Origin of the sequence: Parapedobacter soli (assembly GCF_025460835.1) — a bacterium.
In the GTDB taxonomy this organism is placed as follows: Bacteria; Bacteroidota; Bacteroidia; order Sphingobacteriales; family Sphingobacteriaceae; genus Parapedobacter; species Parapedobacter soli.
The window spans coordinates 16,220-71,171 of sequence record NZ_JAMXAY010000027.1; the positions used below are offsets into that span (position 1 = coordinate 16,220).

The 54,952-nt window shown below is 50.1% G+C and carries 37 protein-coding genes and 1 other RNA gene; 16 read left to right on the plus strand and 22 right to left on the minus strand.

The window, feature by feature from the left end:
* Positions 1 to 23: 23 nt before the first annotated feature.
* The 6 genes from NGM62_RS12610 to NGM62_RS12635 form a co-directional block, all read right to left on the minus strand.
* A complete protein-coding gene (locus NGM62_RS12610) occupies positions 24 to 1,499 on the minus strand; it encodes an MFS transporter (protein WP_262248435.1) in 1,476 nt (491 codons plus the stop codon).
* 6 nt (positions 1,500 to 1,505) lie between these two features.
* Positions 1,506 to 3,341: an endo-1,4-beta-xylanase gene (locus NGM62_RS12615; protein WP_262248436.1), complete on the minus strand. Its 1,836-nt coding sequence runs from the start codon at positions 3,339 to 3,341 to the stop codon at positions 1,506 to 1,508.
* 25 nt (positions 3,342 to 3,366) lie between these two features.
* Complete coding sequence (locus NGM62_RS12620; RefSeq protein WP_262248437.1) at positions 3,367 to 5,337, minus strand: RagB/SusD family nutrient uptake outer membrane protein; 1,971 nt, start codon at positions 5,335 to 5,337, stop codon at positions 3,367 to 3,369.
* An 11-nt stretch (positions 5,338 to 5,348) separates the two neighbouring features.
* Positions 5,349 to 8,438 carry a SusC/RagA family TonB-linked outer membrane protein gene (locus NGM62_RS12625; RefSeq protein ID WP_262248438.1) on the minus strand — a complete coding sequence of 1,030 codons (3,090 nt, stop codon included), beginning with the start codon at positions 8,436 to 8,438 and terminating at the stop codon, positions 5,349 to 5,351.
* 134 nt (positions 8,439 to 8,572) lie between these two features.
* Entirely contained in the window at positions 8,573 to 12,649 is a 4,077-nt protein-coding gene (locus NGM62_RS12630) for a hybrid sensor histidine kinase/response regulator transcription factor (RefSeq protein ID WP_262248439.1), read from the minus strand.
* A gap of 79 nt (positions 12,650 to 12,728) precedes the next feature.
* Positions 12,729 to 15,593 carry a glycosyl hydrolase 115 family protein gene (locus tag NGM62_RS12635; protein WP_262248441.1) on the minus strand — a complete coding sequence of 955 codons (2,865 nt, stop codon included), beginning with the start codon at positions 15,591 to 15,593 and terminating at the stop codon, positions 12,729 to 12,731.
* A gap of 177 nt (positions 15,594 to 15,770) precedes the next feature.
* On the opposite strand from NGM62_RS12635, the gene NGM62_RS12640 reads away from it, so the two are divergent.
* Positions 15,771 to 17,945, plus strand: a complete 2,175-nt coding sequence (locus tag NGM62_RS12640; RefSeq protein WP_262248443.1) for an alpha-glucuronidase family glycosyl hydrolase — start codon at positions 15,771 to 15,773, stop codon at positions 17,943 to 17,945.
* Between the two features lie 47 nt (positions 17,946 to 17,992).
* On the opposite strand, the gene NGM62_RS12645 is transcribed toward NGM62_RS12640, so the two are convergent.
* The 10 genes from NGM62_RS12645 to NGM62_RS12690 form a co-directional block, all read right to left on the minus strand.
* A complete protein-coding gene (locus tag NGM62_RS12645) occupies positions 17,993 to 18,817 on the minus strand; it encodes a universal stress protein (protein ID WP_262248445.1) in 825 nt (274 codons plus the stop codon).
* A 72-nt stretch (positions 18,818 to 18,889) separates the two neighbouring features.
* A complete protein-coding gene (locus tag NGM62_RS12650) occupies positions 18,890 to 19,516 on the minus strand; it encodes a gluconate 2-dehydrogenase subunit 3 family protein (RefSeq protein ID WP_262248447.1) in 627 nt (208 codons plus the stop codon).
* A gap of 15 nt (positions 19,517 to 19,531) precedes the next feature.
* Positions 19,532 to 21,271: a GMC family oxidoreductase gene (locus tag NGM62_RS12655; protein ID WP_262248449.1), complete on the minus strand. Its 1,740-nt coding sequence runs from the start codon at positions 21,269 to 21,271 to the stop codon at positions 19,532 to 19,534.
* 165 nt (positions 21,272 to 21,436) lie between these two features.
* Complete coding sequence (gene rdgB / locus NGM62_RS12660; RefSeq protein WP_262248451.1) at positions 21,437 to 22,015, minus strand: RdgB/HAM1 family non-canonical purine NTP pyrophosphatase; 579 nt, start codon at positions 22,013 to 22,015, stop codon at positions 21,437 to 21,439.
* Positions 22,012 to 22,473 (minus strand): hypothetical protein, encoded by a 462-nt coding sequence (locus tag NGM62_RS12665; RefSeq protein ID WP_262248453.1) that lies wholly within the window; start codon positions 22,471 to 22,473, stop codon positions 22,012 to 22,014. Before NGM62_RS12665 ends, rdgB begins: the two co-directional genes overlap by 4 nt.
* A 62-nt stretch (positions 22,474 to 22,535) precedes the next feature.
* Positions 22,536 to 23,516, minus strand: coding sequence for a deoxyhypusine synthase family protein (locus tag NGM62_RS12670; RefSeq protein WP_262248454.1), 981 nt, complete (start codon positions 23,514 to 23,516; stop codon positions 22,536 to 22,538).
* Between the two features lie 148 nt (positions 23,517 to 23,664).
* On the minus strand, positions 23,665 to 24,654 hold the full coding sequence (locus tag NGM62_RS12675; protein WP_262248456.1) for a hypothetical protein: 990 nt from the start codon (positions 24,652 to 24,654) through the stop codon (positions 23,665 to 23,667).
* Positions 24,655 to 24,665: 11 nt separating this feature from the next.
* Complete coding sequence (locus NGM62_RS12680) at positions 24,666 to 25,958, minus strand: OmpA family protein (protein WP_262248457.1); 1,293 nt, start codon at positions 25,956 to 25,958, stop codon at positions 24,666 to 24,668.
* Between the two features lie 77 nt (positions 25,959 to 26,035).
* Positions 26,036 to 26,842, minus strand: coding sequence for a helix-turn-helix domain-containing protein (locus NGM62_RS12685; protein WP_262248459.1), 807 nt, complete (start codon positions 26,840 to 26,842; stop codon positions 26,036 to 26,038).
* Positions 26,843 to 26,845: 3 nt separating this feature from the next.
* The gene (locus NGM62_RS12690) at positions 26,846 to 27,943 is read right to left on the minus strand and encodes a mandelate racemase/muconate lactonizing enzyme family protein (RefSeq protein WP_262248496.1); all 1,098 of its coding nucleotides are present in this window, start codon (positions 27,941 to 27,943) and stop codon (positions 26,846 to 26,848) included.
* 167 nt (positions 27,944 to 28,110) lie between these two features.
* On the opposite strand from NGM62_RS12690, the gene NGM62_RS12695 reads away from it, so the two are divergent.
* The 9 genes from NGM62_RS12695 (at position 28,111) to lpxB (ending at position 40,709) form a co-directional block, all read left to right on the plus strand.
* Positions 28,111 to 28,752, plus strand: a complete 642-nt coding sequence (locus NGM62_RS12695; RefSeq protein ID WP_262248461.1) for a DinB family protein — start codon at positions 28,111 to 28,113, stop codon at positions 28,750 to 28,752.
* Positions 28,753 to 28,914: 162 nt separating this feature from the next.
* Positions 28,915 to 33,345, plus strand: a complete 4,431-nt coding sequence (dnaE, locus tag NGM62_RS12700) for a DNA polymerase III subunit alpha (RefSeq protein ID WP_262248463.1) — start codon at positions 28,915 to 28,917, stop codon at positions 33,343 to 33,345.
* Positions 33,346 to 33,478: 133 nt separating this feature from the next.
* A complete protein-coding gene (gene trxA, locus NGM62_RS12705; RefSeq protein WP_262248465.1) occupies positions 33,479 to 33,796 on the plus strand; it encodes a thioredoxin in 318 nt (105 codons plus the stop codon).
* Between the two features lie 128 nt (positions 33,797 to 33,924).
* Positions 33,925 to 35,394, plus strand: coding sequence for an RNA polymerase factor sigma-54 (gene rpoN, locus NGM62_RS12710; RefSeq protein ID WP_262248466.1), 1,470 nt, complete (start codon positions 33,925 to 33,927; stop codon positions 35,392 to 35,394).
* A gap of 46 nt (positions 35,395 to 35,440) precedes the next feature.
* Positions 35,441 to 36,304 carry a YncE family protein gene (locus NGM62_RS12715; RefSeq protein WP_262248468.1) on the plus strand — a complete coding sequence of 288 codons (864 nt, stop codon included), beginning with the start codon at positions 35,441 to 35,443 and terminating at the stop codon, positions 36,302 to 36,304.
* A gap of 68 nt (positions 36,305 to 36,372) precedes the next feature.
* A complete protein-coding gene (locus NGM62_RS12720; protein ID WP_262248470.1) occupies positions 36,373 to 37,245 on the plus strand; it encodes a carbon-nitrogen hydrolase in 873 nt (290 codons plus the stop codon).
* A gap of 53 nt (positions 37,246 to 37,298) precedes the next feature.
* Entirely contained in the window at positions 37,299 to 38,342 is a 1,044-nt protein-coding gene (locus tag NGM62_RS12725) for an agmatine deiminase family protein (protein WP_262248471.1), read from the plus strand.
* 2 nt (positions 38,343 to 38,344) lie between these two features.
* Positions 38,345 to 39,553, plus strand: coding sequence for an OprO/OprP family phosphate-selective porin (locus NGM62_RS12730; RefSeq protein ID WP_262248472.1), 1,209 nt, complete (start codon positions 38,345 to 38,347; stop codon positions 39,551 to 39,553).
* Positions 39,554 to 39,593: 40 nt separating this feature from the next.
* On the plus strand, positions 39,594 to 40,709 hold the full coding sequence (gene lpxB / locus NGM62_RS12735) for a lipid-A-disaccharide synthase (protein ID WP_262248474.1): 1,116 nt from the start codon (positions 39,594 to 39,596) through the stop codon (positions 40,707 to 40,709).
* A 28-nt stretch (positions 40,710 to 40,737) separates the two neighbouring features.
* Here lpxB and aroB read toward each other — a convergent pair whose 3' ends face one another.
* From aroB to NGM62_RS12750, 3 genes are read right to left on the minus strand one after another with little or no spacing between them, the layout of a single operon-like run.
* Positions 40,738 to 41,808, minus strand: coding sequence for a 3-dehydroquinate synthase (aroB, locus tag NGM62_RS12740; RefSeq protein ID WP_262248476.1), 1,071 nt, complete (start codon positions 41,806 to 41,808; stop codon positions 40,738 to 40,740).
* A 9-nt stretch (positions 41,809 to 41,817) separates the two neighbouring features.
* Positions 41,818 to 42,243: a hypothetical protein gene (locus NGM62_RS12745; RefSeq protein ID WP_262248478.1), complete on the minus strand. Its 426-nt coding sequence runs from the start codon at positions 42,241 to 42,243 to the stop codon at positions 41,818 to 41,820.
* Positions 42,240 to 42,455 (minus strand): RNA-binding S4 domain-containing protein, encoded by a 216-nt coding sequence (locus NGM62_RS12750; RefSeq protein WP_262248480.1) that lies wholly within the window; start codon positions 42,453 to 42,455, stop codon positions 42,240 to 42,242. The genes NGM62_RS12745 and NGM62_RS12750 overlap by 4 nt, the downstream gene beginning before the upstream one ends.
* Positions 42,456 to 42,692: 237 nt before the next feature.
* Between NGM62_RS12750 and gltB the strand changes: the two genes are divergently transcribed.
* Positions 42,693 to 47,207: a glutamate synthase large subunit gene (gene gltB, locus NGM62_RS12755; RefSeq protein WP_262248482.1), complete on the plus strand. Its 4,515-nt coding sequence runs from the start codon at positions 42,693 to 42,695 to the stop codon at positions 47,205 to 47,207.
* A gap of 14 nt (positions 47,208 to 47,221) precedes the next feature.
* Positions 47,222 to 48,706: a glutamate synthase subunit beta gene (locus NGM62_RS12760; RefSeq protein WP_262248483.1), complete on the plus strand. Its 1,485-nt coding sequence runs from the start codon at positions 47,222 to 47,224 to the stop codon at positions 48,704 to 48,706.
* A 157-nt stretch (positions 48,707 to 48,863) separates the two neighbouring features.
* Here NGM62_RS12760 and NGM62_RS12765 read toward each other — a convergent pair whose 3' ends face one another.
* A complete protein-coding gene (locus NGM62_RS12765) occupies positions 48,864 to 49,964 on the minus strand; it encodes an LptF/LptG family permease (protein WP_262248484.1) in 1,101 nt (366 codons plus the stop codon).
* A complete protein-coding gene (gene tgt / locus NGM62_RS12770) occupies positions 49,961 to 51,091 on the minus strand; it encodes a tRNA guanosine(34) transglycosylase Tgt (protein ID WP_262248486.1) in 1,131 nt (376 codons plus the stop codon). The genes NGM62_RS12765 and tgt overlap by 4 nt, the downstream gene beginning before the upstream one ends.
* Positions 51,092 to 51,165: 74 nt before the next feature.
* Here tgt and NGM62_RS12775 point away from each other — a divergent pair, with 74 nt between their 5' ends.
* Both NGM62_RS12775 and rsmG read left to right on the plus strand, forming a co-directional pair.
* Positions 51,166 to 52,320, plus strand: coding sequence for a glycosyltransferase (locus NGM62_RS12775; protein WP_262248488.1), 1,155 nt, complete (start codon positions 51,166 to 51,168; stop codon positions 52,318 to 52,320).
* The gene (gene rsmG / locus NGM62_RS12780; protein WP_262248490.1) at positions 52,311 to 52,967 is read left to right on the plus strand and encodes a 16S rRNA (guanine(527)-N(7))-methyltransferase RsmG; all 657 of its coding nucleotides are present in this window, start codon (positions 52,311 to 52,313) and stop codon (positions 52,965 to 52,967) included. The genes NGM62_RS12775 and rsmG overlap by 10 nt, the downstream gene beginning before the upstream one ends.
* 2 nt (positions 52,968 to 52,969) lie before the next feature.
* On the opposite strand, the gene NGM62_RS12785 is transcribed toward rsmG, so the two are convergent.
* On the minus strand, positions 52,970 to 53,503 hold the full coding sequence (locus NGM62_RS12785) for a DinB family protein (RefSeq protein WP_262248492.1): 534 nt from the start codon (positions 53,501 to 53,503) through the stop codon (positions 52,970 to 52,972).
* A 101-nt stretch (positions 53,504 to 53,604) separates the two neighbouring features.
* Here NGM62_RS12785 and dprA point away from each other — a divergent pair, with 101 nt between their 5' ends.
* Both dprA and ffs read left to right on the plus strand, forming a co-directional pair.
* The gene (dprA, locus tag NGM62_RS12790; RefSeq protein ID WP_262248494.1) at positions 53,605 to 54,702 is read left to right on the plus strand and encodes a DNA-processing protein DprA; all 1,098 of its coding nucleotides are present in this window, start codon (positions 53,605 to 53,607) and stop codon (positions 54,700 to 54,702) included.
* A gap of 82 nt (positions 54,703 to 54,784) precedes the next feature.
* Positions 54,785 to 54,883: signal recognition particle sRNA small type (gene ffs / locus NGM62_RS12795), an RNA gene on the plus strand.
* Positions 54,884 to 54,952: the final 69 nt, after the last annotated feature.

The following is a 54,952-nucleotide window of genomic DNA, read 5'->3' on the forward strand; positions in this document are numbered from 1 at the left end:
TCTCATATCTCATATCTCATATCTCATATCTCACATCCATCATCCGACAACCGCCGTTGCTTCAGCTCCGTTTCTATCCGTGTTTCCATGCGCTTATCGATTTTGTAGAAAAACAGCAGTGCGGCACCGAGCAGGAACGGGATGGCTGGGAAGGCGCTTACCAGCAGCTTCGTAGCGTGGACAGCCGACGCTGGTTGCACGGCATTATCGCCGGGCACATATTCAAAGATTCCGAGTATCCACGTCAGCAGTGCTCCGCCTACGGTCAGCCCTACTTTCAGCCCCACCATCATGGCCGAAAATATGATGCCCGTAGCACGCCGGTTATTTTTCCACTCACTGTAATCCGCCACATCCGCTATCATCGCCCACAACAGTGGAATAGTAATGCCATAGAAAAAGCCATGAAGAATCTGCAAACCGAACATCAACGCAACGGCTTGCGGAGAAAGCAGGTAAAACGCCAAGATAAACAAGGTGGAAACGAAAAGTGCCATACCGAACACGTCGCGTTTGCCATACCGGTCGGCCAGCGGCTTTGACAAACCGATACCGATGATCATAAAAATGATTCCGCCGGCATTGAACAGGCCGAACCCAGCGGAGACCGGGTCCTCACCGAAGAAGTTGATTCCAACCTCGGAAAAGCTATGGAGTATGGGGTTTATGAAGCTGGTAAGCCGATCGCCTGCCACATAATTTTCAAAATAATACACGTACGCACCGCCTTTCATGGCGAGGGTAATAAACACGAGGGTAGTCAGCACCAGCATAATAACCCAAGGTTTGTTTTTCGACAGGTCGACTAAGTCTTCTTTAAGGCTGGATTGCTGCTCCGGTTTCGGGATGACCCGTTCTTTGGTAGTAAAGAACGTAACCAGCAACATCACCGTGCCGATGACGGCCAGCCAGGTCATTACCAGCTCGATGCCTGCAGCTTTGTCGCCGCCGCCGGCCGTAACGATGATAGGCAACATAAATACCTGCACGAAAAACTGAGCGAACATCACCGCTACAAACCGATAGGCCGACAAGCTGTTCCGTTCGCTCATACTACCGGTGAGTACGCCACTCAATGCCGAATACGGCAGGTTGTTTGCGGCGTACAGCAACAGCAGCAAGGTGTAGGTAACCACAGCGTAGATTACCTTTCCTTTATAGGAAAAATCCGGGGTGCTGAAGGCCAGCAGCGCTGCCACGCCGAGCGGGACGGCCGTCCACATTACCCAAGGGCGGAATTTACCCCAGCGGGAGATGGTGCGGTCTGCCAGGGCGCCGATCATCGGGTTGAAGCCGAAGCCGGCTACCAGTCCCACCGCCAGCAGGATGGCCGACGCATGGTGTGCCTGGAGTCCGTAGATATCGGTATAGAAATAAGCCAGGTAGGTAATCAACGTTTGGAATACCAGGTTGGCTGCCAGATCGCCGAGACTGAAGCCGACCTTTTCGATTACCGAAAGTTTTTCATCTGGCATGCGTGTGCGTTTTGTACTCGGCATGATGGATTACGGCGTTTTCTTGGTGTTTATGATCTTAAAGAATGCTTCCTTGGGCCGATTATCGCGGTCAAATACCAAGGGGTAGTTTGTCCGCCCCGCTATAGGCCAATAATTCAGCCACGACTGTCCGTCATTAACTCCCCAGAAGGTCACCCGGCTGATTTTGTCCCTGTGTTTCAGAAAAAGCCGGAATAAGTTTTCATAATCGGTTGCCTGTTGCTGCTGCACGCTGTCCGGCAAACCGCCAACGTACGGGTTCAGCTCCGGATTGCCTGCCGCTATATGCGTACCGACATCGGCCCCCTCGAAATCTCGCGGTAACACGTCGAGGTCGAGCTCGGTGATAGCCACATCGAGGCCCAATGCAGCGTATTCGAGAATGCTCTGTTCAATGGCATCCAGTGGTAATTTACCCACCTGCCAATGGCCCTGTATGCCCACCCCATCTATCCGCACGCGGGCGTCTTGCAGCTTCTTAATCAACCGGATGGCTCCAGCTCGCTTCTTCGGCTGTTCGATGTTGTAGTCGTTGTAGTACAGCTTGGCGTCGGTTGCGGCTTCGGCTGCCATGCGAAAAGCTCCGACGACGTAATCTTCACCCAATAGGTCATAAAACACCGATTGGCGCCATGAGCCATCTTCATTGAGCGCCTCGTTCACGACGTCCCAACTGTCTATCGACGACGCATACCGTTGTGCGATGGTATGGATGTGCAGGTCCATGAATTGACGGAGGGAATCCGCGTCGGTGAGGGTTTGGACGAACGGCGGCAGCTGACTATGCCAGATCAACGTATGGCCTACGGTGTGCATACCGTGCTGCTTCCCGTATGCTATAAACTTATCGGCGGCGTCGAAATCAAATTCCCCCCATTGGGGGTGTATGTTTTCAGCCTTCATGATGTTCTCAGCGGTGATGGCGTTGAACTGGCGGTGAGTCAACGAGTCCGCCGGCCTATCCGTCTGATTAATCTGGCGGGTACTCAATGCGGTACCGATCAGGAAATCGTCGTGAAAGACTTCTTTCAGGGAAGCGGTCTGTTGGAGTTGCTGCATATCGTGCACGCAGCTGAGTGATAGCAGGGCCAGTGCGGCTATCGCCGGAGCCCGCCGTATGGTATGACATATGCGTTTAATCGGCAAAAAAATAAAGGTTGTCCCGAGCGGTGCTCGTGACAACCTGAATGGCTGTCGAGTAGACCCGGGGAATTTCACCCCGAGTCTCTCATAGAACCGTACTTGATACTCTCGCATCATATGGCTCTTATTATCCATTACATCCAGGCCTTTCCTTGACCCGTATGTTTTGCCTAACTCCCTTGATACCTCCCGCTTGCGCGGTTTCTCGCTGGGACTCGTAGGCACGATAATACGCCCCCTTCGCTCCATACCCATTACAGGTACTTCTTCACTACTACGAAGCGTTCCGCCCCCGTGCGACGCATCGGTACTTTCCCCCTTGCGGTGTCCGCCGCTTGGGGTTTTCCCTTGCCATCGCCACGACAGGTTCTCCTGTTCCGAACATAAGCCTGTGTTAAGCTCGTGCCGCCTATACGCCGGATGCCGCATGGACAGCACACAGGTACCCTCCATGCTTATCCCAGTGGTGCCACTGGACATTGGTTCTGACATCGTCTCATCCTTTCGACGCCTCCTCAGCGGTTCACTTGCGTTCACCTTCTTAACACTCACCTGACACCTTCTTTGATGCCTTTTCCCGCTATCGCTCACTACCACGGCATTTAACCGCAGCAGCATAGGGGCGGTTTGGAAACGGTGCCTGTACACCCTATCCGAGGGGCCAACCCTCATCTTATGTTCAGCATTAAATGTAAAATTCATAGAACTCTTCATTTATTCAGGACACTCAATAACCGGGGTTTTGGTATGCCACTTTTTCGGCCTCACTCATTTCCATGGCATCGATCTGTCCCCTTGGAATGGGTCGCAGGTAGTGATACGGCTGGATACTACGTGTGATGGTCTGCGGGGTATGGTCGCCGAAATTTGAGCCGCAAATCTCATAGGAACCCGCGAGCTCGTTCCATTTTTGCGTACGCACCAGGTCAAACCAGCGATACCCTTCGCCAAAGTATTCGCGGGAACGTTCCGCAAGGATATAATCGATATTGATGGTGGATGGTGTTGCCGCAATCAATGCCGCGCTGTTGTCGGCGATCTTTTCCACGTTTCCGTTGTTGTGCCACCGCCACTTTCCTGCGCGTGCGCGTATCACGTTGATGAGCTCACGCGCGCTCTTTCCGGCTAGCGTGGATGCACCCTTCACGGCCGCTTCCGCAGCGACGAAATAGAGTTCAGAGAATTTTGCGATCTTGAAGGGGCGTGTGAGGTTCGCGTTCGGTTGGCCGAGCCCTGCGCCGTTATCCGTACGGTAGGTGCCTATTTTCCAAAGGCCGGGATAGACCCGCCGGCTGATACCGCGGGGTGAGATCACGAAATCCGGCCGGCCGGGCAGCACGCCAGCACCGACGCCAGGGTATGCTTTGTTCGAGAAATTCGCGCCCGAGGGGTAGCTGATATCGTCTGCCAGTGACTCGTCGTCTAAGAACGTCAGAACCGCATCGTCTGGGCTTATAGGCAGTTCGTTTGCGTTGTAGAGCACCTCATTGGGGATACCGCCTTTGGGCCAATTTCCGCGATATACGGTCGCGAACGTTCCGTCATACCGCGCATCAAGTGTCTTGTCCGCGAAGGTATTCGTAATCGCGCCGATGGTGGGTGCCATGCGTGTCCACGGCCGGCCCAGCGCTTGGGCGGCTTCGCGTTGCACCGAGCTCACCCCCTCGGATCCATCGGGGTTCGCTGCGCTTCTGATTTCGGTATAATTCCAAGTAACCATCCATGCCGCCGCATTCCCACCCGGGTCCGTACCGGCGAAGCAATTGATACACGTACCGTTATAGAACTCACTATCCTGGGTATGGTCAGCATAGAGCAACATTTCCTTGTTGCGGTCGTTCCCGCCCAGGTGCAGGTCATAGAACGTTTCCTCCAGCCCGAAGGGTCCGGGATCGTCAATAGCTTGAGTGGCAATGTCATAGGCCTGTTGGAAATACCATTGCGCGTCATGTCCATCGGGATCCACGTGGGAGACCTCCGGATAAGTCGGGATGTTATTCGGGTTTTCCAGCCACCATGCATAGGTAAGATAAGCCTTTGCCAAATACAAGCGGGCGAGCGTACGCGTAGCACCGCCGGTTACCCGTCCTTCGATAGGCAGCTCCTCGACTGCTATCCGCAAATCCGGGAATATGGCCTTGGTATACACTTCCGGTACGGTATTCCGCACCGAGGTCGTAGATGCACTGCTATTGAAACGAAGTTCGCCTGAGCCCAGATCCAACGGCACCCCGCCGAATGTCCGTACCAGCAGAAAGTAGTCGAAGGCACGGAAGAACCGGGCTTCAGCAATGAGTGATGCGGGGAAAGTGCCCACTTCCTCTGCATTTTCTATAATACCGCTAGCGGTGTTGATGTTATTGAACGCAACGCCCCAGATGGCGTCCGACCGACTGTCCGCTGGCGTAATTTCACCTTGCCCGCTGATATCCATCACGAGGAAGTTTCCGTCGGCACTTTGTCCATACGTGTATTCATCCGTGCCGGTTTCCAAAGTGTTATAGTAGTAAGGTTGCCCATAAATCCAGCGGAGATGCGCATACATGGAGGTCAATCCGCCATACACCCCTTTTTCAGTCCGGAAAAATCCTGGTTCGTAAATATGGCGCGGCTGCTCTTCCAATATCTTGGAGCACGACACCATAAGGAAGGCCGTAAGTGCAACCGCGAGATAACTATTAATATGAGTCCGTTTCATCGTCTTTTCTTTTAAAATGTAAGATTAACTCCGATCAAGTAATTGCGCGTAGTGGGCGTGTTCGTACCCAATGTAGTAATGCGCCGTAGGTTGTCGGACATGTTGACCGCGGCATTTTCGTTGCCGAAGGAGTTCGTTTCAGGATCCATTCCCGATTCGGTGTGATAGGGTGAAAACAGCACGAACGGATTTTGTGCGGTAACGTACATCCGGAGATTCACCGCCGAGCCGAGCAAGTGGTCGAAATTATACCCTAGCGTAATGGTGCGTATCTTCAAGTATGAGGCATCAAAGTATCCCATGGTGCTCATGTACTTCAGGTTATCGCCACTTCGGAAGCTCTCGGGATTCGGATATTTAGCATCCGTATTGTCTGGCGTCCAGTAATCCACATCGATATTGCCGTTACGGCCGTTCAGCAGATTAAGGTATCCTCCAGAGCCGTAAATGGTGCTATTGAGGATACCGCCATTCTTGAAGATTCCGACGGCGCTCAGGTCAAATCCTTTATAGGCGAGCCGGGTGTGGAACCCGCCTTGGAAATTAGGTTCTAAGCTAATGACCTGCCTATCATCGTCGTTGATTGCGCGGACTGGTGCACCACTGGCGTCGGTCTCGCCGGTATATTTCACTTTAATCATGCCCAGGGTATTGGCTCCCGGTTCCAGGATATCCCGGTAGGGGTCTCCCTCCTGCCACAAGCCCACGCGTTCAAAATCGAAGATGACATCTATGGGATGGCCAACAAACCACCAATTATTGGTGTTGCGATCCATTCCCGATGCCAGCGAAACCAATTTATTGCGGTTGGCATATAGATTGATCCCGGCCTCCCAGGTCCAGCCGTTGTGGTTGTCGAGAATCGTCCCGGTGAGCGCAAGTTCAATCCCTTTGTTTTCGGTGCGGCCGACATTCTCTGTAATTGAATTCACACCGGAGGTCGGTGGGAGGCCTTTATTCAGGAGTAGATCCTTGGTTTTCGTCGCATAATATTCAAAGGTTCCCGAAAGACGGTTATTCAGCAAGGAAAAATCGACCCCGATATTCGTCGTATTCGAGAATTCCCATCCGAGGTGTGCGCTGGGGAGTTGGTTAACGAGGTATCCCACGGCATATTCACTACCGAAGTTATACGGCCTGGTATCCAAGCGTCCCAACGTGGCATATGGGTTCACGGCTTGGTTGGACGTCTGCCCCCAGCCTACGCGCAGTTTCAACATATTGATCTGGCTGACGGACTGCATGAACGACTCTTCGGCCATGTTCCATCCTACCGACACAGCCGGATAGGTGTGCCACTTGTGACCCGTTGCCAGCCTAGACGAACCGTCTGAACGCAGGGTTGCGGTAATCATATACCGGTCGTCGAAGGAATACATCACCCGCCCCATATAAGACATCAGCCCCCATACTTCGTACCACTGGTCGCCGGGTGGAATCGTTATCTCACCGGTGGCCTGCCCTAAGTTATAGAATTGGAAGTGGTCGGCTGGGATTCCCGTAGCCGCCATACGCGATCGGTTGAAACGGTTTTGCTCGGATGAATACAGGGCCACGACGTTCAGGTTATGCACGCCGTTGAACGTACGGTCGTAGGTGAGGAGATTTTCGACGAGCCAATGTGTGGTTTGCGAATTGCTAACCGAAGCACTCGATATGGTTGTCGGGTTCGTGCTGTTTATGCCCTCGCCTGTATACGCACCACCGTTGCTCTGCCGGTAGTCCAGCCCCACGTTTATCCGATATTTCAGCCCTTCTACCCAAGGCACTTCCACTTCGCCATACAGTGCATTGAAGCTGGCAAATCCGCGGGTTTGGCTTAACCATTGGTCTCGCAGGTCCTCCACGATTTCTCTTGAATAAACCCACGGCTCATCGATCGCTGTCCTTACGGTCCGCTTCCACGAGCCGTCCTCATTAAACGGATTGGCCACGGGGGTCATCCGCAACAGATTCCCCACATTCACCTGAGTCCCCTCGGTTAGGTTATAATTGTTGTTGGTTGTAATGCCGAACCGAAAATACTCACCCACTCCTTGGTCCACACTGCCGCGCAGGGAGTAACGGCTGAACTGCTGGGTAGGGATTACCGCCTGGTCGAGCAGGTAACCGCCACCGAAATTGTAACTGCCGCGCTCGGTGCCACTGGAGATGCCGACATCATGGCTGGTCATGGTAGCCGTCCGATATAGCAAGTCTTGCCAATCGGTATCCACGTCTTCCGCTTCATCTTGTCCGTAGGTCGTATATGGCACGTTGAGTTGGCGCAATTTCACCATATCGGCTCCGCTCATCATGGGAAACTTACCGAAAACTTCCTTCATGCCGGTAAAGCTATTATAGGAAACCCGTGCTTTCTGGCCACTCAAACCGCGATTGGTAGAAATCAATATTACGCCATTGGCGCCGCGCGACCCGTAAATCGCTGTTGCCGACGCATCTTTGAGGATATCAAGGCTCTTGATATCGTTCGGGTTAATGTCGTTGATCGTTCCGACGAACGGAATCCCATCAAGCACGATCAGCGGGTCGTTGCTCGCTGTCAGCGAGCGCGAACCGCGGATACGTATTTGCATCGTACCGCCGGGTTGAGAAGACGTCTGCGTGAGCTCCACGCCCGGCAGGCGTCCTTGCAGGGCATGCGAGAAATTTGTTGATTGCACCTCGCGCATGACGTCGCCGCTGATGGATGCCACCGAGCCTGTTACGGCTTCTCTGCGCTGGGTACCGTAGCCCACAACGACCACTTCATCCAAGGCGCTGGCTTCGGTTTGAAGGGTAACTGTCACTTGCTGATCGACTGCACCTACCGTGATTTCCTGTGTAGTGTAGCCGATGTAAGAGATCACCAGCACGCTATTGGCAGGCACCTGCAACGTAAATTGGCCACTATCATCGGTTGCCGTGCTTGCCGGACCATCGGCAGACCTGACCGAGACACCGCTTAGCGGGTCGCCAGTATCGCCGGTAACCGTGCCCGAAATCCGCACATTTGTTTGTGCTAATGCAAACAGCGACTGGAAAATCAGCAGCAGTAGCAAACATGTGCCGAGGGGCTTCCCCCCTGCCGCTGCGATACTTGTTTTGTATACGCTTATCATATTACTAGGATTTATTTGTTAATAATTTAGTTAATTACACTGTTCTATTTAAGATCATCCAACGTTGGCATCTACCCGGTTAACGACCGTTTCCTTATTCTGGCCATCGGCAATGAGCCACGCAATGGCCGTATTTATTTTTTCACCGGATCCACCGATTTCCTAACGTCGCTTGGCGACCTCCCGTACTTATCTCTAAACACCTTGGAAAAGTAATTGGGGGTACTGAAACCGATGCGATACGCCACTTGCGATACAGACAGGCCACTTTTTTCTAGAAGCGCCAACGATTTCTCCAGCTTTACGTCCCGTATATATTCAACAGGAGAAAGCCCTGTCAATTCCAGCACCCGGTGATATAAGGTCGCCCGGCTTAAGCCGAGGGTAACACTCATGTCGCTTACGGACAAGTTCTCGTTGCTTATGTTTTCTGTGATGTAATCGTTGATTTTCCGAAGAAGTTTGGCCTCTTCCGAAGTAATCGTTTCGGGTGTCGATGTCAGTTCTATTTGTTTGGAATAGACTTCCTTGGACAAGTTCCTAAGCTGCAACAAGCTTTCTATTTTACTTTTGAGCAATTCGGTTTTATACGGTTTGGAGATGAAGTCGTTTGCACCGGAGAGTAACCCTTGAATATGGTCGTCTTCGCTTTCGAGTGCCGTAAGCAAAACAATGGGGATATGCTTTGTCCGCTTATCATCGCGGATTTTCCGTGTGAGGGCAAGTCCGTCGAGTATCGGCATGGATATGTCGGAAACAATCAGGTCGGGGTGCAGCGCCAGCGTCTTTTTCCATCCGTCCTTTCCGTCTGTAGCCTCATAAACTTCGTATTCCGACAAATCGTCCACAAGTATTTTCCGGAAGTCGAAATGGTCTTCGACAACCAATATCCTGGCTTTGGTCCGGCCCTCGGTGTCCGAGCCGTTGCCGTGCACTTCGAACTGGAGGTTGCGGCCTGCATGGTCCACAGCGTCGTGATAATGGATATCCAACACTTTTTGCTTAAGTGTTACACAAAATGTGGTTCCGTGCCCAGGAGAACCGGACACGGTGAGCGTGCCGCCCAATAATTTGACGTATTCGTTGACAATAGAGAGTCCGATGCCGTTGCCGTTATTGACGATGTCGCTCGGCGGCTCAAGCTGACCAAAACGCGTCAATATCCGTCGACGGTCGTCTTCAGCTATACCAATCCCAGAGTCTTTCACGGTCAGGGTTAGCTGTATCCATTCCTGGGGGGTTTCCACTTCTTCAACATCCAGCTGCAGGGTCACGAAGCCGTTTTTCTTCGTGAATTTGAATGCATTGGATAGCAAATTAAAAATGATGCTCTCCATCTTATCGGCATCAAATTCAGTTTCGAAGCGGCTAGCATTGCTATGATACGAGAAATGCACCTGTTCCTTATCGGAGAGCGCAAAGAAGGATGTAGAGATATCGGCTGTAAAAGCGACGATGTCTTTGGCAATGAGGTTGACCTTTAACTCACGGGCTTCGATGCGCTTGAAGTCGAGCAGCTGGTTGACCAGGTTGCGTAGCCGGGCGGTGTTCCGCTTGATGACATCCAATAGTTCGACCTGTCCGGTATCGCGGTTCCTAGCCATCAATTTCTCTACTGGAAGCGTGATAAGCGATAGCGGGGTTTTCAACTCATGGCTGAGGTTCTGCAAGAACCTGACCTTCATGCTTTCCATTTCCTTCTCTTTTTCGATCTGGGCGATGAGATGCTCATTGCGCAGCCGGTCTTCTTCCAGGCGGTATCTTGCCCTGATGCGCCGGACGCCGATAAGACGCAACACATACAATCCGCCCAAGAGCATACATACGTAGATCACATACGCCAGTGGCGTTAAATAAAAAGGCGGGGCGATAAAGATGGTCAATTCTGCAGCTTGGTCATTCCATACGAGATCGTTGTTGCTGCCCATTACTTTTAGCACATATTTCCCCGGCGAGAGATTCGTGTAATACAGGGTATGCTGGTGGCCGATATCGTTCCACGACCTATCATATCCTTCCAGGAAACAACGGAATTGATTGGCGCCGGGCATGGTGTAGTCGAGTGCAGCAAAACTGATGGAAAAATCATGGCCATAGTCGAGGAAGACGGAATCTGCCACGTTGATATCGACTTTAAGCGGCCCATTGGCACTTGGCTTTATCGTCTGGTTAGCGATTTTCAGCTCGGTGAACAGGATTGATGGTAGGTTGGTGTTCCTGCGCAAGTCGGATACACTGAAAAAATTGAACCCATCCGCGCCACCGAAGAACATCTGACCGCTGCGGTGATGAAGGCCAGAGCCGTTCACAAAGTTGTTATCCTGGACACCGTTTTCCGGTCCGTAGTTCTTAAACCGCTTCGACGCTTTGTCAAACGAACTGATCCCCCGATTTGTCGAAACCCACAACCTGCCAGTTCCATCATCCAGTATCTTACACACCTGGTTATTAACCAGCCCTTGCTCTTCCGAGTAGGTTGTGAATTTACCGGTGATTTTGTCAAAGAAACAAAGTCCCCCGCTAGTCCCCGCCCACATGTGTGCGTTGCTATCGCAAAAAAGAGAAAGTACAAAGTTGTTGGACAATTCAGCATTGTCCATATTCAGCAACGTAAAGGAATTGTCTTTCACGTGATAAACGGCGATGCCCGTTCCATACGAAGCCAGCCACATGTTCCCATCCGCGTCTTCAACGATGTCTCTGATATAGCCGTTTACGGGTAGCGTGTACATGGGAGATTCGTGGTCTCTATCGATCTGAACCACGCCACTGTTTCTATGAATGATGTTGATCCCCCCGCCGTTGGTCCCGACCCAAATCTTGCCGAACCGGTCTTCCTTTAAACAGGTCACTTGGTCATGGCTAATGTCGCCCGCGCCGCGGCCGCGGCGATACTGTCGATAATGGCCAGTAGTGGGATCATATTGGATCAATCCATTCCCGAACGTTCCAATCCAAAGCTGGCCCTTACTGTCGACCAAGAGCGTCATAATATGTTTAATCAACGATGGCGGCACACGCAAACCCGGATCCCTGATTGCTTGTTCGGCGATATCGAAGTAGCGAAGTCCGTGGCCATCGGTGCCGACGTACATATTACCCTGTGAATCCTCGGCAAAACTGGTCACAATCGGGCCTGTGGCCAACGGCAACGGCGTTAGCTGGTGACGGATCAAGCCGAATAGTGTCAGGTTGCGATCGTACACATTGACACCACCGCGGAAAGTGCCGATCCAAAAGACGCCTGTACGGTCAGTGAATATGGCGCGCACGGAACGGTTGGCAAGTCCGAATTTGTTACTTGGATCGGGTGGCAGGGTGCTGAAGGTGCCGGTGGCGAGGTCGTAGATGTTGATGCCATTCTCCGTGCCTATCCAGATGCCCCCGTCAGCCAGGGTCAGGCAGTGCACGTAGTCGCTTGAAAGTCCACTGTTACCGGTATGGAAGCGGCTAATCGTATCGCCCTTCAACCGGACTACGCCGACCGATGTACCGATCCACATGGCACCTTCGGCATCGCCGACCATAGACTTGACCATGGTTGTAGAGAGCAGGTCGTTCCCAGCTGGCTGCGAATCAAACCAAGTGAATGACTGCGTTCCAATGTTGTAACGACAAAGACCGGCGTCCGTACCTAACCACATGGCGCCCTTCTCGTCGGAGTAAAGGCATAGAACCACCCTACTGTCCGGTTCGTTGGATCGGCGGACGGGCATCTCAACGACGTTGTCCGTTTCGGGATCGAGGATACTGACCCCGCTAAAATGGCCCACCCAAATGTTGCCTCGGTCGTCCTCGCCCAAGGATTTGATGGAACTGTTGGCCAACCCGCGGCCCAACGACGGGTGATAGGTTTTGAAATGGCCCGTTTCTCGATTCAGCACGCTTACTCCCCCACCACCGGTGCCTATCCAGATCCGCCCCCGGCTGTCTTCCATGAGGCAAACCACCTGATTTGACTGCAAGGCCGTGGAGTCTGCCAGTGCGGCGCGATATACGGAAAAATTGAAGCCATCGAATTTATTGAGGCCATCGTCGGTACCGAACCAGAGGATTCCTTTCCTATCTTTCAGGATCGTATTGATTGCATTGGATGACATGCCGTCTTTCACGCCCAACGACGTGAACCTCACCGTGTGCTGGCCCAATAGGATAACAGGCGCAACGAACAGCGCTCCAAACAGCCAAACAACGATAAGTCCCCTCAACATACGGTTTATAATTAATCTTAAAATGCCCCCTTGAGTTAAATATGCATATCTTCAAACGAAATAACAAATAAAACCATCGCTAAAAAACGGGGCTAAACGTTTCCTCCGGCCCCAAAAAGCTCGGCTTCAAACCACCTGTATCGAGTACCACTTTCTGCAAGACAAGACCTGGGCTTATCGGCCAATACGTTAGCGTATTCCTCCCCTGCCTCAGTGTTTGCGTGGTTTCAACGATCCGGATATTTTCGGCGACGGCCTGCTCCCATGATGGCCCATCTGCCGTCGTATTATCGAGGCTCAGCAGTTCCGGCGTCCCGCCGTTTATGGCCACGGCAAACCGCTGTCCGCCGGAATCCTGGAAATCTAGCGACGGCGAAAAAAGCAGCTTCAGTTGATGGGGCACCGAATCGAGCAGCACGATGTCAAATTCCAGTTTCGCCGCGCCGATTTCTTCAGCTCCTTTCCCTTCCAGCGTGGTCGGCGAAACCATCATGCCCCCTTTGGTTTTGCCGTAATTATCGATTGTAACCCAATGATATGGTGGGTGTGCAAAAGATCGGGTAAAATTAGGCGCCTCCATGGCTACGTAACCGTTGTGCTCCACAAAGGCATCCGCTGCTTTGGTAACGGCCGGGCGGTTATCGATCCGGATGGGCAACGCGATCCGGTCCGTGCCACTGATGATTCCGACAACGGATTCGATCATGGCGGTATCCGGCAAATCCGCCCATTCGACCCCGACGTGTATCACGCAGGCGTCGTCGATGCGGCCTGTCGCCTTCGAAACATTCAGGTAACCGGGAGCTTCTATACGGAAGGAAACCGGCTGTTGGCCCATATTGAACAATTCGATGCGATGCGACGATCGGCTCAGGCCGTTGAATACCGGAAACGGGCGATCGATTCCGGTTATGCCGCTCCAGGACGCTGTGTCGCCTTCGATGCTGACGCCGAGCTTTCCCGTTTCGGGTACCCGGATTGTCTGTGTTTTGGGCATCAGGTTTTCTTCCGGCTGTTGCCAGTACGTGTATCCGATATGGGTCTGGTCCATCATGTGCTGCCATTTACCGCCGCTAAGCTCTTGGTTGTAATAATCCGTTATTGCCTGGTCTCGGGCAAACAGCCGTTCCACCTCTTTGACATAAAAGTTCGTACTTTTTCGCCCCTGCTGTGCGTACAGTTTGTTTTTGGCATGGGCTGCATACAGCTCATGCAAGTTGCACATGGCCTCAATGGGGTGGAATACTAGTTGATAATACGCATCGGATCGTTCGTCGTCGATGACCGAACGGATATGCGTGGCACGCGACAACAGTTGTCGGAATTCTTCCACTACCCTTTCCCATTCGTTATAGTTAACCAAACTGTAGGTATCCGCATCGAGCAATTCCGGTTTTACCCTGCCGGACAGCTGTCCATAACGATCAATTAGGGCCGCAATCTCCACCGCATGCGATTCGCCGAACTGCTGGTTCGCCCAACGCACGGTATAGTCAGCCAACCCTTCTACGGGTATCGCTTTGGGATTCCAAGCCAGATCAAGGAAAAACGAAATCGGGAATTCCATGGGTTTCAAGTCGCCCACATTGATGACCCACAATTGGCTCGCACCATAATCATACGCCAGGCTCATTTGTTCCCATATTTTCTGAATGGGATTGGTATTTAGCCACTTGTAATTACGCGGCCCGCCAACGTAATCGAAATGGTAGTAGATGCCATATCCGCCCTTGCGCAGACGTTCGCCGGGCTTGGGCAACTTACGCAGATTGCCCCAGTTATCATCGCACAATAGCAACGTCACGTCATCGGGCACCCGCATGCCCTGATCGTAGTATTCCTGTACTTCTTTATAAAGTGCCCAAACCTGCGGTGTTTTTTCAACCGGCCGGTTGGTCACGTTGGAGATGATCTCCCGCTGGTCGCGGACGATTTGTTCCAACAGCGCAATGGCGGTGCCGCGGGTCATCGGCTCGTCGCCATCCCCGCGCATGCCCAGGGTAACCATGATCTCTTTATTGCTCACCCGTTCCAACCCCGTCTTCCAAAAGTTGCGGAGGGTATCCGGATTCATGCGGTAGTCCCATTCACCCGAACCGTAACGCCGCCACTCATCATGGGCGCGTGTAAGGGGTTCATGGTGCGACGTGCCGACAACCACGCCGTATTCATCAGCCAAAATAGGATTCAACGGATCGTCGTCGTTAAAGGCATGTCCCCACATCGCCGGCCAGAGGAAATTACCCTTCAGCCGCAGGATTAAATCAAAGACCTTTTCATAGAACCGGTGGTTAAAACCACCGAAGGTTTTGGTGGCCCAACCGGATAATGCCGGGGCCTCGTCATTGAGGAAAATCCCGCGGTATTTAACTTTCGGGCTTGCCAACTCGAACCGGCCGTTTATAACATATAATTCATTGTGTCTTTGCGGTGGAACGTCGGCCCAGTAATGCCAGGGAGAAACCCCTATTTGCTTCGACAATTCATAGATGCCATATATTGTTCCCCGCTTATCGCTGCCTGCAACCACAAGTGCTTTGGCGATGCCCGTTGCCGGTGTGTCAACCACTTGGATCAACGTACTTTCCCACTTTCCTGCCACGCCGGAAACATTGATTTTTCCGGTTTCGACCAGTTTATCGATGACAGCCGATTTGCCGATAGTCCCAATCATGATAGGGTATGCGCCCGAATCGCTTTTGGACAGTACGTTTGAAGAAACCCGTTCAATATCCAACAGGAAATTATCGATAGCGCGGTGCACCCCTTTGAAATCATCCTGATCTACCAAAACGGTCGCAACGGCATTTTTACCTACCATCGGGAATGCATTACCGACTTCCACAGTGCTTACCATTTGCTGTGGCTGATAAGCATGAGCAGCTGCCACACCAGAAAAAATGATCGCTAATAAATAAGCTAATATGTTCCGTAAATACATCATCTATAATTGGTCGTTTACAATTTTTGCAAACCGATAATCAAAGGTAGGGCGGTTCAATACGCCACATGCGATACAAATCATTCAAAAACGTATACAAATGTTTAAATACCGGATTTCCTGTGAAGATTTTCATGCAACCGGTTGCAAGATGGTAAGAAATACATTAGGTTTGTTTGTATGGACCGTCCAATTTTCCGCAGATACGTACTGTTAGTCAGCTTGGTATTCGTTGTTTTCGCTTCGCACAATGGTATTGCGCAATCGGGCTACCGATTGTGGCTGGATTACCAGCCGCTCGGCCCTAGCGCGGCGGATCATTATCGTGAACGGTTGCAGGCAGTGGTCTTTCCGATGGATAGCGAAACCGATCACGTTGCTTTCGACGAACTTTCGCGTGCGTTGGAGGGCCTGCTGGGTCAAAAGCCCATGCGGCAATCGGCCGCAACCCCGAAAACCGGGTTAATGGTGGGGACACCTGGGACGCTTCCGGCCAACGATGCCGTAGAGCAGGCAAAGACGCGTCTACCGGACAATGAGGAGGCATACGTTATCCACCACCATTCGGCGGCAAATGGCCGGCCGATGACCCTTATACTCGGCAACACGGACAAGGGCGTACTCTACGGGGTATTCGCGTTCATCGGTGCCTTGCAGCGCAGCGAGGACCTCGCCCGGATCGATACTGTTTCGTCTCCTAAAATCAAGCTCCGGCTGCTCAACCATTGGGATAACCTGGACCGCACGGTGGAGCGGGGATATGCCGGCTTCTCACTTTGGGATTGGCACCGGCTACCCGGGTATCGCGATCCACGGTATACCGATTATGCACGCGCAAACGCTTCCGTCGGCATCAATGGCACGGTACTTAACAATGTCAATGCCAATGCACTGATGCTCACGGCGCCTTACCTCGAAAAGGCAGCGGCGCTGGCCGACATCTTCCGTCCCTACGGGATAAAGGTTTACCTTTCGGCGCGCTTCTCGGCACCCATAGAACTCGGCGGGCTAGCGGATGCAGACCCGCTGAATAGCGAAGTGACGCAATGGTGGGCCGACAAAGCGGCGGAAATCTACCGCTACATCCCCGATTTCGGCGGCTTCCTTGTCAAAGCCAACTCCGAGGGGCAGCCCGGACCGCAAAACTATGGCCGAAGCCATGCCGACGGGGCAAACATGCTGGCAGATGCGCTGGCACCATTCGGCGGTGTGGTGATGTGGCGTGCGTTTGTCTATGAAGACACGGAGCCCGAAGACCGGGCAAAGCAAGCCTACAACGAGTTCGTACTGCTCGATGGAACGTTCCGGGATAATGTGATTATCCAAGTAAAAAACGGCGCTATCGACTTCCAACCCCGTGAACCTTTCCACCCACTATTTGGTGCAATGCCGCAATCCCAGCTCATGATGGAGTTCCAAATCACACAGGAATACTTGGGTTTTGCCACGAATCTGGTATACCTGGGCACGCTCTTCAGCGAAACGTTGCAGGCGGACACCTACGCGGATGGGCCGAATTCGACCGTGGCGCGGGTTATCGATGGGGAGTTGAACCATCAACCGATTACGGCGATGGCAGGCGTGGCCAATACCGGAACCGCGACCAACTGGACCGGGCATCCCTTCGGGCAAGCCAACTGGTATGCTTATGGGCGACTGGCATGGGATCCGGATGCGGATGCCGGCGTTATTGCCGAGGACTGGCTGCGCCGCACGTTTGGGAATGACGCGTCTTTTCTCGATGCACTACTGCCGTTGATGATGCGCTCGCGAGAGACGGTGGTCAACTACATGACCCCTTTAGGCCTTCACCATCTGATGGGATGGAGCCACCACTATGGTCCGGGCCCCTGGATAAGGGACAAGCCACGAGCCGATTGGACATCGGTATACTATCACCAAGCCGATACAAATGGCATCGGGTTCGACCGTACGGCATCAGGGAGCGATGCACTGAGCCAGTATGCTCCGGAAGTGCAGGCACAATTCAACGACCCGCAGATCTGTCCCGACGAGTACCTGCTGTGGTTCCACCACCTGCCATGGGACTTCCAGATGAAATCGGGTGAAAGCTTATGGGAGTCACTCTGCCGCCATTATTACAGCGGTGTGGAGGAAGTATCCGCCATGCAGGCGGTATGGGAAGCGCAACGCGGCAAGGTAGATGAAATAATCTTTCGAGAGGTAGCGGATTTACTCGCCGTACAATACGAAGAGGCCGAGCTTTGGCGGGATGCGTGTGTATTGTATTTCCAGCAATTCTCGAAGATGCCAATCCCTACCGGACTACCACAGCCCGAACATCCACTCGAATATTATGAGAGTCTTTATTATCATTTCGTGCCCGGCAACTAGCTACACATTGCTACCTGCCCAGTTCGGTTATCACCGACCACGGTAGCTTACGTCCTTATAAACAACGACGGCACCATGGGATAATTGGCAATCGCTTTCGTGAGGCTAGGCCTGAAAATTTTCTCAAAGAATGATTTATGAGGCCGAGCAAATACCAGCAAGTCGAGCTTATCGCCCTTGGCTTCCCGGGTTACGGCATTGATATCAACTTTCTCTACTAGGGTTGCTTTACATGAAACCGCCCAGTCGGGGAAAGCCGCCTCGACCTTACGTTGCCAATGGGCAAGTTCTTTTTCTGGCTTACGGTCCTTCTCGGTGTAAAAGTGGAGCATAGACAAATGAGGGGTAAGGTTAATCGCCTGCTGGAAAGCAAACAAAGCGTCCAGTTCATGGTCATCATAAGCCGTGAAGAAGCCTATCCGTTCAAATGAAAAATCAGGTGTATCCAGTGGAACAACCAGTACCGGCACCGGGGATTTCTTTATAACTTCATAGGTTGTACTACCAAAAATACTTTCCGCGATATTGGTGACACCTTTAGTACCCATAACGACCAACGAATGTTCGTTTCTTTTGAGCTTATCTGTCACCACATCGATCATGAACCCTTTGACACATTCGCCCTCGATGTCGACGCTGGGAAACTGGCTGGTGAGGCCTTCCAACAAGTTTTTCATCGCAGCCGTTGATTCGGTCTCAGCTAATTTAATCTGCTTCACACTGTTGCCCTCTTCTCCAAACCCCGAGTAAAGCGCGATATAAACATGCAGCAACCGTACCTTTTGTTTGGAGGCATCAGCCAATGCACATGCATAAGCGGCAGCCACAAATGCATTTTCCGAAAAATCAGTGGGGACAAGTATCGAGTTCATCAGCTTTTATACCAATTAATAATAAACACAATCAAACTTAAGTAATGTTGTGTTGATATGCAAACGCAAATATTAACCCCACGCACTTTTGAAACCATGGGCATCAAGGACATCTGCTGGCACACCGTCCCAAACTCCGGGCTTGTTGCCCACGTAACCGATATCTTTCACACCCATTTCGCTGGTAAAGAAACCCGAAGCTGTAAGGTTACGTAACAAGTTAAAAAATGCTACTCCTTGCGCCATTTCCGGTTTTGCTTTTGCCGGATAAGCTATTTCATCCACCATCTGCAATTGTTGGGTGTTGTCACATTGCATAAATACTTGGCCATACCTCCGTTGACATTGCACATCCAACCATTTGAGGCCACCACGCATGGGTGTTTGGTAAGTCGGGATATCCTTCGCCATGAATTCGATAAATTCAGGCACACCCGCGTCGGTAGCACTGCCTGAGGTCTCATCGGCCGGTATGATGATATCGGCCAGTACCCCGATTGTTGCCAACTCGTGGGTCGTGAAGAACCGTTCTTCAGCCAGTTTGGTATTACGTTCGTGCTCGCTATCCGTTACACCGGGCAATTTATCACCCACTGCCGTTGCTCCCTGCTTGGCCTCCTTAGGGCTACAGGAATCCAACAACAACGCCCCACCCGCTGCGGCGAGGCCGAGTGCTTTTATGGAGTCTCTTCTGTTCATATCTGTCGTCTGTTATTATCCGATATTCAATTTGTTGCGTTGTTCTAAAATATAGTCGGCCGTCCGCATTGAAAGTGCGAGGATCGTCCAGGTGAGGTTTTTGTCGCCTTGTTGCACGAAGGGTCCGGCGTCGACCACGAAGACGTTCTTGCAGTCATGGGCTTGCCCCCACTTGTTCAGCACCGACTTTTTCGGATTGTCGCCCATCCGGGTAGTACCGCCCTCATGGATGATTTTCCCGGGTGCCTCCAAACCGTATGATGTTTCTGGCCCCGGCATCGGCGACGCTACGATAGCACCCATTTCGTGGAGTATCTCGCGGAACGTCTCCTGCATATGTTTAGCCTGTGCGACTTCCTCATTGGCCCATTTGTAGTGGAAGCGGAGTACGGGAATACCATATTTATCGACACGTGTGGGATCGATTTCGCAATAGTTATCGTACCGGGCTAATGCGGTACCCCGGCCAGCCATGCCTACGCTCGCGCCGTAGAAGCGTCGATAATCGTCCTTCAGGGCGGCACCGTACCCACCTTGCTCGCGCTGCCCTCCGTCTTTGGCGGGCACTAGGTGATTGACATTGGCCACCCAGTCTGTGAATCCATAAGACGGCATACGCATCCCCCCGCCGTACTCAATATGGTACCCCCGGGGGAAATCGAGCTTTTGATTGTCGGCCCACCAAGGTGAATAGATATGCACACTTCCCACTCCGTCTTCGTTGTAACGTTTCCTATCCAGCAATTGCGGTAGGAAACCTCCCGCACTGGCGCCCGTGGAGTCATGCAGGTACCGCCCCACCAGCCCGCTGCTATTACCGAGGCCTCCCGGGTGTGCAGCAGACTTGGAGTTCAGCATCAACCGCGCACTCTCACAGGCGCTCGCCCCGAGGATGACCAATTTACCCCGCACTTCGTGTTCCTGCAGGTCGCGGGTATCCACGTAGGATACCCCGGTGGCCTGTCCCTCATCGTTTGTGAGCACCTCGCGTACCATTGCGTTGTCGATAACCGTGAGGTTACCCGTTTTCATCGCTGGCATTACCAGGCACGATGAAGAAGAGAAATCACCATATACGCGGCACGACCGGCCGCACTGGCCGCAATAGAAACAAGTGCCGCGGCCCTCCACGCCAGGTAGCGCCTCGGTAAGCACCGAGCCACGGCCTGCAATGACCGGCACTCCCGCCCGCTCGGCACCACGCCTGATGTACAGCTCATTGAGCCGGGGCTTGGGCGGCTTCAGGAAGATACCATCCGGCTCGTTCCTTATGCCTTCTACCGTGCCGTATATCCCAATCATCCGGTCGATGCGATCGTAATACGGTTTTACTTCGTCATAAGTGATAGGCCATTCATCGGTAACCCCATCGGTAGGCTTAAAATCATCGGGGCCCATGCGCAGGGAAATCCGCCCCCAATGATTGGTTCGGCCACCGAGCATCCTTGCCCTGAACCAATCGAACGACGTGCCCGCAGCATGAGTGTAGGGTTCCCCTTCCAGTTCCCAGCCGCCGTAAGCAGCATCGAAATCACCAAAGGGACGGATGGTACTGGCACCGCGCCGGGGCGACTCCCATGGCCAACGCATTTGCAACGCGTCTTTCGCCGGATCGAAAAAGGGGCCTGCCTCTAACATCAATACATTCAGGCCCGCATTGGCCAATACATAACCGGCCATGCCGCCGCCCGCACCTGAACCCACCACAATCGCATCGTACACCGTAGGGTTTGTTTTGATTTGATAAGAAATCATTGCAATTCAGTCTATCTATAGTTGTTTATGTTGGTTACTGGCGTGCCCAGTCACCTACATCAGCCGTCAAATATAAAATTTTATCGGCAACAATCCCTAAAAAAGCTAAAGCGATTGTGCTTATTAAAAACCAGCTTATTGGATAAGCCGGCCATGGCTAGATTGTCAGAATTTGGTTTTCAGGAAGTCGGCGAGTTTAGCCACAGCGATGGCACGGTGGCTGATTGCGTTTTTCTCGCTTGGTGTCATCTGCGCGAATGTCTTCACATAGCCGTTTGGCGTGAACAGGGGATCGTAACCGAACCCGCCGTTACCTTGACGCTCGTAACCGATCTGCCCTTCTATAACCCCTTCGAAGAAATGTTCGTCATCACCTATACGGAGCGATATGACGGTACGGAAACGTGCAGCACGGTCGGGCCGGTCGCCAAGACGGTGTAGCAGCAAATCAATATTTTTTTCCATATCCCGCGTGCCCGAATAACGGGCGGAATACACACCCGGCTCATTAGCTAGCGCCGCCACCTCCAAGCCAGAGTCATCTGCAAAGCAGTCACATCCGTACCGGCTATACAAGTAGGTGCTTTTTTGCGACGCGTTTGCTTCGAACGTATCGCCGGTTTCGGGTATATCGTCTGTACAGCCGATGTCTGCCAGTGTCTGGATATGGAATTTATTGCCTACCACCTCCCGTACTTCATCCAGCTTATGGGTATTGTTAGTAGCAAATACCAGTTGAATCATATCAATAACATCTTTATCGTGGTCCAAAAGACACGTTTCTTCTCTGCATCGGCAAGCATGGCGTCGAAAGTGCTGGTATGGAATACCTTTACGCCGCCCTGTTCCGGCCAGGCAAGCGACGTACCGAGATTGACGACCACTTTGGGTTTGAAAACCGACGTAAGGTGATCAATCAATGGCGGCTCCTTCAATTTAGCCAAATTCAGCACTGCCACATCATCCACGGTAAGCTTCAGCGCCGCCAATGTTTTGACAAACGCATCCATGGCGGGCTCTGACATCCATTCGTGCTGTTGTTCGTCGGTCAAGAATAAATATTCCCGCTTATTCTGACCATAAAAGGAAAATTGCGGTACCGAATCTGGCTTACGAACGGCTTCGGTTTCCGGAGCTTCCGGCGGTGCCTCCACGCCTGCCGTTACGGCCACATCTCCCACGTCGAAAATCGTCTCCGTCATCAAGTAACGAAGCGCGGTGGGATCGGTCGTATTTATAGCAGAACGCGACATCCCCGACCAAACTACTGCCCAAGCACCCAGGCGAACACGAGCGGCGCCACGATGGTCGCGTCAGACTCGATGATGAATTTCGGTGTATCGATATCCAGCTTACCCCAGGTGATCTTTTCATTGGGTACTGCACCAGAATATGAGCCATAGGATGTCGTGGAGTCCGAAATCTGGCAAAAGTAGCTCCAAAACGGAATGTTTTCCATTTCCAAATCCTGATAGAGCATGGGGACTACACAAATCGGAAAGTCGCCCGCAATACCGCCGGCAATCTGGAAGAATCCGACCCCCTTGCCATCGGAGTTTTTGATATACCAATCGGAAAGGTAAGTCATGTATTCGATGCCGCTTTTCATGGTCGATGCCTTCAATTCCCCTTTGATCACATAAGAGGCAAATATATTACCCATGGTGCTATCTTCCCAACCTGGCACGACGATGGGTAGGTTCTTCTCGGCCGCAGCCAGCATCCAGGAATTTTTTGGATCGATCTCGTAGTATTGCTCCAGTATGCCACTGTTGAGCATCTTGTACATATACTCATGCGGGAAATAGCGTTCGCCTGCCGATTCTGCATCCTTCCATATTTTGTGGATATGCTGCTGCAGGCGGCGGAAGGCTTCCTCTTCCGGGATACACGTATCCGTAACCCGGTTATAATGGTTTTCCAACAGTTCCCACTCATCCTGTGGGCTCAGGTCGCGGTAATTCGGCACGCGCTTATAGTGCGAGTGGGCAACGAGATTCATGATATCCTCTTCGAGGTTGGCACCCGTGCAACTTATGATAGACACCTTATCTTGCCGGATCATCTCGGCGAGGGAAATGCCCAATTCGGCGGTACTCATCGCTCCCGCAAGGGTAATCATCATTTTGCCACCAGCATCCAGATGGGCTTCGTAACCTTTAGCTGCATCGACCAGCGCAGCTGCATTGAAATGCAGGTAATTTTTTTCGATAAATTGGGAAATCGGTCCTTTTACTTTGCTCATGTCGCGATTTATTGTGCTTCTTGTTGGCTGCAAAGGTAGGCATTCGCCATGATATGTGGAACTAAAACGCCTTTCTCTTCTGCCAAGGTACCGGTGCTACACGATACTTCCTTATGGCCTTCTGTAAACGCATTTTGAAAGCAACGGATTAGCGCCGGCTCACGGTCAGTTTGATGATGGTTCTGGTCTCCTCTTCGCCATACTGATCTTTTTTGAACGTATAGCTCCCTCCGGTAAATGTGGTAGGTACCGTAGGGTCTTTTATAAAGGCTTCCATTTGGTCATTCGGGATACTGACATAACGGTAACGTTCAGCACTGTCTTCTCCTTGATAATCGTCCATAAGCTTATTTCCGCTGCTGACGCGCAGGTCAACTGTGCTCCCCGGGTACGTCTCCCAAGTCTCTGCGGTGCAATCGTAGGATCGCTGTGTTATTTCTACCGGCAAATTCTGGAAGTCGGCAGACCACCAATTGGTAAAAAGAAACAGCCCATAGGTCTCCTCATTGCGTAAAGCCTCAGGCACAAAATAATCGGCTTCATTGATGGTTTTCCCGTCTTTGATATCCTGCGCTTTTTTCATCTCCATGACCTGCCGCGCAAAGTCACTTACACCCTTAGCGATCGTTTTGTCGTTATCCACGTCATCTGGCGAACGGATCTCGATCATACTCAGGAACGACTGGGTAGCGGTGATCCCACTGGTCCCGCTTCCTTTGGAAGTCTGCATAAGGATAAGTCCACCGGTCTGATCACATTTCCCCCACGCTTTAAAATCAGTCGAGAATTTGACCGGAAAAGAAATCCTCTCCGATGTTTCGGGGTCCGTAACCTCACCGTAAAAGATGTGCTGCGTGTTCGCTTCGTTGAACTCGGTCAGTTTTTCGTGGCTTTTTGCCATGAGTTGAAAACGACCCGGGAAAAAGGTTAGGATCTGGTCCGTTTCACCTTCGAGCTCGGCTTCCGTCCGGCCAATGATTTCCCCTTCCGGATCAAACTGCTTGGTTGTCGTCACCGAATGATAAACGATCTTTCCGCGCAAAGGTATCTTTTCCCAGGCATCCTGTGCATCCGTCCCCTGCCAAAGCAACAGGAACATCCCTATGAGCCATATGATATGAGCAACATGCATAGCCATCCGTTTTCGGCTCACGTCGTTTTTACGAATTCCACCCTTCGGTTTCGCGCCTTGTTTTCAGCATGGTCATTCGGTGCCACAGGGCTGTCTGCACCGTACCCTTTAGTTGTCAATCGGCCTGCGTCGATTCCCATCTTGACCATTTGAGCTTTCACGGCCTCGGCACGCTGCTGTGAGAGCGCATGGTTGAGCTGGGCTGTCCCGTCGCTATCGGTATGCCCCCCGATTTCGAATTTAAGCTCGGGATGCTTCGTCATCAACTGTACGAACTCGTTAATTGTGCCCATTGATTCGGGTTTCAATGTAGCTTTGTTGACGTCGAACTGAATACCGTAGGCGATGAACCGCCCTTCCGTAACAACCTTATTGTAAGCATCTGCGCCGCCTGCTGCAATGCGGAAATTCTTGAACAACACCGAATTTCCACTGCCTCTAACTTCTATTTCGACCATGTCGATCTTGCCTGCGTCTACCTGATTGAGCACCGCCAGCCGATGCTGGTCCATGTAGAGTTTACCGATATTCTTGTTGATGTAAATGGCTACATGACGCCAATTGTTTTGCTTGGGATTTGAAGCGGCCGACGGGAATCCCTGAGCGGGCGTACCGAACCACTTGTCGTTCTTGAAGCCTTCAAATCCATAATGCGGTTGATTTTCATCCCCTGAAATAACGCTCAAGGTAACGCGGAGCGGTGCCGTTGCATCTCCGCTACCTGCCCGGTCCTTTTCGCGGAAATAAAGGGTGATTTCGGAACCGTCCGTATTGCTCATGCCGTTTGACAGCACATCAAACTCCATCGTGAACTGGTCGGGCAGGTAGGCATTGTCTTCCATATAGGGCATCATATAAGGTTCGCCCAACGCCGGAGCAACCAGGACTTTTTCACCGTTATAGGTTTGTATTTCTGCACTTCCTGCATTGAGCACCATCCGGCCGGGTATCTCTGCATCGGCTTCGCCAGCCATGTCGTAGTGATAGATAAGCTTGTCGCCGGCGACAAAATCGTAATTGGCATAGGAAATGAGTGTCCCGCCGTCTACGTTTTGATTACCAACCGGAGAAGCGGGGGGTCCATCGGTTGGATTATCGGTTGATTTGTTTTCGTTTGCTCCCGTTATCCCCTCTTCAACCTTGTCGAGGCCTTTGTTCGTAACGTCGCCGGCCTTGTCAACGGCTCGATTTTCAACGGTTTCTTTTACACGATTCTTGAGCTTGTCGAAGAGTTGCGCCTCTGCCGTTTGGACACCCAGTATCCCAACGCACAAGACTGCCGCTATTCTTTTTATTTCTTTGATTTTCATGGCTTTGATTTTAGCGTCTTACACCTTTGGCAAAGGTAGGCCGCAAAAAAGCTCAATGATTGGAAAAAAGTCTCAATTTAACGTGACCCGGCAGGCACTCCCGAAAAAATTTTGACGATGTTCAGATTGCGGTTAAAAAAGTAGCCCGGCGTTTCGCCGATGACGGCGCGGAAGTCGTTGATGAAGTGGGATTGGTCGAAATAATTGCCGTCAAAAACCAGGTCTCGATAGTCTATTGCCTTTTCGTCTCTTATCTTGGACCACAGATAATCCAACCGGACGATGCGCATCAATGTTTTTGGGCTTACACCGGTACGTTTGACAAATTTCCTAAGGAGGGTACTCTTGCTGGCCGGGCAATCCTTAAGGATATCTCTCAGCAGTGCGGTGATTCCTTTTTCGATTATTTTATCGTAAAGGATATCCACGGCGTCGGGTGTATAAGGCGTTCGTTGGAACGAATTAATGAAATCGGAAAAGCGGGAAATCCGCTCTGCTATGGTATGGCATACCGCCAGCGATTTCCACAATGGTGAAAAGTGCTGCTGTGGGAGGTCGATACTCCGTCCCGGAACCGGCGACAGGTCGAGGCCGAACACCTGACTAAATACCGTGGGTTTACAATGGACGGCAAAGGTGTCCATATGTCCATGAAATTTCAATGCAATGGTTTTCGGAATGATAGGTGCCAGGAAAAACGGCGCTAACTGTATCGTCATTTCGCCGTCGATCTGCGGGCAGTCCCCGAAATGGAAAATAATGGAAATATAGGGTCGGGGAATGAATTTGTCTGTCACCGAAGTCCCGATAAACCGATAGGCTTCAAATTGCCGGATCAGCCATTCGTTATTTTCGTCCTTATCGAAAAGATCAACGTTTAACATGGCTCACACCTCCCACCGTTCGCATGTTGTTAAAAACGCGTCATCCACATCCGCACCGATGCCCGGCAGCTCGGGTAACGAAAGGCGATAACCGTCAAAACGAACCCCGTCGATAACCGGATCTTCCAGGTGACCGAGCATGCATGTGTCCATATCGAAGAACCGCACATTGGGGGCGGCGAAGGCAAAATGTACCTTAGCGGACAGCGCCAAGCGGCTTTCCAACATGCCGCCGATCATACAGGGAATCTGGTGGTCTGCTGCGGCCTGCTGAATGCGCATGGCTTCTGCAATGCCGCCGGATTTGGAGAATTTGATGTTGATGTAGTCACACGCGCCCTGTATAGCCAGCCGCTCCGCGTCACGATGGTCGTAACAGCTTTCGTCGGCCATAAGGGGGATGGTAGTTTCCTTGCGCAATCGTGGCAACAGGTGGTCGTTGTAGCTGCGCATGGGCTGCTCACAAAACTGAATATTGAATGGTTGCAGTCCACGTAATGCAGCGACCGCCTCGTGGTAGCTCCATCCTTGGTTAGCATCTATCCGGATGGATAAGGTCTCTCCTACTGCTTGCCGGATTGCCGCGATACGCTCGATATCTTCCGCTGGCTTCTTGCCGAGTTTTATCTTAAGCACGTCTGCCCCTTGGTTTTTGAAAGCCAACGCCTTGGTTGCCATGATTTCCGGACTGGCGATGCCCACGGTGATATCGGTTACAACATTCCGGGCCTCACCACCCAGGAAGCGATAGAGCGGCATATCCGCGTGCTTGGCAGCCAGGTCATGCAGGGCCAAATCAAACGCACTTTTGATGGTGCTGTTTCGGGCCACGTACGCATCGAGTTCAGCGAGTCGCTCTGCAATAGCCAGTGGGTCTTTCCCTTTCCACAGCCGGGCGAAATCCTTTGCCAGTGCGAGGCAGGTATCTTGCGTCTCGCCTACGATCATCGGGAAAGCCGAGCATTCGCCTACGCCGTATATTCCGCTATCCGTATAGACGCGGATAAACGTATTCTGCGCATAGTCCATCGTGCCGGTAGCAATTACGAACGGTTCCATCGGAATGCTGAACCGGTAAATCTCGGTATGGGTGATTTTCATTTCCTTTTCAATTACAAGCCTCGAAAATAATGCTTTTATCTGAAACGCTTCCATCCATTGTAAACCGGTTTTGTTTTTGTCATAAACATCCCCTAACAATGTCACAACAACCACCTAAAGATTACATTCGACTTCGCTACTTTTGGTTCAAACAAAAAAGTAAGAATATGAAAAAGCTATTGTTTCTGGGTGCCGCTTTCATGGCAATTTCATTTACGGAAAAGGAGGTGATACCCGACCCGGCACCAACTTCTATGGAAGTGGTGTCTTCCGTACAAAACGACAAGGCATTCCTGTTGGATTACTACGGTAGGACTGAAAATCAGTTGAAGCAACAGTTGGATGGCTTAAGTAGTGCGCAGCTGCAATATAAGCCCTCGGCCGACAAGTGGTCTATCAGTCAATGCGTGGAGCATATTATCAAGACGGAAAAAGCGCTCTTTGACATGGCCAAAGAAGCGCTAGCGAATTCCGCGAACCCGGAACGGAGAGACGAAGTAAAGGTAACGGACCAACAACTTATCGATGGCATCATCGACCGGAGCCATAAGGCTGAAGCGCCGGCTGAACTGACTGGTGAAGGAGCTTATACCGATGCGGAGACAGCGATGGTTGATTTCCGGACACAACGGGCCGAGATTCTATCATACCTCGAAAGTGTCTCGGTCGACGATCTGCGGAACCATATTTCAGACTCACCGTTTGGGCCTGTCGATGCATACCACTCGATGTTATTCATTGCTGGACATACCGCTCGGCATACCCTCCAGATAGAAGAAGTGAAAGCAAATCCGGCTTTTCCGAGGTAGCCATCCGCGGCGAGGGTTAATGTGGAAAACCTAACCTGTATCAGCCACAGCCATTTGGAATCCTGATGCCAGCCCCAATTGGCTAAGGTTAGGCTTTTCCGTCAAAAAACCATAAGTTTGTTTGGGTATTTTCTATCCAATCAGGTTTTTTTGAGGAAAGCGATGTATTTAATTTTTGATACCGAAACTACCGGTCTCCCCAAGCGTTGGGACGCACCGGTTACCGATACAGATAACTGGCCACGTTGTATTCAAATTGCTTGGCAGCTGCACGATGCGATGGGCAAACTTGTTGAGCACCAAAGCTACTTGGTTAAACCGGACGGGTTTAATATCCCATTTGATGCGGAACGAATACATGGCATTTGCACCGAACTTGCGGACGAGCAGGGAGAATCCTTAGCCGATGTGTTGCAAAAATTCAATGAGGTGCTAGCCAAAGCCAAATTCGTTGTGGGCCAAAACATTGGGTTTGACATCAACATTATGGGATGTGAGTTCCACCGGTTCGGCATCGATTCGCCACTGTCTCATTTGCCGGTGCTCGATACCTGTACAGAAATCACAGCCGAACTGCTCAGAATACCTGGCGGACGGGGAGGAAAATTCAAACTGCCAAACCTCACTGAGCTACACCAATATCTTTTTGGGACGCCTTTTGCTGAAGCCCATAACGCGACAGCCGACGTAGAGGCTACCACGCGCTGTTTCCTCGAATTGGTAAAGCGGGAGGTTTTCACGGCTGGGGATCTGCAGGTAGACTCCGGCTATTTTGTCGAATTCCGCGAGCGGAACCCGAAGCCTATCGAACCGATCGGCCTCAGCCACGTTAACCTCAAAGCAGCATCAGAGGAAATCCGCAAGCGGCAGCAAGGCTCACAGCGGACAGCCATTCCCACGCAAGATTTGGAAGCTAACAGGCGGGATATGGCGGCGGTAGACTTTGTGCACTTGCACAACCATACCCAGTTTTCTGTTTTGCAGTCCACCATTTCCGTGAACAGCTTGGTGAAAGCCGCTGCCGGCCATAGGATGCCGGCCGTAGCAATTACTGACCACGGCAACATGATGGGTGCTTTCCAATTCGTCAGTGCCATACTGAACCACAATAAAGGGGCTGAGGCCAAAAATAAAGCGGCGACTGAAGCGGGTGAAACACCCACAGAAACTATAATCAAGCCAATTGTGGGATGTGAATTTTACGTATGTGAGGACCATACCGACAAATCTAGGAAGGACAATGGCTACCAGCTCGTTTTCCTAGCAAAAAACAAAAGAGGTTATCACAACCTTGCCAAAATGGCTTCCATTGCTTACACAAAGGGGTTTTATTACGTACCCCGAATCGACAAGACTGTTATTGAGCAGTATAAAGAGGGAATCATTGTACTATCGGGCAATCTATATGGCGAAGTTCCCAGTAAACTGCTCAACATGGGTGAGAACCAAGCTGAAGAAGCCTTGGTTTGGTGGAAAGATACTTTTGGCGCCGATTTCTACATCGAGGTGATGCGGCACGGCCAAGAAGATGAGGACCGCGTAAACGAGAGCCTTGTGGCGCTGGCTAGGAAACATGACGTAAAATTTGTTGCAACCAATAACACATATTATATTGATAAGGCTGACGCCCATGCGCATGATATATTGCTTTGTGTAAAAGACGGTGAGAAACTTGCCACTCCGAAAGGCCGGGGCCGGGGCTTCCGTTTCGGGCTACCCAACAACGAGTATTATTTTAAGTCGGGCGAGGAAATGAAAAAAACATTTGAGGATCTCCCCGAAGCAATCATCAACATTCAGGAAATAACCGACAAAATAGAGCCTTACTCCCTTTACCGGGATGTATTGCTTCCCAAATTTGAAATACCGGATGAGTTTCAGGTAGCCGAAGACCTGCAGGATGGCGGTAAGCGAGGTGAGAACAACTATTTGCGCCACCTTACGTATGTGGGTGCTGAAAAACGCTACCCTACCATCACACCCGAAATCCGTGAACGTTTGGATTTTGAACTGGCAACGATCGAGCGCACCGGATACCCCGGATACTTTTTAATTGTACAGGATTTTATCGCTGCGGCCCGTGATATGGGTGTGTCGGTAGGACCGGGCCGCGGCTCTGCCGCCGGCTCGGCCGTAGCATATTGCCTCGGCATCACCAATATCGACCCGATTGCCTATGATTTGCTTTTCGAACGGTTCCTTAACCCTGATCGTATCTCGATGCCCGATATCGACATCGATTTCGACGACGAGGGACGCGGGCGTGTGATGGAATACGTGATCAATAAATATGGTGCAAATCAAGTGGCCCAGATCATCACCTACGGCACCATGGCTGCGAAATCGTCTATCCGCGACACCGCTCGGGTGTTGGATCTCCCCCTGTTTGAAGCCGACAAAATTGCAAAGCTCATCCCTAACCTAAAACTCAACAAAATCTTCAACATGGATGCCAAAGCACTTAGAAGTGCGCTCCGCGGAGATGAAATGGAAAACGTGCAGCAACTAGTATCCATGGCAGAGGGAAAGGGACTTGAGGCCGAAACAATTCGCCAAGCAAAGGTACTGGAGGGCTCACTCCGGAATACAGGTATCCATGCATGTGGGGTCATCATCACGCCTGACGATATCACGAACTTTGTCCCGGTGGCCACGGCGAAAGATTCCGATCTGTATGTAACTCAGTTTGACAATGCGGTGGTGGAAAGTGCAGGTTTACTCAAAATGGACTTCTTGGGGCTCAAAACCCTCACCCTTATCAAAGATACCGTAAAAATAGTCAAACACCGCCACGGTATACAGCTTAACCCTGACGAGTTCCCGATAGACGACCTGCAAACTTATGAGCTTTTCCAGCGCGGCGAGACAGTCGGGATTTTCCAGTATGAGTCGCCAGGTATGCAGAAACACATGAAGGAACTGAAACCGACGGTATTCGGAGACCTTATTGCGATGAACGCACTATACCGCCCGGGCCCTATGGAGTATATACCGAGTTTCATCCGCCGCAAACACGGCCAGGAGCCAATTACTTACGATCTAGATGCTTGTGAGGAATACCTGAAAGAGACCTACGGCATAACGGTATACCAAGAGCAGGTGATGTTGCTTTCGCAAAAATTAGCGGGCTTCACGAAAGGTGAAGCCGACGTACTACGTAAAGCGATGGGCAAAAAGCAACGGGATGTACTGGATAAAATGAAGCCGAAATTCATCGAGCAGGCTGCAGCAAACGGACACCCCGAAAAAGTGCTCGAGAAAATATGGAAAGACTGGGAAGCATTCGCTAGCTATGCTTTCAATAAATCGCACTCCACCTGTTATGCGTGGGTGGCTTATCAAACAGCATACCTAAAAGCCCACTATCCAGCAGAATACATGGCAGCCGTACTTTCTAACAACATGAACGATATCAAACAGGTGACGTTCTTCATGGAAGAGTGCAAACGGATGGGTCTACAGGTATTGGGGCCAGACGTCAACGAATCCTACTACAAATTCACCGTAAACAACCAAGGAGCCATCCGCTTCGGTATGGGCGCTGTCAAAGGCGTGGGTGCCGGTGCCGTGGATACCATTGTGGAAAACCGCAAAAACAAGCCATATGTTTCTATCTTTGATTTAGCCCGGCGGATTGACTTACGCGCTGCCAACAAAAAGGCGCTTGAAAGCTTGGTCTATGCTGGCGGGTTCGATTGTTTTGGGGATACCCACCGCGCACAATACTTCCATACAGATGGTGATGGCGTTACCGTCTTGGAAAAATCGTTAAAATACGGCACCAAATACCGTGAAAGTGAAAACTCTGCCCAGGTAAGCCTATTTGGAAGTGGCAGCGCTGTGGAAATACCCGAACCTACCCTTCCCCATTGTGCGGAATGGGGTTTGATTGAGAAGCTTAAGTATGAAAAGGAGGTCATCGGTATTTACCTCACCAGCCACCCGCTGGATAACTATCGCTTTGAAATCACCCATTTCTGCCAGCACCCTGTTAAGCTACTCACCTTAATCGATGAGGTTAAGCAAGCTGAAGTGGCAGAGGAGATACGAGAAGAGTTCAACAAAATAAAAAATCGTGAACTGACGATTGGCGGTATGTTTACAATGGCCAGCCACCGGATTACCAAAAACGGAAAGCCTTATGGCTTGGTAACGATAGAAGATTATTCAGATTCTTATGAATTGGCCTTTTTCGGTGATGAATACGTGAAAATGAAAGGCTACCTCAATGAGGGGTATTTCGTGCAGCTTCGCGGAGTAATCACTGAACTGTACCGCAAAACGGGCAATTGGGGATTTGAGGTAAAAAGCATACAACTGCTCTCAGACTTACGTGATAAACTCACGAAAAGCCTGACCATACAGGTGCCCCTTCATGAGTTGAATGAAGGTTTCGTTGACCGTATACAAAAACTTGTCAATACTAATATCGAGCAGCACGAAAATAAAACCTGCCGACTACGGTTTGCCATCCGCGATATGGAGTCGGAAATCAGTATCGAAATGCCCTCTAAAGAATTGAGAATCAGCCCAAGCAATGACTTTATTGAAACACTTACCAAGATAAACGGTGTCCATTACAAGTTAAATTAATGTCAGATTGTCAGGATTTGTCTTTTGGTAACCATTTTGATGGTTACCTTTGTAGAATATGTGCTTATAGGCTGTGGCTATAAGCAAAATAAAGAGGCAAATAACAGAAGCGAAACTATAACGACTCAACATCATGACATTAGAAATCACTGACAGTAACTTTGACGAGGTTGTTCTCCAATCAGAAAAGCCGGTATTGGTAGACTTTTGGGCGGAGTGGTGCGGCCCTTGCCGTATGGTGGGGCCCATTGTGGAGGAATTAGCGAGCGAATACGATGGCAAAGCTGTTGTAGGCAAAGTAAATGTTGATTACAATCCCGATATTTCGGTCAAGTATGGTATCCGTAACATCCCGGCACTACTGTTCTTCAAAGACGGCCAGATAGTAGACAAACAAATAGGTGCAGTACCCAAATCCGCATTGGCAGAAAAATTGGCTAAACAACTTTAGGGCAACAATCGGCCTACTAACACTAACAAGGCCCGTGGTTGGATAACCACGGGCCTTGTTGTTTCATTTTGAATGGTAATCTATTTAGGTTTCCTGTATTTTCTGTATGTTTGTGAAGTATTTTAATTATGCTCAAACAGACTTTACAACAGAAGCTACTGCAGAAACTTTCACCGCAGCAAATCCAGTTCATCAAATTGCTGCAGGTTCCAACTGTTTCGTTGGATACGCGTATCAAGGAGGAGCTCGAAGAAAACCCCGCGTTGGAAGACATCAGCTTAGCCAACATGAATGAGCCCGTAGAGGAATACCCCGACAAAGACCCAGACGACACTTTCAATGAGGACGACCAACCTGGCGAACTTGATGAATTCAATGTGGAAGATTACCTACAGAATGATGATATCGGTGATTATGGATCGGGACAAGGTGGCGGCGATGATGACGATGACCGTAAGGAGATCCCGATAGCTGTGCAAAATTCCTTTTTTGAGAACCTACAACAACAACTCGACCTATTGGCCTTGTCTGATAAGGACTTCCTTATCGGACAGCAGATTATCGGCAGCTTGGATGACGACGGATACCTTCGGCGACCAATATCCTCATTGATTGATGACTTGGCTTTTGCCCAGAACATCATCGCCGAAGAAGACGAAGTAGCGGAAGTACTTAGAATCATTCAAGAATTTGACCCACCGGGTATAGGTGCCCGCGACTTACAGGAATGCTTGCTCATCCAACTTAGAAAGAAGGACCAAGAAAACCCAGCCATACAAAAGGCTATAAATATCGTTGAAAACCATCTCGACGAGTTTACTAAGAAGCACTACGATAAGCTAGAACGTGCTCTCAGTGTCGATTCAGAGGAACTCAAAGAGATCGTCAACGAGATCCTTAAGCTCAACCCGAAGCCAGGCGATTCCGGTGCCGTGGCCGGCAAACAGTTGCATATTATCCCCGATTTCCATATCACCAACAATGATGGTGTGCTGCATCTTACACTAAACGCTCGGAATGCACCTGAACTGCGCGTAAGCCGCTCGTATCAGGAAATGTTCGACCATTATGATAAAGCAGCACAAAAAGATAAGAAAATGAAGGAGGCCGTCCAGTTTGTCAAACAAAAACTAGACTCGGCCAAATGGTTCATCGATGCGATTAAACAGCGCCAACAGACGTTGCTCAAAACGATGAATGCTATCATGAACTACCAATATGAATATTTTCTCACCGGCGATGAGCGCAAGCTCAAGCCAATGATCTTGAAGGATATAGCTGACCGGATAGATATGGACATCTCCACGGTTTCTAGGGTAGCCAATTCGAAATATGTTCAAACGGAGTTTGGCACGTTCCTATTGAAATCATTTTTTTCAGAGGCCATACAAACCGATAGCGGTGAGGAAGTATCTAACAAGGAAGTAAAAAAGATACTGGAGGAGTGTATCTCAAAAGAAAACAAACGGAAGCCACTGGCCGATGAAAAGCTCACCGAAATTTTGAAGGAAAAGGGATATACGATCGCCCGCCGTACGGTGGCTAAATACCGGGAAGCCATGGGAATTCCCGTGGCGCGATTGAGAAAAGAGTTGTAATGATTTAACATTTGATGAAAACCGCTAATATATAAATCCATTAAATATGATAAACAATTCATTTCTAATTGCTGCAGTTGCCATACTATCTCTGTCGAGCTGTGGAGGCAACCAAAAGGGAGACACCATAACTACCAAGTCTCCAGAACTGACTCAGGTATGGAAAAGCGACACAATATTTACCGGTTCAGAATCGACCCTATATGACCCTTCTGCCGATATTATATACGTATCGAATGGGAATACCAAGGCGGGAGAAAAAGACAACGACGGGTTTATCTCTGTAATCAATACGGACGGCACCATCCGTGAACTGCGGTGGGTGGAGGGTAATCTTCACGCGCCGAAAGGGATGGCGATTCTCGATGGCAAACTGTACGTAACTGACATTGATGAGGTCAAAGTTATTGAGATCGCATCTGCTTCTATCGAAAAAACGATTCCTGTAGAGGGGGCCGTGTTTTTGAATGATGTTGCGACAGATGGGCAACAAGTGTATTTTTCTGACACTCGCGCGGGTACCATTTACGCCATGGCCTCAGACGGGAGCTACCGTATCATATCGGAGAATGCCGGCGTGAACGGATTGGAGTGCCATAATGGACATCTGTATGCACTGGATGGTGAAGGGCTAAAGAAGTTCAGCAACGACGGCGAATATAGCGCGGAAGTAATCAACACGGAGGTGACAGGCGGTGATGGTTTGGTAATCCTCAATGACAGCACTTTTGTAGCCAGCAGGTGGCATGGTGAAATCTTTTTCATCCGCGGCAGCGAAACAACCGTGTTGCTCGATACGAAGGCTGACGAGTCCAATACGGCTGATATCGGTTTTGTACCCAACCAGAAATTGGTTATTGTACCGACTTTTCTCAAAAACGAGGTTGCTGCATACCAACTGGTTTACTAGGCTATCAGTCCTCCTTTTTTACTGTTGTAATTAGTCGTACCTTTGCGCCGATAAAGAAGGAATACATTATGACCAACGTGAAAATCGGGACTGTACAGATGAGTTGCGTGGCCAATAAGACCGAGAATCTCGCTAAGGCTATCGAACAAATACGCGTGGCTGCGGCAAAGGGTGCCCAGATTATCTGCCTCCAAGAATTGTTTACATCATTGTATTTCTGTGATGTGGAAGATTATGACAATTTTGAACTCGCAGAGGCTATACCGGGTCCCTCAACAGAAGCCTTGAAGGCGGTGGCTGCTGAGTTGGAAGTAGTAATCATTGCATCTCTGTTTGAAAAGCGAGCCGAAGGGCTTTATCATAACACCACTGCCGTTATCGATGCAGATGGCCAATACATTGGTAAATATCGGAAAATGCACATTCCGGACGACCCCGGTTTTTACGAGAAATTCTATTTTACGCCGGGCGATCTCGGATACAAGGTTTTCAATACTAGATATGCCACTATCGGTGTACTTATCTGTTGGGACCAATGGTATCCCGAAGCAGCCCGGATAACAGCATTGATGGGCGCTGAGATTTTATTTTATCCCACCGCCATCGGTTGGGCTTCTGAGCAAGACGATGAAACCAACAACGACCAATACAACGCTTGGCAGACCATCCAACGCAGCCATTCGGTGGCCAACGGCCTTCCCGTCGTGAGCGTCAACCGGGTAGGTTTCGAGCAAAACGGAGCGATGAAGTTCTGGGGTGGTAGCTTTGTTACCAACGCACAGGGAAAGCTCTTGTATCTTGCATCACACGATGCCGAAGAGACCGAGGTTACAGAGGTTGACCTTTCGCAGTCCGACTTTTTCCGTAGGCATTGGCCCTTTTTACGTGATCGCCGGATAGACAGTTACCAACCGATCACCAAGCGGTTCATTGATGAATAAGCTACGCTGGTGTTCCAATTTTTTTCCAAAAACGTGTCGTTCCTTTGTGCAGCATGACTTCTACACCCAATAAATTAGGTTACCATTTTCCAGCGGAGTGGCATCCACATCGGGCTACCTGGCTGAGCTGGCCTCATAAAGAGGCCAGCTGGCCCGGCAAACTAGAAACGATATACGCACCATACTGCCAGTTTATAAAAGAAGTGTCTGTAGGCGAACAGGTATGCATCAACGTAGCAGATAGTGCTATGGAAACCCTTGCTTCTGACCATCTGGCAAAAGCTGGTGTAAACTTCGACAACATCCGTTTTTTTTATCATCCCACGAATGACGCTTGGTGCCGCGACCATGGCCCTGCATTCGTAATAAATCCCGATGCTGAAATCAAAAAGGCAATTGTGGACTGGGGTTACAACGCCTGGGGTGATAAATACCCACCCTACGACAAAGACGATATCGTCCCTACATTGGTAGGGAACGCGCTGGACCTGCCGGTCTTCTACCCCGGTATCGTAATGGAGGGCGGTGCGGTCGATTTCAACGGGCAGGGTGCAGTATTAACCACTAGCGCATGTCTTCTAAATAAAAATCGTAACCCACACCTTACCCAAAGCCAAATTGAAGGGTATCTCCAAGAATATTATGGCGTGTCGCAAGTGCTTTGGCTTAGTGACGGGATCGTTGGCGACGACACGGATGGGCATATCGATGACATCGCGCGTTTTGTTAGTACCGATAGGGTGGTGACAGTCATCGAGGATAACCGAGGTGATGAAAATTACGCTATCTTGCAAAACAACCTTCGGCTACTGCGAAACATGCACTTGGTAGACGGCAAGCAACTCGATATCGTTGAATTGCCAATGCCAGCCCCGGTGATATACGAAGGGGAGCGGTTACCGGCATCCTACGCAAATTTTTACATTGCGAATGCTGCTGTAGTGGTACCGACGTACCGCGACGACAAAAACGACCAGCGGGCATTGGATATTCTTGCGATGTGCTTTCCAGACCGGAAAGTCGTAGGAATAGACAGTACTGACATCATCTGGGGGCTTGGCAGCTGGCACTGTCTCAGCCAACAGGAACCCTTATAAAAATGACAAAAATACTTTTTTCAGGTCTCACCGTTTTTAGCATCCTACTTACCGCGTTGACAGCCCTGGCCCAGCGGGAGCACGATGAGCGGCCAACTATTGAAAATTTTAAAGGTATTCAGTATGCTGGCGACGACTCTACATTCTATATCAATTTTCGTTTCCGGATGCAGAGCCGGTTGAAGTATACCTCTGTGGGTGGTGATGATTTGGCTGCGGAAAGCTTCGAAGCACGGATACGGCGGCTCCGGCTGCGAATGGATGGGTACATTTACAACCCCAAGTTTTCATACAGCATCCAATTGGGGTTTACGCGTGGTGACCAGGATGTTGACGACACAGACATCCCCAACCTCGTACGTGATGCCGTTGTTTTTTACAATTTTACAGATAATTTTTATGTGGCATTTGGGCTAAATAAACTACCGGGTAATCGCCAGCGCGTCAATTCTTCGGGCGAATTGCAATTTGCCGAACGATCTTTGGTCAATTCGACTTTCAACGTAGACCGCGATTTTGGTATTAAAGCCTATTATTCTCCAAAAATCGGGTCAATCCCTTTTCATTTCAAAGGTGCTATCAGCACCGGTGAAGGCCGGGCGGCCAACCTGACTGACGATGGCCTCGCTTATACTGGACGGGCGGAGTTTCTACCTCTAGGCGAGTTTTCCAACGGTGGTGATTACTATGAGGGTGACTTGGAGTACGAAGAATTACCCAAGCTATCTATCGGTGGAGGGTACAGTTATAACGACCGCACAACCCGACTACACGGACAAACCGGCAAATACATCGGCATTCCGCTTTCACTACATACATCGTTTTACGACGCGATTCTCAAATATCGTGGATGGGCCTATCAGGTTGAGTACATGAAACGCGGCGTCGACGACCCCATCACTATCGACAGCGAGGGCGAGATGGCCTACGCATTCAAGGGACAGGGGGTAAACCAGCAACTCTCATACCTTATCAACAGAGATGCCGGGTATGAGCTGGCAGGACGTTATACATGGATCAAGCCGCATGACGATATCCGTGTATTTGAAACACAAACAGAGGTGGTCGAGTTAGGCTTGACAAAATATTTCCGTGCACACCGCCTGAAATTGCAGCTCAATGCCCACTATCAAATTAGCGACGGTACCTATCGTATAGACCATACCGGCAACCATTGGGGAGGAACATTTCAAATCGAGTTGGGTATATAGACTCAGAAATACGGATTATATAGCTTAGCGACAGTAAGGAATGAGATATTACGTGATAGCCGGAGAAACGTCAGGCGACCTGCACGGTGCCAACTTAATCACTGCGTTAAAAAAAACGGATTCCGCAGCAGTATTTCGTATTGTCGGAGGTGATCGCATGCAACACGCTTCGGGCGAAACAGCGATTATCCATACCTCAAAAATGGCATTTATGGGTTTCGTGGAAGTCCTTGCCAATATCCGGACAATCATAAAGAACCTCAGCACAGTAAAAAAAGACATCGTCACCTATAAGCCGGACACCCTCATACTCATCGACTTCCCCGGCTTCAATCTTAAAATTGCCGAGTTTGGTAAGAAGATGGGCCTTCCCGTGTGTTATTATATCTCGCCAAAAGTCTGGGCATGGAACCAACGGCGTGTTTTAAAGATCAAGCGTATTGTCGACAAATTGTTCTGTATCCTTCCATTCGAAGTCGATTTCTACAGAAAATGGGGCATGGAGGTTGATTACGTGGGCAATCCACTTTTGGATGCTATCGCAAACCACACCGCAGACCCTCACTTCATCGAACGGCATCAACTTGAAGGGAAACCCATCATCGCGATGCTACCTGGTAGCCGTGCGATGGAAATCCAGCGTTTATTGCCGATCATGGCTGGCGTTTCGAGATTGTTCCCCGGGCACCATTGCGTGGTTGCTGGCGCACCGAACTTTACAAAGGCGTTTTACGAACAACATATGGATGGGCTGGTGTTGCCTGTTATCTTCGATGCCACATACGACATACTTAGGCATGCCGAAGCTGCCGTAGTGACGAGCGGCACAGCGACATTGGAAGCCGCATTGCTACGGACACCCCAGGTTGTCGTCTACAAAGCAAACCCCCTATCTATCGCAATTGCACGAATGGTCATTAAAATACGGTTCATTTCGCTTGTCAACCTGATTACTGACATGCTGGCCGTGCGGGAACTCATCCAGAAGGATTGCAATGTGGACAGCATCGCTGATGAATTGGATCTGTTAATCAACAACAGTGACTATAGGGAAAACATCTTCGAGAATTATGGCCTGCTTATGGAGAAGATGGGCAAACCGGGAGCATCCGAACGTACGGCCGAATTGATAACGGCTTTCATGGCACAAGCCTAGGTATAATTAATGTTTAGTCTGTTCGGGTTTATCCCACCAGCTCTCTATAAAAGTCAAGGCTTTCTTCAATGATCTTCTCCTCGACAAAAACATCAATATCACATGCCCCAATATCACTGAGCAAGGCAAAACCGATACGATTGCCACTATTCTTCTTATCGTTTTTCATCAAGGCGACCAATTGGTTGTAGATTTCCTTTTCGTAGTGATAATCGGGAAAATGCTTACGCATGGTTTCGATGATGTCGGCCAAACCCGCTTCTCCCAAACCGTTTAAACGCCGTGCAAGGTAGGCTTCGCAAATCATGCCGACGGCAATCGCTTCGCCGTGCAGCAAAGGGTCGCGGTCATTGGCCAACGAATAACCTTCGATGGCATGGCCGATAGTATGTCCGAAATTCAGGACTTTACGCCGGCCTTTTTCGTGAGGGTCCCCCATGACCACCTTATTTTTTATGGACACGGAATGTTTGATATCCGCTAAGCCTACAGCGTCCACATTCTTTTCTTTCACCGCCTCGTAAAAAGTATTGTCTGCAATCAGCCCGTGCTTAATAAGCTCTGCAAAACCAGAGACCAATTGGCGCTTATCTAAAGTTTCAAGAAACTTCGTGGCAATAAACACAGCTTTCGGCTGTGCGAACGTACCTATAACGTTTTTCACATGGTCCATATCGATACCCGTCTTGCCACCTACCGACGCATCCACCTGCGACAACAGGGTGGTGGGAACTTGTACGAAATCTATCCCACGTTTGAAAGTGGATGCGGCAAAGCCCCCCATATCGGTTACCACTCCCCCACCCAGATTAATCATCAGACTCTGCCTATCGGCACCGAAATCCAACATCATCCTCCAGATTCCCACACAAAAATCAATATTCTTATTCTCCTCACCCGGGTCTACCTCAATAATATTGTACTTCTGGAGCTGCGGTACAGCATCTTGGAGTACCGGCAGGCAATACGTGCTGGTATTCCGATCGGTAAGTATCATTACATTCGAATAACGGCTCGCTTTTATAAAAGTATCCAGTGATGCCAACGTATTGTCGAACACCACGTCATAATCCGTACTCCTTATACTGTTTCTGTCCATTTATTTATGTTACCTTGCTTTCATCAATTTCAATTCAAAATCTTTCACCCTATCATAGTAAGGAATACTCGAAGTCCGTGCAAATTGGATGAAATGCATAATCACGCTATCGCGTTGGTGCTGCGGAAGGGTAAGTACAATATCCTCCCCTTGGCCGTCCAATATACGGAGTCGCTTTACTTCCTTTACCGAGTCGGGAAACTGTTCCACCTGCATCAATACCGCGGCGTACTTCTGGACACCTTTAGAATAGGCAGCTAATGCAGACGACACCTCCACAGTATCAGACTCAATCTTCTCTGCCACCTCTTCTGTCCCTTTTGATAAATAAGCTTCTACGGGGATAACTAAAATGTAAGGTTTGATTGCGTCCTTGTCTCCCCCTCGACAACCGCATAACGCGGCGACCAATGCCAGTGAAATTAATGCTTTCATGCCGATTCAGTAATTTGCACCTGTTTTCTATTAAACTCTACAGTATCACCCGGTCTCACCTTCAAACGCTTCCGATAATCTACCTCACCGTTCCACCGAACGAGTCCCGCCGATACAGCAGCTTGTGCCTCCCCACCGTTTTCCACCCAATTAAGTGCTTTCAGCAGCTGGATTAATTGAATATACTCGCCCGTAATCTGATAGGTATCCATGCGGCAAAGGTACTGCTTAATTAATGGTAAACCAACTCATAGAAAGCAATGGAAAGGCGGTGAATCGCAACATCCATTGCAAAGTAAATAACCATAACACATATATATTATCATTTTATCAAAAAAAACAGCATTTAATAACTATTCATTAATGAATATCATAAAAATTTAAAAAAAAGTAAATATTTCTACAATTAATTGCTAATTTTACAAAATCAAATATGCTAACTAGACAGGATGACAAGTATATCAAAACAAGCAGAAGGACTTTATCAGTCTGATTTTGAACGGGATGCATGCGGAGTGGGATTTGTCGCCAATATCAAGGGAAACAAGACGCATACACAGGTTCGTGATGCATTGACGATGCTGGAAAACATGGAGCACCGCGGTGCTTGCGGCTGTGATCCAGAAAGCGGAGACGGTGCTGGTATCATGCTCCAACTTCCACATGAGTTTCTATGGGAAGAATGCATATCGTTAGGCATACAACTCAGTGAACCCGGTTATTACGGTACGGGAATGGCTTTCCTACCGAAAAATCCAAAGGCAAACGAATTGGGGCGACTGATTATCCAGCAGGCAGCCGAAGAACGGGGTATGGACTTCCTTGGGTTCCGAATAGTGCCAGTGAATCCTGAAGGTATTGGAAGCACAGCGTTGAGTGTGGAGCCCGAAATTGTTCAATTCTTTGTAGCACGTCCTACTGGAATCACCACCACGGCGGAATTTGAGCGGAAATTATTTGTGCTACGGCGGCTTATTACCAAGAAGGCCGAGGAGGCACAAGGGCCTTCAGACCACATTTACATTGCTTCTCTTTCTTGCAAAGTTATTGTATATAAAGGTCAACTAACTACCTATCAAGTTGGTACATATTTCCCAGATTTGTCGGATGAGCGTGTCACGTCCGCATTCGGATTGGTTCATTCGCGATTCTCTACCAATACATTTCCTTCTTGGCAATTAGCACAGCCGTTCCGTATGCTCGCCCATAATGGCGAAATAAATACGCTAACCGGAAATCTCAACTGGTTCTATGCCGGGTTGCGTTCACTATCGTCTCCTTATTTCACTGAAGAGGAAATGCAAATCCTACTCCCGGTTGTAGACGGTCACCAATCTGATTCGGCCTGCCTGGACAACGTAGCAGAACTATTATTGCATAGTGGCAGGAGTGTCGCCCATGCCATGCTGATGATGGTGCCTGAAGCGTGGGATGGAAATACACAAATGGATCCGCTTAAAAAAGTATTCTATGAGTATCACGCCACGCTGATGGAACCATGGGACGGACCCGCGGCACTCTGTTTCACCGACGGTACTATCATCGGTGCAATGCTAGACCGCAATGGGTTGCGGCCGTTACGATTTGCCATCACGTCAGACGATCGAGTGATTGTGGCCTCGGAAGCCGGTGCACTTCCAGTAGATGAACATATCATTATAAAAAAAGGCCGCCAACAGCCCGGAAAAATTTTCTTGATAGACCTGGAAAAAGGTGAAATCCTCTCTGACGACCAGGTAAAAAGCGAACTCGCCACACGCCAACCTTATGGCGATTGGCTGCACCAGTACAAAATCCGCATGGATGAGCTGGCAGAACCGCGGGTTACTTTCACCTATCTTTCCAAAGAATCGGTATTCAAATACCAGCAGATATTCGGCTATTCCCGGGAAGACGTGGAACATATCATCACACCGATGGCGTTAGACGGCAAGGAGCCGATTGGCTCCATGGGTACTGATGTGCCATTAGCCGTATTGTCCAACCATCCACAGCACCTATCAAGTTATTTCAAGCAATTTTTTGCACAGGTTACCAACCCCCCCATCGACCCAATCAGGGAGCGACTGGTGATGAGCCTTGCCACCTTCATCGGCAATGCAGGGAATATCCTCGATGAGGATAAAATGCATTGTCATTGCGTGGCCCTCGAACACCCAATCATAACCAGCCGGGAGCTTGAGAAACTACGCAGCATCGATACCGGGATATTCCAAGCCAAGACATTACAATGTTACTTTAATGCGACGGGCAAACCCGGAGCGCTGAAAGATGGACTGGACCGCCTGTGCCGGTACGCTGAAGATGCGGTACGCGATGGGTTTGAGGTCATTATATTATCTGACCGTGCCATCGACTCGCAACATGCGGCCATACCGTCACTGCTTGCCGTCTCAGCCGTGCACCATCATCTTATCAAAACCGGCCATCGTGGTGCAGTTGGTCTGGTGGTAGAGGGCGGTGATGTATGGGAAGTACACCATTTCGCCTGCCTGTTAGCATTCGGCGCTACCGCCGTCAATCCCTACATGGCCTTGGCAACGGTGCGTACCCTTAAAGAACAAAAACTGTTGGATACGACGCTGACTTGGCCGCAGCTGGCAAAAAACTACGTAAAGGCTGTATGCGGTGGGTTACTCAAAATTTTCTCCAAAATGGGTATTTCCACCCTACAGTCCTACCATGGAGCGCAGATATTTGAGGTGCTTGGCATCAACAAAGACGTGGTCGACAATTACTTCTGCGGTACCGTATCCCGAATTGGCGGACTGGATCTGGACGATATCGCCCGCGAAGTATTAAGCAAACACCACCGCGGCTTTACAAGTACGCGCAATGCGAAAGACCTCCTGCCCGAAGGGGGCATCTATCAATGGAAGAGACGGGGTGAGGCCCATTTATTCAACCCTCAAACCGTCCACCTGTTGCAGCAGGCCTGCCGTACCGGCGACTATGAAACTTATAAAAAGTATGCCGCATACATCAATAACCAAACCGAAAGGCGATACACGTTGCGTGGACTGCTTGATTTCGCAAGACACCGTTCTTCCATCAGTGTAGACGAAGTAGAGCCAGCCGAAAACATCATGAAACGCTTCGCAACGGGTGCCATGTCCTTCGGCTCAATTTCGCACGAAGCACACAGTACGCTAGCTATCGCTATGAACCGTATCGGTGGGAAAAGCAACACAGGTGAGGGTGGCGAAGACGAAATGCGTTATATCCCGCTGCCGAATGGTGATTCGATGCGGTCTGCCATCAAACAGGTGGCCTCGGGCCGTTTCGGTGTGACGTCATACTACCTTACACAAGCTGATGAACTGCAGATTAAGATGGCTCAGGGTGCAAAACCCGGAGAAGGTGGGCAGCTGCCTGGCCATAAAGTGGATTCGTGGATTGCCAAGGTGAGACACTCCACCCCTGGCGTAGGGCTGATATCCCCACCACCTCACCACGACATCTACTCAATCGAAGACCTGGCGCAACTGATCTTCGACTTGAAAAATGCCAACCGCGAAGCCCGCATCAATGTCAAACTGGTATCGAAAGCTGGAGTGGGCACCATCGCTGCGGGTGTGGCTAAAGCACACGCTGACGTTATCCTTATCGCAGGATACGATGGCGGCACCGGTGCCTCGCCCATCAGCTCAATCAAGCACGCCGGTCTACCTTGGGAACTAGGTCTCGCAGAGAGCCACCAAACATTGGTAAAAAATGGTCTCCGCAGCCGGGTGGTACTACAGACTGACGGACAGCTTAAAACGGGAAGAGACTTGGCTATCGCCACATTATTAGGTGCCGAAGAGTGGGGCGTGGCCACAGCTGCATTGGTTGCAGGGGGATGCATCATGATGCGCAAATGCCACCTGAATACATGCCCCGTGGGTGTGGCCACGCAAGATCCTGAACTACGGAAACTTTTCACCGGGAAACCGGAAGATATTGTCAACCTATTCCGTTTCCTCGCCGAAGAGCTCCGCGAAATAATGGCTGACCTCGGCTTTCGTACCATCAATGAGATGGTAGGCCGGGCACAGTTCCTCAAGAAAAGGGAAGATATCGAGCACTGGAAAATCCGCAAGGTGGACCTTACCCGTATCTTATATGTGGCCCACAGCCGTAGGGGCGATGCGTTGTACCAGACCGAGCAACAGAATCACGGTTTGGATATGGTCCTGGATTGGGGTTTGGTAAAGCAGGCACGAAAAGCGTTGGACAGTAAAACACCCGTATTCGGTACATTCAACGTCAAAAATACTGACCGCACAATCGGCACGCTGCTCTCGAATGAGGTTTCTAAAATCTATGGCGGTGAGGGACTCCCCGATAATACTATCAACTACAAATTTATCGGGTCGGCCGGACAGAGCTTCGGAGCCTTCGCGGCAAAGGGATTGTCTTTCGAATTGGAGGGTGAAGCAAACGATTACGTAGGCAAAGGTCTCTCAGGCGCACAACTATCCATTTACCCAACGTCCGACAGCCCACGGGTACCCCATGAGCACATCATTATCGGAAATGTCGCACTATACGGCGCCACATCGGGGCACCTCTTCGTTTGTGGCCAAGCCGGCGAACGGTTTGCCGTGCGCAACTCGGGTGCCACTGCGGTTGTAGAAGGTGTAGGCGACCACGGCTGCGAGTATATGACCGGAGGGCGTGCGCTGATATTGGGCGCTACCGGGCGGAACTTTGCCGCCGGGATGAGCGGCGGTATCGCGTGGGTTTACGATGCCTTAGGATCGTTCAGGATGAATTGTAATACGGAAATGGTAGACCTAGACCCACTGGAAACAGAAGATGAAACAGCAATCATAACATTGCTCAAACGGCACGCCCACCTCACCGGAAGCAAGCGCGCCACACAGATTTTAAAAAATTGGAAAACAGAAAGGACCTGTTTCATCAAAGTATTCCCGAGGGAGTACAAGAATGTGGTACGGTCAACATTGGTAGAAGCATAAATGCTAAAGAAAACATGGGAAAACCAACGGGATTCAAGGAATATGATCGGAAGCTTCCGGGCAAGGATGCTGTAGCCGACCGTAAAAAAACTTACAATGAGTTTGTACATGCCTATAGCGATAACGAGCTGAACAAACAAGCAGCCCGATGCATGAATTGTGGGATACCGTTCTGCCACTCCGGCTGTCCACTGGGTAACGTAATCCCAGAGTTTAACGACGCTGTGTATGATGGCAGGTGGGAAGATGCATATCGGATATTGACATCTACTAACAACTTCCCCGAATTTACAGGCCGGATATGCCCTGCGCCCTGTGAATCGGCGTGCGTATTGGGCATCAACCGCCCGCCTGTAACGATTGAGGAAATCGAGAAACACATCATTGAAATCGCATTCAAACGGGATTTCGTTAAACCACGGCCAGCCCATCTGAAGACGGGGAGGCGGGTGGCTATTGTGGGTAGCGGCCCTGCGGGCCTAGCCGCAGCAGCCCAATTGATTAAAGTGGGCCACGATGTAACCGTATATGAACGGGATGATAAGCCCGGCGGGTTACTCCGGTACGGCATTCCTGATTTCAAGCTCGAAAAGTGGGTCATTGACCGACGGATAAAAGTCTTGCAGGCCGAAGGCGTCCTTTTCCGCTGCAATGCAGAAGTAGGCAAAAACGTACCGGTTACCGAATTAGAGGCTTATGATGCCGTGGTACTTGCCGGCGGGTCGACAATACCTCGCGACCTGAATATACCCGGACGTGAACTAAATGGAGTACATTTTGCCATGGAACTCCTAAAGCAACAGAACAAGCGAGTGGGCAGCTCACCTTTCACCGAAAGAGATATCATCGCATCGAAAAAAAATGTCCTTGTTATCGGCGGTGGCGACACCGGCTCTGACTGTGTGGGCACATCGAACCGCCAAGGTGCCAAATCAGTGACACAATTTGAATTGATGCCCCAGCCACCGAAGGAGCGTACAGCAGCCATGCCGTGGCCTACCTACCCGATGTTACTGAAGACGACCACTTCGCACGAAGAAGGATGTGACCGTGAATGGGGTATTGGAACGAAAGCATTCATAGGTGACGGCCAAGGCAACCTCAAGGGTGTTTCCATCGTTGATCTCGAATGGGAAAGGGACCCTCTTGGGCGCCCAGTAAAGTTCAAGGAGATTGCAGGATCCGAGCGGGAATTACCGTGCGAACTCGTTCTACTGGCCATGGGCTTTTTATATCCGCAACATGACGGCTTACTGTACCAATTGGGTGTAAAACTCGATGGACGGGGCAATGTAGAAGCCCTCGAAGGTGACTATCAGACGTCCGTAAGCCGGGTTTTTGTTGCCGGAGACATGCGCCGCGGCCAATCACTCGTGGTGTGGGCCATATCCGAAGGGCGCGAATGTGCTCGAAAGGTGGATGAATACCTCATGGGTTATTCGGAATTGGAAAGCAAGGATGAAATGGTCGATCTGGCGGATCATAAAGTTTTTTATTAGCTTCTGAATCCCGATTGTAATTGGAAACACCCGACTAAACCACTATTTTAGGCAGTATAATCAATCCACAATTTACGTGGCCTCGCGGGAGATTTCCCAATGGCTCACGACATTCAGGTAATATTCAGGAACGGGAAAAGGCCAACCAACAAGCCATTTATTTGGGTGCCTTATATAACAAATACACCGCCAATACCCCAAAAATCACGTTCGGGATAAAAACTGCAATAAGCGGAGGGAGACCACCTTTGAGGGAGAACATGGTGGCAAATTGGATGAATACAATATAAGTAAAGCTCAATGCAATACCGATGCCCAAGCTCAATCCGATACCGCCTCTCACTTTCTTTGAAGACAGTGCCACCCCCATGATGGTGAGCACATAGGCTGCCAATGGCGTAACAAACCGTTTATATTTCTCCAATAGGAGGTCCGTCATCATTCCAGTACCCCTTATCTGTTCCTTCTCAATCCGAGCATTCAACTCTTTCATATTCATCGCCGTGAAGATGTTGTCATAAACCTCAAAATCCCGCGGCGTCATATCCAGTAATGTATCCATGCTGGCCCCTTTGATCATTTCCTCCTTCAAGGAGTCGACAATCCGTATGGTGTAATTTTCGATACGCCAATTGCTTTTCACCGAATCCCATTGAATCCGGTCGGCCATCAGTTTCTCGGTCATCTCCCCATCATCAAATTTCTCAAGCACGAAATTATAGCCCACTTTGCGGTTGTTGTCGAAGTTATCGATATATACATAGCTGTCATCGTCGATCTGCATGTGCGTTGAGCTTTTCGTGTTATTCGTCACGGGTTTTACATATACCCGTTCGAAGCCTACCTTCAGCTTATTCGTCCGTGGAATGATGTACACGCTAAAGATGAAGTTGAGCGCAAAAATAATGGTTGCCGCCACCATATATGGCCTAATGAAGCGGTTGAAGCTCATCCCACCACTTAAAATCGGGACAATCTCCGTTTGGTCAGCCATTTTTGCCGTAAAAAAGATAACCGCAATGAAGTTAATTAACGGAGAAAGCATATTGAGGTAGAAGGGTACGAATCCAGCGTAATACTCAAATACGATTTTCGATAGCGGCGCATCGTGTTTCATGAAGTCATCCAACCGCTCGGAGACATCGAACACCACAGCCACTACGGTAAAGATGGCCATGGTAAACAGGAATGTGCTCAGGTACTTACCGATGATGTATCTGTCTATGGTATTTAAATAAGGTATGCGCGCCCAATTCATAACTTTTCCCCCAATTGCGTGGTCATCTTATTCTTCCATTCGCGGAAGTCGCCCGCTTGGATGTGCTTACGCGCCTCGCGGACCAGCCACAGATAAAAATGGAGGTTATGCAGCGATGCAATCTGTGCCCCCAGAATTTCCTGCGAGCGGATAAGATGCCTCAGGTATGCCTTGGTGTACACCCGATCTGCCAGCAGGTCGCTATCGGCATCAATCGGTGTGAAATCAGCTTCCCATTTTTTGTTCTTGATGTTGATGATGCCGTTTTTTGTAAACAGCATGCCGTTGCGTGCATTCCGTGTAGGCATCACGCAGTCGAACATATCGATACCTAGGGCAATGTTTTCCAGGATATTGATTGGTGTGCCGACCCCCATCAGGTAGCGGGGCTTTTCGGTAGGGAGTATATCACAGACTACTTCCGTCATGGCATACATCTCTTCCGCCGGCTCACCCACAGACAGTCCGCCGATGGCATTACCATCGCGGCCAAATTCAGCGATGGTTTCGGCCGATTTTTCCCGCAGGTCACGATAAACAGAGCCCTGCACAATGGGAAAAAGGGCCTGCTCATAGCCATATAATGGATCGGTGGCGTCAAACCGATCGCAGCACCGCTGCAGCCAGCGATGGGTCATATCTAGGGAACGCCGCGCGTAGTGGTAATCGCAAGGATAGGGGGTGCATTCATCAAACGCCATAATGATATCGGCCCCGATGATGCGCTGGGTATCCATCACATTCTCGGGCGTAAAAAGGTGTTTGGAGCCGTCGATATGCGAGCGGAAAGTGACACCTTCCTCTTTGATTTTGCGCACCTCGGTGAGCGAATACACCTGATAGCCGCCACTGTCGGTCAATATCGGCCCCAACCAGCTATTAAAGCGATGGAGCCCTCCGGCAGCTTGTATGACATCCAGTCCCGGGCGCAGGTACAGATGGTAGGTATTACCAAGTATAATTTGGGCCTTTACGGCATCTACCAGCTCATGCTGATGAACGGCCTTTACAGTACCAGCCGTCCCCACTGGCATAAAGATGGGGGTTTCGATGGTGCCGTGTGCGGTTTCGATGAGACCGGCACGTGCCTTGGATTGGCTATCTGTTGCCTGAAGCGTAAATTTCATTCGGACGCAAAAATAGCAAAAACAACCCATTGCCACAGACGGCCGGCTATGATTTTAAATTTAACGTGTTATCTTTGGCAGCATATATGGATGTACTCAACCAAATTACCGAAACACCGTTCTACCTGTTGCTAGGTGCATGCGGACTGCTTTTGGTATTCCAGCTGTATTTTCTGCTTTTTGTTTACAGTCGGCTCGCTTTTTATAAAAAACCCCCAATAAAAAAAAACACCAAGCAGCTACCGTTATCGGTCATCATCTGTGCCCGAAATGAAGAGGAGAACCTACAGCAAAATCTGCCAAAAATCCTCAACCAGAACTATCACCAGTTTGAAGTCATACTGGTCAACGATTTCTCTGAAGACGAAACCAAGTGGTTACTGAAAGAATTGTGTACCAAACACAGCCATTTGAAGGTCGTCGAAATCGCGGAGCATGTCCGTCTCAAACACGGCAAGAAGTTCGCCGTCACGTTGGGTATCAAAGCTGCCCAATACGAACACCTGGTTTTCACGGATGCCGATTGCGTACCGCAATCGGACCAATGGCTCCAACACATGGCAGATGCATTCGACAGCGGCGAGGAAATCATATTGGGGTATTCTCCATACACGAGAAAGCCGGGATTCCTAAACGCCTTAATCCGTTTTGAGACCTTCCATACGGCGATGAGCTACCTATCTTATGCCCTCAAGGGCAACGCATATATGGGGGTAGGGCGCAACCTCGGTTATACAAAAAGTTTATTCTTCCGGGGGAAGGGTTTTGCTGCACACATGCATATCCTATCGGGCGATGACGACTTATTCGTTAACCAGAACGCCACACCGCATAACACCGCCATCTGCATCGAACCGGAGGCACAGGTATGGAGCGAACCGAAAACCACATTTGCGGCATATATCCAACAGAAAACGCGGCATGCAGGCGCCTCGAAGGCTTACCGACCGTCCCACCGGCGGATGCTGGCCACGCAACTGGTCAGCGCATTTCTTTTCTACGTGTTGGCTATCGTGTCATTGGTGTTATACCCATGGTATTGGCCGGTAATCGTAGGCATGTACGTGTTGCGGTTTGTTGTGCAGCTGTTCATCTACATCCCCACCATGAAAAAATTACAGGTAAAAGGGTTGATATGGAGGTTGCCATTTTTGGATATTTTTTACTATGGGTATATCTGCATCAATGGGTTTTTCGCGCTATACAAAAAAGATGTTCGATGGAAATAGCTAATAGGAATACGTTAAACCCGGGAGTAGACATCATTTACCGCTATTTCCCGAAGCTGTCGGAAAAGCAACGGGAGCAGTACCTGCAATTGGGCGAGCTGTATCCACATTGGAATGCACAAATCAACGTGGTGTCACGCAAGGATATCGACAAGCTCTACCTTCACCATGTGCTGCATTCATTGGGCATTGCTAAATTCACCAATTTTGTGGCCGGCACACGGATACTGGATGTCGGTACGGGTGGTGGCTTCCCTGGCATACCGCTGGCCATCTTATTTCCACAGGTCCAATTCCATCTCGTGGATTCCATCGGCAAGAAAATCAAGGTTGTTCGGGAAGTCGCGGCAGCCATCGGCCTGGAAAACGTGGAGGCCGATCACATCCGTGCTGAGCAACTGGATGAGCAATACGACTTCGTAGTGTCTCGCGCCGTTACCCGATTGGCCGATTTCTACCCATGGGTGGCAGACAAATTCCGTAAAAAACATCAAAACAGCATTTCCAATGGCATCCTATATCTTAAAGGCGGCGATTTAAGTGCGGAACTTAGGGAAGCAAAACTCCGCACCGAAGTGTACCCGTTGTCCGGGTATTTCATCGAAAATTTCTTCCTCACCAAGCACATCGTTTATGTACCGGTTTAATATTATCGTTGGCTGTCTACCCACAAAGAAACAAGCTTTATGGTTACCAGAAGTTGACCTACATGTCGCATAGTGTGTTCAGCTGCGTGAAACAACAGCCCAATCAGTGTAGTAGGTATCCGCTTTCTTCCCAAATAGCGAGCATCGGTCAATGTCGTTTCATCCGTATTCTTTAATTGCGATATAGCCGCCTGCACTTGCCTGGTGAGCGCATCAACGAGGTCGGAAGAGCGGATACTGGGTGTCTCCTGACTCTCCGCTCGGAGGTACTCAAATTGCTGTTCGGACAATGGCTGCGCCAATGCATAGGTAAACAACCGGTCAATGACGCCACGGATATGCTGTAAGTGGAACCCAACGGAAGCCCGGCCAGCGGGCTGCACCCATAAGTAGGCATCATCAAAGCTATCCATATAGGACACTATTTCTTCCCCGGCTTGCAATAGTGCATGGGCCACAGGCTGCAACAATGGTGGTACACCTGGCACCGGACCACGCATCCAGACTTCAGGCTTGAGAGACAACTGTTCTGACATATTACAAATGTAATAGACATATTCCATTTCAACAACCTGAAAAAAAGAACGATTTCAGCATACTCCATTCCAGCTAATTTTATTATATTCGCCTATTCAAGATGAGCCTACTTTACCAAATTGCACTGACCAAGGTAAGCGGCGTCGGCCCGGTAGCCGGCCGCCACCTTCTCGCCCATTTCGGTGATGCGAAAGCTATATTTACGGCACCACAAAAAGATCTCAAAAGTATTCCCGGATTAACAAGCAAGGCTGTCATGGGCATTTTGGGTGCTGATACACTCAAGACTGCTGAGAAAGAGCTTCAGTTTATCGAAAAACACGGCATCCAGATTCTCTTTTGGGGAACCGATTCTTATCCGAAACGCCTCGCCGAATGTACTGATGCACCGCTGCTGCTCTATTATAGGGGAAACGCGGATCTCAATGCACCACGCATGGTCAGTATTGTGGGCACACGTAATGCGACCGCTTATGGAAAGTCCATCTGTGCTAACTTCATCAAGGAACTCAAATCGTATAACGTAACCATTATCAGTGGGCTAGCTTACGGAATCGACAGCAGTGCGCACCAAGGCGCATTGGACCACGATATACCAACGATAGGTGTGTTAGGCCATGGCCTCGATCGTATCTACCCGGCGGCCAACCGGGAAATGGCAGCAAGAATGCTTGGTTATGGCGGATTGCTAACCGAGTTTCCCTCGGGTACCAAGCCCGATCGGCAAAATTTCCCCATGCGCAACCGGATTATCGCCGGGCTAGCCGATGTAACGGTCGTCGTGGAAGCTGCCGCCAAAGGGGGTGCATTAATTACCGCCGAATTGGCCAACTCGTATAGCCGCGACGTTTGCGCTTTCCCGGGGAATTTACATCAGGAATTTTCTGCAGGGTGCAATTACCTGATCAAGACACACCGTGCACATTTGATTACCGACACGAAAGACCTCCAATACTTGATGAACTGGGAGCCTGCCGACACACCAAAGCAGCAGACGCAACTCCAGCTGCCCATTTCACTCGGCGAGTCACAACAACGGGTATATAATATCATCCACACGGCCGGAAGGCAATTAGCCATCGATGAGCTGGCCCGGGAGCTACAATGGTCTCAGAGCAAACTTGCGATAACCCTACTTGAATTAGAAATGAATGGTCTAGTCGCTGCCTTACCCGGAAAAGTCTACCGGGCTACTTAAATCATACTGCTGCAAGTCAACGTCTTGCCCCCACCGAATCATTTTTATTGGCAATTACTGCATTTTTTGCTACTTTTGCCGCGGGTAAGTCTTTTACGACCAGCTCCTCGAAAATCCCCCAGGGTGGGAACACAGCAAGGGTATCGGGTTGTAGCGGTGCGATAAAAGTAGCTTACCCTTTTTTTATTCCCACTAGCATTACCCTCGCAGGGATTTCGCTTTTAAAGTTTTAGCACCTTTTCACGGTATT

Excerpts from the sequence above, each read along its gene's own strand:
- NGM62_RS12765 (WP_262248484.1), bottom strand. The coding sequence starts at position 49,964 with ATGAATTGGGCGCGCATACCTTATTTAAATACCATAGACAGATACATC.
- NGM62_RS12610 (WP_262248435.1), bottom strand. The coding sequence starts at position 1,499 with ATGCCGAGTACAAAACGCACACGCATGCCAGATGAAAAACTTTCGGTA.
- NGM62_RS12645 (WP_262248445.1), bottom strand. The coding sequence starts at position 18,817 with ATGAACTCGATACTTGTCCCCACTGATTTTTCGGAAAATGCATTTGTG.
- NGM62_RS12730 (WP_262248472.1), top strand. The coding sequence starts at position 38,345 with ATGACAAAAATACTTTTTTCAGGTCTCACCGTTTTTAGCATCCTACTT.
- NGM62_RS12655 (WP_262248449.1), bottom strand. The coding sequence starts at position 21,271 with ATGATTTCTTATCAAATCAAAACAAACCCTACGGTGTACGATGCGATT.
- aroB (WP_262248476.1), bottom strand. The coding sequence starts at position 41,808 with ATGGACAGAAACAGTATAAGGAGTACGGATTATGACGTGGTGTTCGAC.
- NGM62_RS12690 (WP_262248496.1), bottom strand. The coding sequence starts at position 27,943 with ATGAAAATCACCCATACCGAGATTTACCGGTTCAGCATTCCGATGGAA.
- NGM62_RS12750 (WP_262248480.1), bottom strand. The coding sequence starts at position 42,455 with ATGGATACCTATCAGATTACGGGCGAGTATATTCAATTAATCCAGCTG.
- rpoN (WP_262248466.1), top strand. The coding sequence starts at position 33,925 with ATGCTCAAACAGACTTTACAACAGAAGCTACTGCAGAAACTTTCACCG.
- NGM62_RS12715 (WP_262248468.1), top strand. The coding sequence starts at position 35,441 with ATGATAAACAATTCATTTCTAATTGCTGCAGTTGCCATACTATCTCTG.
- tgt (WP_262248486.1), bottom strand. The coding sequence starts at position 51,091 with ATGAAATTTACGCTTCAGGCAACAGATAGCCAATCCAAGGCACGTGCC.
- NGM62_RS12720 (WP_262248470.1), top strand. The coding sequence starts at position 36,373 with ATGACCAACGTGAAAATCGGGACTGTACAGATGAGTTGCGTGGCCAAT.
- dprA (WP_262248494.1), top strand. The coding sequence starts at position 53,605 with ATGAGCCTACTTTACCAAATTGCACTGACCAAGGTAAGCGGCGTCGGC.
- NGM62_RS12650 (WP_262248447.1), bottom strand. The coding sequence starts at position 19,516 with ATGAACAGAAGAGACTCCATAAAAGCACTCGGCCTCGCCGCAGCGGGT.
- lpxB (WP_262248474.1), top strand. The coding sequence starts at position 39,594 with ATGAGATATTACGTGATAGCCGGAGAAACGTCAGGCGACCTGCACGGT.
- NGM62_RS12630 (WP_262248439.1), bottom strand. The coding sequence starts at position 12,649 with ATGTTGAGGGGACTTATCGTTGTTTGGCTGTTTGGAGCGCTGTTCGTT.
- NGM62_RS12615 (WP_262248436.1), bottom strand. The coding sequence starts at position 3,341 with ATGAATTTTACATTTAATGCTGAACATAAGATGAGGGTTGGCCCCTCG.
- NGM62_RS12675 (WP_262248456.1), bottom strand. The coding sequence starts at position 24,654 with ATGGCTATGCATGTTGCTCATATCATATGGCTCATAGGGATGTTCCTG.
- NGM62_RS12635 (WP_262248441.1), bottom strand. The coding sequence starts at position 15,593 with ATGATGTATTTACGGAACATATTAGCTTATTTATTAGCGATCATTTTT.
- trxA (WP_262248465.1), top strand. The coding sequence starts at position 33,479 with ATGACATTAGAAATCACTGACAGTAACTTTGACGAGGTTGTTCTCCAA.
- dnaE (WP_262248463.1), top strand. The coding sequence starts at position 28,915 with ATGTATTTAATTTTTGATACCGAAACTACCGGTCTCCCCAAGCGTTGG.
- NGM62_RS12665 (WP_262248453.1), bottom strand. The coding sequence starts at position 22,473 with ATGACGGAGACGATTTTCGACGTGGGAGATGTGGCCGTAACGGCAGGC.
- NGM62_RS12640 (WP_262248443.1), top strand. The coding sequence starts at position 15,771 with ATGGACCGTCCAATTTTCCGCAGATACGTACTGTTAGTCAGCTTGGTA.
- NGM62_RS12725 (WP_262248471.1), top strand. The coding sequence starts at position 37,299 with ATGACTTCTACACCCAATAAATTAGGTTACCATTTTCCAGCGGAGTGG.
- NGM62_RS12670 (WP_262248454.1), bottom strand. The coding sequence starts at position 23,516 with ATGAGCAAAGTAAAAGGACCGATTTCCCAATTTATCGAAAAAAATTAC.
- rdgB (WP_262248451.1), bottom strand. The coding sequence starts at position 22,015 with ATGATTCAACTGGTATTTGCTACTAACAATACCCATAAGCTGGATGAA.
- gltB (WP_262248482.1), top strand. The coding sequence starts at position 42,693 with ATGACAAGTATATCAAAACAAGCAGAAGGACTTTATCAGTCTGATTTT.
- NGM62_RS12695 (WP_262248461.1), top strand. The coding sequence starts at position 28,111 with ATGAAAAAGCTATTGTTTCTGGGTGCCGCTTTCATGGCAATTTCATTT.
- NGM62_RS12625 (WP_262248438.1), bottom strand. The coding sequence starts at position 8,438 with ATGATAAGCGTATACAAAACAAGTATCGCAGCGGCAGGGGGGAAGCCC.
- NGM62_RS12680 (WP_262248457.1), bottom strand. The coding sequence starts at position 25,958 with ATGAAAATCAAAGAAATAAAAAGAATAGCGGCAGTCTTGTGCGTTGGG.
- NGM62_RS12620 (WP_262248437.1), bottom strand. The coding sequence starts at position 5,337 with ATGAAACGGACTCATATTAATAGTTATCTCGCGGTTGCACTTACGGCC.
- NGM62_RS12760 (WP_262248483.1), top strand. The coding sequence starts at position 47,222 with ATGGGAAAACCAACGGGATTCAAGGAATATGATCGGAAGCTTCCGGGC.
- NGM62_RS12745 (WP_262248478.1), bottom strand. The coding sequence starts at position 42,243 with ATGAAAGCATTAATTTCACTGGCATTGGTCGCCGCGTTATGCGGTTGT.
- NGM62_RS12785 (WP_262248492.1), bottom strand. The coding sequence starts at position 53,503 with ATGTCAGAACAGTTGTCTCTCAAGCCTGAAGTCTGGATGCGTGGTCCG.
- rsmG (WP_262248490.1), top strand. The coding sequence starts at position 52,311 with ATGGAAATAGCTAATAGGAATACGTTAAACCCGGGAGTAGACATCATT.
- NGM62_RS12685 (WP_262248459.1), bottom strand. The coding sequence starts at position 26,842 with ATGTTAAACGTTGATCTTTTCGATAAGGACGAAAATAACGAATGGCTG.